The sequence below is a fragment of the Streptomyces sp. NPDC057950 genome, from assembly GCF_042887295.1.
In the GTDB taxonomy this organism is placed as follows: domain Bacteria; phylum Actinomycetota; class Actinomycetes; order Streptomycetales; family Streptomycetaceae; genus Streptomyces; species Streptomyces kaempferi.
In genome coordinates this window covers 1-52978 of record NZ_JBHVPP010000004.1, presented here as the reverse complement: position 1 = coordinate 52978, position 52978 = coordinate 1, and the positions used below count along the sequence as shown (strand labels likewise).

Annotated in this window: 50 protein-coding genes, 1 tRNA gene and 3 pseudogenes; 21 read left to right on the top strand and 33 right to left on the bottom strand. The window is 70.2% G+C overall.

What is annotated here, in order from left to right:
- Positions 1-298 precede the first annotated feature (298 nt).
- From ACFVTC_RS09190 to ACFVTC_RS09165, 6 genes and pseudogenes are all read left to right on the top strand, one after another.
- Complete coding sequence (locus ACFVTC_RS09190) at positions 299-601, top strand: hypothetical protein (RefSeq protein WP_390125624.1); 303 nt, start codon at positions 299-301, stop codon at positions 599-601.
- Positions 602-727: 126 nt separating this feature from the next.
- Positions 728-855, top strand: a pseudogene (locus tag ACFVTC_RS09185) (chaplin); the annotation flags it as partial.
- Positions 856-1084: 229 nt separating this feature from the next.
- Entirely contained in the window at positions 1085-1582 is a 498-nt protein-coding gene (locus ACFVTC_RS09180) for a DUF5949 family protein (RefSeq protein WP_390125621.1), read from the top strand.
- Positions 1582-2166, top strand: a complete 585-nt coding sequence (locus ACFVTC_RS09175; protein ID WP_390125618.1) for a vitamin K epoxide reductase family protein — start codon at positions 1582-1584, stop codon at positions 2164-2166. The genes ACFVTC_RS09180 and ACFVTC_RS09175 overlap by 1 nt, the downstream gene beginning before the upstream one ends.
- A gap of 291 nt (positions 2167-2457) precedes the next feature.
- The gene (locus ACFVTC_RS09170) at positions 2458-2883 is read left to right on the top strand and encodes a tyrosinase family oxidase copper chaperone (RefSeq protein WP_390125616.1); all 426 of its coding nucleotides are present in this window, start codon (positions 2458-2460) and stop codon (positions 2881-2883) included.
- The gene (locus ACFVTC_RS09165; RefSeq protein WP_390125613.1) at positions 2867-3733 is read left to right on the top strand and encodes a tyrosinase family protein; all 867 of its coding nucleotides are present in this window, start codon (positions 2867-2869) and stop codon (positions 3731-3733) included. The genes ACFVTC_RS09170 and ACFVTC_RS09165 overlap by 17 nt, the downstream gene beginning before the upstream one ends.
- Positions 3734-3833: 100 nt before the next feature.
- Here ACFVTC_RS09165 and ACFVTC_RS09160 read toward each other — a convergent pair whose 3' ends face one another.
- Positions 3834-4154, bottom strand: a complete 321-nt coding sequence (locus tag ACFVTC_RS09160) for a chaplin (protein ID WP_390125611.1) — start codon at positions 4152-4154, stop codon at positions 3834-3836.
- Between the two features lie 206 nt (positions 4155-4360).
- On the opposite strand from ACFVTC_RS09160, the gene ACFVTC_RS09155 reads away from it, so the two are divergent.
- Entirely contained in the window at positions 4361-4966 is a 606-nt protein-coding gene (locus tag ACFVTC_RS09155; RefSeq protein ID WP_390125608.1) for a DUF2087 domain-containing protein, read from the top strand.
- 263 nt (positions 4967-5229) lie between these two features.
- On the opposite strand, the gene ACFVTC_RS09150 is transcribed toward ACFVTC_RS09155, so the two are convergent.
- Positions 5230-6189, bottom strand: a complete 960-nt coding sequence (locus ACFVTC_RS09150; RefSeq protein ID WP_390125606.1) for a D-2-hydroxyacid dehydrogenase family protein — start codon at positions 6187-6189, stop codon at positions 5230-5232.
- A 130-nt stretch (positions 6190-6319) separates the two neighbouring features.
- Between ACFVTC_RS09150 and ACFVTC_RS09145 the strand changes: the two genes are divergently transcribed.
- The 4 genes from ACFVTC_RS09145 to ACFVTC_RS09130 all read left to right on the top strand — a co-directional run bounded on the left by ACFVTC_RS09145 (position 6320) and on the right by ACFVTC_RS09130 (position 9579).
- On the top strand, positions 6320-6892 hold the full coding sequence (locus ACFVTC_RS09145; protein WP_390125603.1) for a hypothetical protein: 573 nt from the start codon (positions 6320-6322) through the stop codon (positions 6890-6892).
- A 39-nt stretch (positions 6893-6931) separates the two neighbouring features.
- Positions 6932-7741 (top strand): YcnI family protein, encoded by an 810-nt coding sequence (locus ACFVTC_RS09140; RefSeq protein WP_390126192.1) that lies wholly within the window; start codon positions 6932-6934, stop codon positions 7739-7741.
- Positions 7742-8130: 389 nt separating this feature from the next.
- Positions 8131-8829, top strand: a complete 699-nt coding sequence (locus tag ACFVTC_RS09135) for a hypothetical protein (protein ID WP_390125601.1) — start codon at positions 8131-8133, stop codon at positions 8827-8829.
- Between the two features lie 120 nt (positions 8830-8949).
- Positions 8950-9579: a sigma-70 family RNA polymerase sigma factor gene (locus ACFVTC_RS09130; RefSeq protein WP_390125599.1), complete on the top strand. Its 630-nt coding sequence runs from the start codon at positions 8950-8952 to the stop codon at positions 9577-9579.
- 251 nt (positions 9580-9830) lie between these two features.
- On the opposite strand, the gene ACFVTC_RS09125 is transcribed toward ACFVTC_RS09130, so the two are convergent.
- The 4 genes from ACFVTC_RS09125 to ACFVTC_RS09110 all read right to left on the bottom strand — a co-directional run bounded on the left by ACFVTC_RS09125 (position 9831) and on the right by ACFVTC_RS09110 (position 16368).
- The gene (locus tag ACFVTC_RS09125; protein WP_390125597.1) at positions 9831-11267 is read right to left on the bottom strand and encodes a Cys-Gln thioester bond-forming surface protein; all 1437 of its coding nucleotides are present in this window, start codon (positions 11265-11267) and stop codon (positions 9831-9833) included.
- Between the two features lie 348 nt (positions 11268-11615).
- Positions 11616-12083 (bottom strand): single-stranded DNA-binding protein, encoded by a 468-nt coding sequence (locus ACFVTC_RS09120; protein ID WP_390125595.1) that lies wholly within the window; start codon positions 12081-12083, stop codon positions 11616-11618.
- Between the two features lie 350 nt (positions 12084-12433).
- Positions 12434-14569 (bottom strand): GTPase, encoded by a 2136-nt coding sequence (locus ACFVTC_RS09115; RefSeq protein WP_390125593.1) that lies wholly within the window; start codon positions 14567-14569, stop codon positions 12434-12436.
- Between the two features lie 191 nt (positions 14570-14760).
- Positions 14761-16368 carry a dynamin family protein gene (locus ACFVTC_RS09110; RefSeq protein WP_390125591.1) on the bottom strand — a complete coding sequence of 536 codons (1608 nt, stop codon included), beginning with the start codon at positions 16366-16368 and terminating at the stop codon, positions 14761-14763.
- A gap of 310 nt (positions 16369-16678) precedes the next feature.
- Here ACFVTC_RS09110 and ACFVTC_RS09105 point away from each other — a divergent pair.
- Positions 16679-16751, top strand: a tRNA-Arg gene (locus ACFVTC_RS09105).
- A 534-nt stretch (positions 16752-17285) separates the two neighbouring features.
- Here ACFVTC_RS09105 and ACFVTC_RS09100 read toward each other — a convergent pair.
- Together ACFVTC_RS09100 and ACFVTC_RS09095 are read right to left on the bottom strand one after the other, a co-directional pair.
- Positions 17286-17489, bottom strand: coding sequence for a helix-turn-helix transcriptional regulator (locus tag ACFVTC_RS09100; RefSeq protein WP_390125589.1), 204 nt, complete (start codon positions 17487-17489; stop codon positions 17286-17288).
- A pseudogene (locus ACFVTC_RS09095) lies at positions 17486-17707 on the bottom strand (replication initiation protein); the annotation flags it as partial. The pseudogene ACFVTC_RS09095 and the gene ACFVTC_RS09100, both read right to left, overlap by 4 nt.
- Positions 17708-17902: 195 nt before the next feature.
- Here ACFVTC_RS09095 and ACFVTC_RS09090 point away from each other — a divergent pair.
- Both ACFVTC_RS09090 and ACFVTC_RS09085 read left to right on the top strand, forming a co-directional pair.
- The gene (locus ACFVTC_RS09090; protein WP_390125587.1) at positions 17903-18565 is read left to right on the top strand and encodes a Type 1 glutamine amidotransferase-like domain-containing protein; all 663 of its coding nucleotides are present in this window, start codon (positions 17903-17905) and stop codon (positions 18563-18565) included.
- An 842-nt stretch (positions 18566-19407) separates the two neighbouring features.
- The gene (locus ACFVTC_RS09085; protein WP_390125584.1) at positions 19408-19857 is read left to right on the top strand and encodes a hypothetical protein; all 450 of its coding nucleotides are present in this window, start codon (positions 19408-19410) and stop codon (positions 19855-19857) included.
- A 223-nt stretch (positions 19858-20080) separates the two neighbouring features.
- Here ACFVTC_RS09085 and ACFVTC_RS09080 read toward each other — a convergent pair whose 3' ends face one another.
- The 5 genes and pseudogenes from ACFVTC_RS09080 to ACFVTC_RS09060 form a co-directional block, all read right to left on the bottom strand.
- On the bottom strand, positions 20081-20554 hold the full coding sequence (locus ACFVTC_RS09080) for a DUF4240 domain-containing protein (RefSeq protein WP_390125582.1): 474 nt from the start codon (positions 20552-20554) through the stop codon (positions 20081-20083).
- 331 nt (positions 20555-20885) lie between these two features.
- Complete coding sequence (locus ACFVTC_RS09075) at positions 20886-21026, bottom strand: hypothetical protein (RefSeq protein WP_390125580.1); 141 nt, start codon at positions 21024-21026, stop codon at positions 20886-20888.
- 59 nt (positions 21027-21085) lie between these two features.
- Positions 21086-21226: pseudogene (locus tag ACFVTC_RS09070) on the bottom strand (GntR family transcriptional regulator); the annotation flags it as partial.
- A gap of 1190 nt (positions 21227-22416) precedes the next feature.
- Positions 22417-22884, bottom strand: coding sequence for a hypothetical protein (locus ACFVTC_RS09065; protein ID WP_390125578.1), 468 nt, complete (start codon positions 22882-22884; stop codon positions 22417-22419).
- A 375-nt stretch (positions 22885-23259) separates the two neighbouring features.
- The gene (locus tag ACFVTC_RS09060) at positions 23260-23541 is read right to left on the bottom strand and encodes a hypothetical protein (protein WP_390125576.1); all 282 of its coding nucleotides are present in this window, start codon (positions 23539-23541) and stop codon (positions 23260-23262) included.
- 224 nt (positions 23542-23765) lie between these two features.
- On the opposite strand from ACFVTC_RS09060, the gene ACFVTC_RS09055 reads away from it, so the two are divergent.
- A complete protein-coding gene (locus tag ACFVTC_RS09055) occupies positions 23766-24092 on the top strand; it encodes a hypothetical protein (RefSeq protein WP_390125574.1) in 327 nt (108 codons plus the stop codon).
- A gap of 381 nt (positions 24093-24473) precedes the next feature.
- Here ACFVTC_RS09055 and ACFVTC_RS09050 read toward each other — a convergent pair whose 3' ends face one another.
- From ACFVTC_RS09050 to ACFVTC_RS09035, 4 genes are all read right to left on the bottom strand, one after another.
- Positions 24474-24773: a hypothetical protein gene (locus tag ACFVTC_RS09050; RefSeq protein ID WP_390125572.1), complete on the bottom strand. Its 300-nt coding sequence runs from the start codon at positions 24771-24773 to the stop codon at positions 24474-24476.
- Entirely contained in the window at positions 24770-25501 is a 732-nt protein-coding gene (locus tag ACFVTC_RS09045; protein ID WP_390125570.1) for a GntR family transcriptional regulator, read from the bottom strand. Before ACFVTC_RS09045 ends, ACFVTC_RS09050 begins: the two co-directional genes overlap by 4 nt.
- 8 nt (positions 25502-25509) lie before the next feature.
- Complete coding sequence (locus ACFVTC_RS09040) at positions 25510-25734, bottom strand: hypothetical protein (protein WP_390125568.1); 225 nt, start codon at positions 25732-25734, stop codon at positions 25510-25512.
- Positions 25735-26259: 525 nt separating this feature from the next.
- Positions 26260-26538 carry a hypothetical protein gene (locus ACFVTC_RS09035; RefSeq protein ID WP_390125566.1) on the bottom strand — a complete coding sequence of 93 codons (279 nt, stop codon included), beginning with the start codon at positions 26536-26538 and terminating at the stop codon, positions 26260-26262.
- A 78-nt stretch (positions 26539-26616) separates the two neighbouring features.
- Here ACFVTC_RS09035 and ACFVTC_RS09030 point away from each other — a divergent pair, with 78 nt between their 5' ends.
- Complete coding sequence (locus tag ACFVTC_RS09030) at positions 26617-27372, top strand: GntR family transcriptional regulator (RefSeq protein WP_390125564.1); 756 nt, start codon at positions 26617-26619, stop codon at positions 27370-27372.
- A gap of 53 nt (positions 27373-27425) precedes the next feature.
- On the opposite strand, the gene ACFVTC_RS09025 is transcribed toward ACFVTC_RS09030, so the two are convergent.
- A complete protein-coding gene (locus tag ACFVTC_RS09025) occupies positions 27426-27704 on the bottom strand; it encodes a hypothetical protein (RefSeq protein ID WP_390125562.1) in 279 nt (92 codons plus the stop codon).
- A gap of 106 nt (positions 27705-27810) precedes the next feature.
- Here ACFVTC_RS09025 and ACFVTC_RS09020 point away from each other — a divergent pair, with 106 nt between their 5' ends.
- On the top strand, positions 27811-28011 hold the full coding sequence (locus tag ACFVTC_RS09020) for a hypothetical protein (protein ID WP_390125560.1): 201 nt from the start codon (positions 27811-27813) through the stop codon (positions 28009-28011).
- Positions 28012-28356: 345 nt separating this feature from the next.
- On the opposite strand, the gene ACFVTC_RS09015 is transcribed toward ACFVTC_RS09020, so the two are convergent.
- The 7 genes from ACFVTC_RS09015 to ACFVTC_RS08985 all read right to left on the bottom strand — a co-directional run bounded on the left by ACFVTC_RS09015 (position 28357) and on the right by ACFVTC_RS08985 (position 36836).
- The gene (locus ACFVTC_RS09015) at positions 28357-32070 is read right to left on the bottom strand and encodes a S8 family serine peptidase (protein ID WP_390125558.1); all 3714 of its coding nucleotides are present in this window, start codon (positions 32068-32070) and stop codon (positions 28357-28359) included.
- 425 nt (positions 32071-32495) lie between these two features.
- Complete coding sequence (locus ACFVTC_RS09010; RefSeq protein ID WP_390125555.1) at positions 32496-32900, bottom strand: hypothetical protein; 405 nt, start codon at positions 32898-32900, stop codon at positions 32496-32498.
- 103 nt (positions 32901-33003) lie between these two features.
- A complete protein-coding gene (locus ACFVTC_RS09005) occupies positions 33004-33993 on the bottom strand; it encodes a nucleoside hydrolase (RefSeq protein ID WP_390125553.1) in 990 nt (329 codons plus the stop codon).
- Positions 33994-34373: 380 nt separating this feature from the next.
- Positions 34374-34682: a DUF1876 domain-containing protein gene (locus ACFVTC_RS09000; protein WP_248001930.1), complete on the bottom strand. Its 309-nt coding sequence runs from the start codon at positions 34680-34682 to the stop codon at positions 34374-34376.
- Positions 34683-34867: 185 nt separating this feature from the next.
- Positions 34868-35365: a hypothetical protein gene (locus ACFVTC_RS08995; RefSeq protein ID WP_390125551.1), complete on the bottom strand. Its 498-nt coding sequence runs from the start codon at positions 35363-35365 to the stop codon at positions 34868-34870.
- Positions 35366-35622: 257 nt separating this feature from the next.
- Positions 35623-35979: a DUF1622 domain-containing protein gene (locus ACFVTC_RS08990; RefSeq protein ID WP_390125549.1), complete on the bottom strand. Its 357-nt coding sequence runs from the start codon at positions 35977-35979 to the stop codon at positions 35623-35625.
- Between the two features lie 209 nt (positions 35980-36188).
- Positions 36189-36836: a cysteine hydrolase gene (locus tag ACFVTC_RS08985; protein ID WP_390125547.1), complete on the bottom strand. Its 648-nt coding sequence runs from the start codon at positions 36834-36836 to the stop codon at positions 36189-36191.
- A gap of 540 nt (positions 36837-37376) precedes the next feature.
- On the opposite strand from ACFVTC_RS08985, the gene ettA reads away from it, so the two are divergent.
- The 3 genes from ettA to ACFVTC_RS08970 are packed head-to-tail and all read left to right on the top strand — an operon-like array spanning position 37377 to position 40140.
- On the top strand, positions 37377-39041 hold the full coding sequence (gene ettA / locus ACFVTC_RS08980) for an energy-dependent translational throttle protein EttA (protein ID WP_390125545.1): 1665 nt from the start codon (positions 37377-37379) through the stop codon (positions 39039-39041).
- Between the two features lie 2 nt (positions 39042-39043).
- Positions 39044-39454, top strand: coding sequence for a thioesterase family protein (locus tag ACFVTC_RS08975; RefSeq protein ID WP_266699243.1), 411 nt, complete (start codon positions 39044-39046; stop codon positions 39452-39454).
- Complete coding sequence (locus ACFVTC_RS08970) at positions 39451-40140, top strand: hypothetical protein (RefSeq protein WP_390125543.1); 690 nt, start codon at positions 39451-39453, stop codon at positions 40138-40140. The genes ACFVTC_RS08975 and ACFVTC_RS08970 overlap by 4 nt, the downstream gene beginning before the upstream one ends.
- A gap of 66 nt (positions 40141-40206) precedes the next feature.
- Here ACFVTC_RS08970 and ACFVTC_RS08965 read toward each other — a convergent pair whose 3' ends face one another.
- Positions 40207-40620 (bottom strand): globin, encoded by a 414-nt coding sequence (locus ACFVTC_RS08965; RefSeq protein WP_266699241.1) that lies wholly within the window; start codon positions 40618-40620, stop codon positions 40207-40209.
- 155 nt (positions 40621-40775) lie between these two features.
- Between ACFVTC_RS08965 and ACFVTC_RS08960 the strand changes: the two genes are divergently transcribed.
- Positions 40776-41759, top strand: a complete 984-nt coding sequence (locus ACFVTC_RS08960; RefSeq protein WP_390125541.1) for a methyltransferase domain-containing protein — start codon at positions 40776-40778, stop codon at positions 41757-41759.
- Between the two features lie 131 nt (positions 41760-41890).
- Here the strand turns inward: ACFVTC_RS08960 and ACFVTC_RS08955 are convergent, their stop codons facing one another.
- From ACFVTC_RS08955 to ACFVTC_RS08925, 7 genes are all read right to left on the bottom strand, one after another.
- A complete protein-coding gene (locus tag ACFVTC_RS08955) occupies positions 41891-43162 on the bottom strand; it encodes an FHA domain-containing protein (RefSeq protein WP_390125538.1) in 1272 nt (423 codons plus the stop codon).
- A gap of 73 nt (positions 43163-43235) precedes the next feature.
- Positions 43236-44582: a VWA domain-containing protein gene (locus tag ACFVTC_RS08950; RefSeq protein ID WP_390125535.1), complete on the bottom strand. Its 1347-nt coding sequence runs from the start codon at positions 44580-44582 to the stop codon at positions 43236-43238.
- Between the two features lie 141 nt (positions 44583-44723).
- The gene (locus ACFVTC_RS08945; protein ID WP_390125532.1) at positions 44724-46193 is read right to left on the bottom strand and encodes a protein phosphatase 2C domain-containing protein; all 1470 of its coding nucleotides are present in this window, start codon (positions 46191-46193) and stop codon (positions 44724-44726) included.
- Positions 46194-48764: a tetratricopeptide repeat protein gene (locus ACFVTC_RS08940; protein WP_390125530.1), complete on the bottom strand. Its 2571-nt coding sequence runs from the start codon at positions 48762-48764 to the stop codon at positions 46194-46196.
- A gap of 19 nt (positions 48765-48783) precedes the next feature.
- Positions 48784-50109: a hypothetical protein gene (locus ACFVTC_RS08935; protein ID WP_390125527.1), complete on the bottom strand. Its 1326-nt coding sequence runs from the start codon at positions 50107-50109 to the stop codon at positions 48784-48786.
- A gap of 114 nt (positions 50110-50223) precedes the next feature.
- Positions 50224-51240 (bottom strand): glutamate ABC transporter substrate-binding protein, encoded by a 1017-nt coding sequence (locus ACFVTC_RS08930; protein ID WP_390125524.1) that lies wholly within the window; start codon positions 51238-51240, stop codon positions 50224-50226.
- A gap of 14 nt (positions 51241-51254) precedes the next feature.
- Positions 51255-52709, bottom strand: coding sequence for a hypothetical protein (locus tag ACFVTC_RS08925; RefSeq protein ID WP_390125522.1), 1455 nt, complete (start codon positions 52707-52709; stop codon positions 51255-51257).
- Between the last annotated feature and the right edge of the window lie 269 nt (positions 52710-52978).

Here is a 52978-nt window from a genome sequence, read left to right as displayed (position 1 = left end):
AATTTATGCGGGTTCACGTGTGCCCGGCCGCCTTGGGCGGGGTGTGTTGGGCTGTGGCCGCGGCTCTGGCGTCCCCGCTTTGGTCCCTCCCCAACGGGGCGCCACGACGGTTTTCTCGCGTCGGCGGTTTATCGGCGGCTCTTGTATGAGAATGCGATGCGCCGTTCCCGGGGTGGGGTGTTCGGGTGGGGTGCGGGAATCTTCTGCACACGGGGTTTCCGTACAGTGCGGGGCTCGTTAGTCAGGGCGCAGTGAAGAACTCCCTCCGGTGACGCGAGTCGCCGACGAAAGGAACACGATGAAGTCCCTGAAGGCCGCCGCTGTCGTCGCCGGGTCCATGGTCATCGCTGGTGCCGCCGCGCCCGCCTTTGCCGCCGGGGCCTCCGACCTCACGCCCACCAGCCTCAACGGCGCCCTGGAGACCATCACCAGCCAGCGCTCGCTCAGCCTGAAGGACGTGCAGCCCCTGCAGCACCAGTCGAACGCGCTCAACACCGAGAAAAAGGGCTCGCCCCTCAACTCCCTGAACGGCGCGACGAAGACGCTCAACTCGGCCGGTGGCCCCGCCCAGCTGCTCGGCGGACTTCCGCTCCAGGGCTGATCCATTCATTCGGAGCGTTCCTTTCCGGAAGGCCCGCGGGTGTATCCGTGGGCTGCCGCAGATCCCCAAGGAAAGGACGGACGATGAACACCGCCAAGAAGGCCACTCTCCTTCTCGTCACCGCAGTCACCCGGTACGGCCTCCGGTAACGCCATTCAGGCCCCGTGAATGTTCCGGTGAACCTCTGTTGCAACACGGCCGACGTCGGCGGCCTGCTGAATCCGGCGTTCGGGAACACCTGCGCCGACCAGTGACACCCCGCGCGTTACGACCGACGTCGCGCGGCCGAGGGCGGAGGCCGTCCGCATCGGGGGCATCGGGGAAGGGCCGGCTCCGTGCCCCGCGGATCCGGCCCTTTCGAATGGACAACGGCTCCCGGCGTGTTCGAGGAGCGTCCCTCTTTCGTGTGGTCACCCACCCGCTTGTCGCCCGGTCGAGTGAGAAAGCGTGAGGTCCGTTCGGGTGCGTCGATAAGGTTCCGCGGTGACCTCAACCTCAAGCGAAACGCGTCCTTTCCGGGCCGCCGATCTCGGCACGCTCGCCGTCATGGCCTTCAGCGGTGAAGCCCCTGACGGAGACATGCCCTATCTCCTCGCCTATTCCCTGGGCGACGGAGAGGGCGGCCCCGGCGCCTCCACGATCGCCATCGAGGAACTGCTGCGCAACAACGGTCTGCCCATCGGCGACACGCTCCTCGACGGATCCCGGCAGCCGAGCCTGCCGCTGACCCTTCTCGTGGAGGCGGGCCAGGCCGTCGTCACCATGCCGTACCTCAACGCCCAGTGCGTCGTGCCACCGGAGTGGCTCGCGGCGGTCGGTGAACGCGGCTACGCCTACTTCCTGTTCGCCACCCGGGCCTGGCCCGAGGCGGAGCCGGGCAGGCCCGTCGCCCCCGAGAGCCTGACCGCGTTCGCGGGTGACGAGGAAACCCTGCTCAGCGCGGCGCACGTGCTCCTGCCCGCGCGCAGCCTGCGCGGCTGATGACCCGGACAGCGGGGGGCAGCCGTGCGCTCGCCCTGTTGCTGGTGATCACCGGTGCGGCCGGTCTGCTCGCCGCGTGGGTCATCACGATCGACAAGTTCAAGCTGCTGGAGAACCCGAACTTCGTGCCGGGGTGCAGCCTGAACCCGGTCGTCTCCTGCGGCAACATCATGAAGAGCGAGCAGGCCTCGGCCTTCGGGTTCCCCAACCCGATGCTGGGCCTGGTGGCGTACGGCATCGTGATCTGCGTCGGGGTGAGCCTGCTGGCGCGGGCCGCCTTCCCGCGCTGGTACTGGCTGACCTTCAACGCCGGCACCCTCTTCGGCGTCGGTTTCTGCACCTGGCTGCAGTTCCAGTCGCTGTACCGCATCAACTCGCTGTGCCTGTGGTGCTGCCTGGCCTGGGTCGCCACGATCCTCATGTTCTGGTACGTGACCTCATTCAACGTACGAAATGATTTCCTGCCCGCACTTCATTGGCTGAGAGGGTTCCTGGGCGAATTCACCTGGGTTTTCCCACTGCTGCACGTCGGCGTCATCGGCATGCTGATCCTGACCCGCTGGTGGGATTTCTGGACGAGTTGACCATTGAGGCCGTCGGGGGAATCCCGAGGTGAAGGCGTCCGCGGGATCGTCACCCGGTACGGGCCCGGAGCCCTCGAATCCGGAAAGGGACCGTACCTGAGATGAAGCCGACCGATCGAGGAACTCCTGCCGCCGTCGCGACCGGTGCCGCGGCCGCCGTCCTCACCCCGCCGCTGAAGACGGCGCCGGAGGCCGGCCTGGGCATGGGCGCGGGAACGTAACCGCGCCAAGAGCCGTGGGCCGTGTGGGCCACCGCCGCTTCATCCGACCGAATCCGCCGAGGAGAGAACCATGTCCGTCAGCAGAGTGTCGAGCACAGTGCCGGTGACCCGGAGGGGTGTGATGCACGGTCTGCTGGTGTCGGCGGCCGCCGCGGTGCTGGCCCCGGTCGTCGCCGCGTCCTGGCCCCCGCACCTGCCCGGCCCCGACGATCTCTCGTTCGACGAGGTGTACCACGGCCGTCACATCCTGGGCGCCAGGACCGGAGCGGGCGGACGTGCCGCGGTCGCCGGCGGTGAGTGGCAGGTCACCGTGGACGGCCGGCCGCTGCACCTGATGCGCCGCGCGGACGGCAGCTATCTGAGCATGGTGGACCACTACCAGTCGTATCCGACCGCGCTGGCGGCCGCGCGTGCTGCCGTCGACGAACTGGGCCCCTCGGAGCAGCTTCGCGACATGGAGGCGGAGGGAAGCGGCCACCATGGCGTACACGCGTAAGAACGTCAGCAAACTGACCGGCGCGGAGCGACGCCGGTTCGTCGCCGCGATGCTGGAGATCAAACGCCGGGGTGAGTACGACGAGTTCGTGCGGATGCACATCCAGTACTACGTGGCGGACGGCGACCGGGGCCTGCGCTCGGCCCATATGGCGCCCTCGTTCCTGCCCTGGCACCGGCGGTTCCTGCTGGAGCTGGAGCGGGCGCTGCGCCGCGTGGACAACGCGGTGAGCGTGCCCTACTGGGACTGGACGCGGGAGCGGAAGCCGTCCTCCGTGCCCTGGACCGCGGACCTGCTCGGAGGCAACGGGCGAAGCTCCGACCGCCAGGTCATGACCGGGCCCTTCGCCTACGCCCACGGCAGGTGGACGATCAAGGAGGGGGTGACCGACGGCGCCTACCTCACCCGCGATCTGGGGCGCCGGCAGAACCCGTTCGAGCTGCCCACGAAGCGTGAACTGGACTCGGCCCTCGCCGACCCCGTCTACGACAGCGCCCCCTGGAACTCCACGTCCGCCAAGGGCTTCCGCAACAAGCTCGAAGGATGGGGGCACGGGTCCGGCAGCGTGGCCTGGCACAACCACAACCGGGTGCACCGCTGGGTCGGCGGCGCCATGCTCGGTGGCGCCTCGGTCAACGATCCCGTCTTCTGGCTGCACCACGCCTTCGTGGACCTTCAGTGGTCCCGCTGGCAGCAACGCCATCGCGGTGCCCGCTACCTGCCCGCCCGGCCGCCGGGCCCCGGCAACGACCAGCACGGACGGATCGTCGCCCGGCACGAGCGGATGCCTCCCTGGAACGTCACGCCGGACGAGCTGGAGGACCACAGCCGGATCTACCGGTACGCGTAGCCCCCGCCGCTGCCCGCTCGCGTGGGAAGCGGCGCCGCCCGTGTCGTGGCGAGGCCCCCGGCAGCGCCTGCTGCGGGGGCCTTCCTCGTGCGTACGACGGTCAGTTGCCGTAGCCGGAGTCGGAGCCGTAGCCGCCCGGGCCGGGGGTGGCCGGGGTGACCGGGGTGACCGAGGTGGGGGCGCCGACGTTGGCGCAGGTGTCGCCGAAGGCCGGGTTCAGCAGACCGACGACGTCGATGGTGTCCCCGCAGACGTTGACCGGCACGTTGACGGGGACCTGGATGACATTGCCCGAGAGGACGCCGGGGGAGCCGACGGCCGCACCCTGGGCGCCCGCGTCCGCCATGGCAAGACCGGCCCCGCCGAGGACCACGGCGCCCGTGCCGAGAACGACACCGGTTGCCTTCGCGATGCGAGACATCACGTTTCTCCTTTGAATCGGTGAACGCGGCTGCTCGAACGCGACCGCACTCCCCTTTCAACGCGTCCGCTCACAGCCGGTCACGGCATACGCCAGGGGGATCACCCGTCCCGTGTGGGCCACTCGCCGCCGGGGCGTGTCCGGGACGGTGTCGCGGGCGGAAATTCACTACGGCCCGCACCGTGCCCTCAACTAGCCTCCCGGGCATGCCTACCGACCTGTCGGCCTCTCCATCGACCGACTCCCCGACCGACCCGCCGGCCAATCCGTCGATCGACCCGTCGATCGACCCGTTGGTCGGGCTGTTCGCCGAGGAGACCCGGGTCCGCGCCTTCGCCGCGGTGGCCCTCGGCGCGGACACGCCCACGAAGGTCATGGAGCGGGCGGGACTCTCCCTGAGGGACGCGACCACGGCGCTGCGCCGGCTCCTGAGTCAGGACGTCATCACCGACGACGGGGGACTGGCCGTCGCCTACGGCCACTTCAGGCAGCTCGCACGCGGCGCACGGACACCCGCCGAGACCTACGGTTCCGAGGACGAGCGGACCGAGGCCGTCCTGCGGACCTTCGTACGCGGCGGACGCCTGGTCCGGCTGCCCGCCCAGTGGCAGCGCAAGCTGGTCGTGCTCCGGCACATCGCCGAGCAGACCTTCGAACCGGGCGTCGAGTACCCCGAGCGGACCGTCAACGAGAAGCTGCGGGCCTGGTGCGAGGACGCGCCGGTCGACCATGTGACCCTGCGGCGCTACCTCGTGGACCTGCACCATCTGAACCGGCAGTACGGCTACTACTGGCGGCCCGCACAGGTCTGAACCGATGCTCCCGGTCTGGTCCGGTCCGAGTCCGAGTCCGAGTCCGAGTCCGAGTCCGAGTCCGAGTCCGAGTCCGAGTCCGATCCGGTCCGGGTCCGAGGTGGCGGTGCGGGTCCGGTCCGGGTCCGAGGTGGCGGTGCGGGTCCGGTCCGGGTCCGAGCCGGCGGTCCGGGTCCGAGCCGGCGGTCCGGGTCCGATCCGGCGGTCCGGGTCCGATCCGGCTCCTTCGGCCCGGTCCGGTCCGGTCCGATGTGGCCGCGGCCTCAGCCGAGGAGGCGTACGGGACTGCCCGCGAGGAAGGCCCGGATGTCCTCGACCGCCCCGCCGTAGTACGCCTCGTAGTTGGCCCGCGACACATAGCCCAGATGCGGGGTGGCGAGAAGACGCGGCGCCGTGCGCATGGGGTGGTCGGCGGGGAGGGGCTCCACATCGAACACGTCCACACCGGCCCCGGCGATCCGCCCGTCGCGCAGGGCCGCGAGCAGCGCGTCCTGGTCGACGATCGCCGCGCGTGAGGTGTTGACGAGATAGGCGGTCGGTTTGAGGAGGGCCAGTTCGGCGGCGCCCACCAGGCCACGGGTGCGCTCACCCAGTGCGAGGTGTACGGAGACGAAGTCGCTGCTCGCGAGCAACTCCTCCTTGGACGCGGCCCGTTCCACCCCCACCTCCGCGGCGCGCTCCTCGGTGAGGTTCCGGCTCCACGCGCCGACCCGCATCCCGAACGCGAGGCCCACCCGCGCCACCCTGCCGCCGATCTTCCCGAGTCCGAGCAGACCCAGCCTGCGTCCGTGCAGATCGGCGCCCACGGTGCTCTGCCAGGAACCGCCCGCCCGCAACGCGCCGTTCTCCTCGACGAGACCCCGCGCGAGGCCCAGCAGCAGCGCCCACGTCAGCTCGACCGGGGGCGTCGAGGAACTCGGAGTGCCGCACACGGTCACCCCGTGCGCCTCGGCGGCCGCGTAGTCGATCACCGTGTTACGCATCCCGGAGGCGACCAGCAGCCTCAGGCGGGGCAGCTGGGCCAGCAACGAGGCGGGGAAGGGCACCCGCTCGCGCAGGGTCACCACGATGTCGAAGTCCGCGAGCGCGGCGGCCAGCGCGTCCTCGTCGGCGAGGTGTTCGCCGAACCCGACCACCTCGACGTCGTCCGCGACCGGCGACCAGTCGACGACCTCGGTCGCCACCCGCTGGTAGTCGTCGAGCACAGCGCAGCGAAGTCGCATGTCAGGTCCCTCCCAGGCTCGACCGGAGCCTAACCGAGAGGCGTTCGAGGCCGCCGCCGAGCCCCCGCGGGAGGCGGCTGAGGGGGAAGCCACGACGGCCGTCCGCTCCCCGTGGCAGTATCTGGGCTTCATGAGTGCGTCCCCAGAGGTACGGAGCCTGCGCGCGGCGGTGTTCGCCGTGCTGTGCGTGCTGCTGGCCGCCGGCGGTCACGTGCTCGCTTCGGGGGAGGCACCGCCACTGTGGGCGGACGGTGCGGGATTCCTCGCCGTGTTCGCGGCCGGCTGCCTGCTGAGCGGGCGCGAACGCTCACTCCTCGGGATCGGCGGCGCGATGCTGGCCACCCAGGCCGGACTGCACGTCGCGTTCGAGGCGGCCCGGCCGCGGATGACGATGGACATGCACGGCATGTCCATGGGCCACCCGCACGCGCACGCCATGACCCCGCACGCCACGGCGGCCCATGTGGCGGCCGCCGCGCTGGCGACCTGGTGGCTGCGGCGCGGCGAAGCGGCGTTCTGGTGCCTGTTGCGCCGGGCCGTCGCGCTGGTGCCCGGACTCGCCGCCTGGTGGCGGGTGCGGACGGGACCGCCGACCGGCCCGGTCCGGCCGGACGCCGCCGCGCCCGGACCGCTTCGGCAGGTACTGCTGCGGCACGCGGTCTCACGCCGAGGACCGCCGCCGCGGCTGTCCTACGCGCCCTGACCGCAATCCCACCAGTACGGAGTTCCGCCGATGTCCCCGATGTCCCCGATGCGCACCACCCTGCGCCGCGCCGGCCTCGTCACCACCCTCACCGCGGCCGGGATCCTGACCGCCGCCGGTGCCGCCTCCGCGCATGTGACCGTCCACCCCGAGAGCTACGCCAAGGGAGCCACGGACGGTGTCCTGACCTTCCGCGTCCCCAACGAGGAGGACACCGCCAGCACCACGAAGGTGCAGGTCTTCCTCCCGACGGACCACCCGGTCCTCGGAGTGCTCGTCACCCCCCAGGGCGGCTGGACGGCGAAGGTGACGACCACGAAGCTCAAGACCCCCGTCAAGACCGACGACGGCACCATCACCGAGGCGGTCTCGGAGATCACCTGGACCGGCGGCCGTATCCGGCACGGCCAGTACCAGGACTTCGACGTCGCCTTCGGACAACTTCCGGATGACGCGAGCCAGTTGGCGTTCAAGACGCTTCAGACGTACTCGGACGGCAATGTCGCCCGCTGGATCGAGGAGACGCAGAAGGGCGGCGAGGAGCCGGAGAACCCGGCACCGGTGCTCGCCCTCACCGCCAAGGCGGCGGGCGACAGCGGTTCCGGCGCGGACTCCGGTGCGGGCTCGTCCGCGGACTCGGGTTCGGGGTCGGGTTCGGCCTCGGGGTCGGGGTCGGACTCTGACACGTCGTCGGCTTCGAGTTCGGCTCCGGCCTCCGCCACCGGGAGTTCGGCGTCGAGCAGTGATTCCACGGCGCGAGGTCTGGGCATCTCCGGGCTGGTCGTGGGCGTCCTCGGCCTGGGCGCGGCCGCGTTCGCCCTCGCACGTGGCCGCAACGCCGGTTCGTAACCTCTGGAGTGGACAGTCCTCGCCCCGCCGGCCGCCATGCCGCCGACGGGGCGACGGACCGCCGAAGGCCGCCTACGTGACGGCGGGGGCCCACGTGACGGGGCACGCCCAGGATCACAGAGGTCCGCTCAGGGGAACAGCGGCCCGCTCGGGGACACGAGAGCGTCCGGGATCACCCGGATCACCCGGATCACCCGGATCACCCGGATCATCGGGGGCGTCCCGGACCGCCGGGGTTCTGCCTGGACTGCTTCTGCCCATCCAGGACCGCCTCTCCAGCCCGGATCGCCCCGGCATGACTGAAGCCTGGCTCGGGGGATGAGCGGGGCGTGGGAAATTTCCGTACCTCTCCGTGACGACCGGCGCCCGGATGCGAGGATGAGGCCGCCATGACAGCTGGGTGGTGTTCGCGCACGGTACGGGCCGCGGTGTTCGCTGCCGTCTGTGTGCTCCTCGCCGCCCTGGGGCACGTGATGATGTCCGGTGGTGAGGTGCCCCCGTGGGTCCTCGGCGCCTCGGTCGTGGTGATCGGCGGCACGGGGTGGGGCCTGGCCGGCCGGGAGCGTGGGCTGCCCCTGATCGTCACCGCGGTGATGGTCACTCAGGCGGCACTCCACTCGGCGTTCTCGCTCGCCCAGGCGTCGGCATCCGCCGCGCCCCCGACGAGCACCACGGGAATGGGCTCCATGTCCGCGGGAGCCATGTCCATGGGGGCGATGCCCATGGGTGCGATGCCCATGGGGCCCGCTCACATGGACTCCGTGCACACGGGCGTCATGGGGGCCATGGACCACATGGGCGACGGGGCGGGCGGCGCCTCTTCGCTCGGCATGTTCGCGGCCCACATGGTGGCCGCCCTGCTCTGCGGCCTCTGGCTCGCGCACGGAGAGCGCGCCGCGTTCCGCCTCCTGCGGGCCCTCGCGGCCCGACTGGCCGCCCCACTGCAATTGCTCCTCGCACTGCCCGCCCCGGTGGGCCACCCGCGCCCGCGCCTGCGCCGCCATGGCCCCGTGCGCGCTCCACGTCTGCTCCTTCTCGTCCACGCGATCACTTCTCGGGGCCCGCCCGCCGGGACCGCTGTCGTCTGACGACAGCCGGTATCCCGGGGCGACCACCGTGCGTCCCGGGCCCGGTCGCGCCTCCGTGCGTGGCCGCCTCCCTCACCGGACCCCCGGCCCACTCCTGCGCGCCGGGAAGCCGGATCCCGGATGACCCGAGAAGGACACCAGGTGACCACTCCTGCCCTGCCCACTCCCGCCCTGCCCACCGCACGTGACGCCTCGCTGACGGCCTGGGCGATGGCTGCCCGTGGCGGCGATCCCGAAGCCGTGGACCACTTCGTCCGCGCCCTCCACCGAGACGTCCGGCGCTACGTCGCCTATCTCGGCGTGGACCCGCAGTCCGCGGACGACCTGGCCCAGGACACCTTCCTGCGCGCCCTCGGCAGCCTGCACCGTTTCGAGGGGCGTTCCTCGGCCCGCGCCTGGCTGCTGGCCATAGCGCGCCGTGCGGTGATCGACAGCTTCCGGAGCGCGGCCACGCGGCCCCGGCCCGCAGACTTCGACGACTGGCGACTCGCCGTCGAACGTGCCCAGCCGCGCGGCCTGCCGGGCTTCGACGAAGGCATCGCCCTCGACGACCTGCTGGCCGGACTGCCCGAGGAGCGCCGGGAGGCCTTCGTGCTGACGCAACTCCTGGGACTGCCCTACGCGGAGGCGGCCCTGGTGAGCGACTGCCCGGTCGGCACGGTCCGCTCACGCGTGGCCCGTGCCCGTACCTCGCTCATCGCCTCGCTGTCCGACGCCGAGCGATGCGGGCCGGCCGACGCGGCGGCCTGACGGGGATGGCCTGACGAGGGCGGTCTGTCGTGAGAGGAGGCGGGCCCTACAGGGGAGCCGCGTGGCACTAGGTGGCAGGGACTGACGGGGCCGCCTGCCGTGTGAGCGAGGGCATGCGGGCCGGAGAGGGGCGCGGCCCCGGACGCCTGGGGGGCGGGCCGGGGCCGCGGGCTCACGAGGGACCGTGCTCGCGGTCACTCGCTGTTGAGTTGCCAAGGTGCAGTGCCGCTCAGTGCCTGCCCGGCGCCTGTTCAGTCCCGCGTCGGCGTCTTCTCCCGACGGAGGAGCACCATGATCCCGCCACCGACGACGACCAGGGCGATGGCGGTGCCCGTGATGATCGGGGTCGCGGTGGAGCCGCCCGTCTCGGCGAGGTCGGTGCCCCCGGTGGAGGCGGTGTCCAACACGGCCGGGCTGGGTTCACCGACCGTCTGGGTCGTGACGTCGCTCGCGCTGCCCTGCGTCTTGCAGTCGAACATGCCGGTGAACCGCTTCTCGAAGCCGTTCGCGCCCGTGACCGCGAAGGCGTATGCCTGGTCCTCCCGCAACGGGACCGTCACCGTCAGGGACTTCCCGGCCGCGACCGTGTGCTCGCCGTCCATCAGCTCGAAGGTGAACGCAGCGTCGCCCGCGTTGGCCGCCGTGACGTCCACACCGCCCTCGGCACAGTTCTTCTCGGCGGAGAGCGCGGGTATCGCGCCCTCCGCTGCCCAGGTGGCCGTCGCCGTCGCGGAGACCGTCGACTCACTGGACCCGGCCAGGATCTGCGTCTGGCTGCGGGTCTCCGAGGCGAAGGCCCGGCCGACCGGCACGGTCGTCGACGCCTGCACGGACAGGGCCGCCGAGCCGTCCGGGCTGTCCTTCGGCACATCGAAGAAGAGCCGGCTGCCGTTGACCGCCGAGGTGATCGGCCTGCCGTCCTTGCCGACGACCTTCACGCCGCTCGCGAAGGCGTCCGCGGGCGGTATCACCGTCACACTGTCCGCGTCGGTGCGCACCGTGATCGGGCCCACCTTCTGGCCGGCGTGACCGGAGATCGCGGGAGGATCGAGGGTCAGTGAGGCCTTGGGCTCCGGCACGCTCCGCGCGCTCTTCTGCAGGTAGTCCGCGAGCTTCTCCGCCTGCGGGTTCACCGCGTCCACGTCGGCGCCGTCCGAATACCGCCAGATGGCCACCTGTGTGCCCGCCGCGGCGTCCTGCTCGGTGAGGCCGCTCGTGCCGGCCTTCTCGGCCAGCGCCGCCAGGTCGTTCACCTGCGGGTAGGAGTGCTGCAGGATCCAGCGGATGCGGCCCGCGTCCTTGTTGCCGTTCAACGACGTGCCGCTCCAGGACGTCTCCCGGTACTTGGCGTCCCGCTGGGTCGGGTTGTGGAGGTCGATGCAGTAGGTCTGCAGCATGCCGCCGTTGTCGACGGACATCTCGAACAGACCGGCGGACACCTGCTGGTCCTGGCCGTTGTCGTGGATCACCGCGGGTCCGTACGTCTTCAGACCGGTGATGGTCGCGGTCGCGCCGCCCTGGCTCTGCGGGACCTCGTCCGCGACGGCCGTACCCGCGGTGACCATCGCTCCGGCGGCGACGAGTCCCGACACCACCGTCGCGGCGACGAGGCGGCCGGCCCCTCGCCTGCGCGCCGCCGCCACGGACGTCGCTGAGAACGCAGAGAGCGCAGAGAGCGCAGAAAACACAGAATTCCCCTTCGAGCAGGACCCGTTGACATGGGGGGACGGTCCCGCCAGCAGAATCAGAAGCCCCGTGAGCTATGCCCGGCATCCTAAGGACGCGGCGCACCACGCTCCCCGGGCATTCCATCCGATAACCGATCCGAATCGGAATCGTTATCGGTCAGCAAGGCTGTGAGCTGCGCTTATCGACAAATCCATGGCGGGTGTCGGATGAGCACTCATGATGAAGCATCACGTATGCGTCGATAAGGCGCGGTTCGGTCGGACCGTCCGATGGACGGGACGCGCGCGACAGCGGCACCGTCACCGCGTCCACCGCCCGGACGCGCACGCGACCGTCCCGATCCGGGCTCAGGTCACCCCTGCCGGTACCGCCTGCGGAGGGGGAGCGGTCTCGGACGGACTGCCATGCCCCGTCTCCCAGTTGGGCTCGGGTCGGGGGGCCGGCGGTGTGTCACCTTCCTTGTGCGGGCGCCGGAAGGCCGACGTGCCGCGGGAGAGATCGTGGCCGATCGCCACCGCGTCGATGTCCGCCGACGTCCAGCTCTGCCCCTCGCGCGTCTCGGTGCGTACCTTCAGCCTGCCCTGCACGATGACGGGATCTCCCACCGACAAAGACGCCCCCACGTTGGTGGCGAGCGCTCGGTTGGCCCACACGGTGAAGAAGTTGGTGTGCCCGTCCGTCCACGTGTTCTTCTCGCGGTCCCAGTACCGCGCCGTCACCGCGAGGCGGAACCTCGCCGAAGCTCCGTTCGCCAGATCTCGGTAAACCGGCTGCGTCGCCACGTTGCCCACCGCGCAGACCATCGTCTCGTTCATGCCCGGACCCCTCTCCCGTACGACTGCGTCTGTCGCGGCGATCGCATGCGCTGCGATCGCCGCGGATCCAGACTGCCCTCGCCGGGCCGAGCCCGTCGGCCGCTGTGCACCGCCCGAGGATTGTGGACAACCGCGTCACCCGTGGGAGTGCGGCGTCATCGGTCGCGGCGGTGTCCCCGGTTCACGGACACCCTCAGGTCACCCATGGCTCCAGTTCGCGGACGCCATCAGTTCGCGGACTTCCATCAGGTCACGGACACCCTCAGGTCACGGACGGCCCCAGTTCCCCGACCGCCCCGAACAAACGGCCTGCCCCGGACGGCCGGCCACGGGCATGCAGTCGGCCCCGGCTAACCGACCGTCGCCCCCGTGACCCGTCCGAACTGCTCCCGCACCTCCCGATACCGCAGCAACTCCGCGGCCACCGGATCCAGCACCCGCGCCCTCCCACACCCGGCGGCGGCCTCCCGCAACCGTCGTTCCGCGTCGAGTCCGTACCGTCGGGCCGGTCCGCGCGCCGCCAGTCTGCTGCTCCACTCGACCAACGGACCGCCGATGATGCCCGCCACCATCAGCAGCACCGGCACCCAGAGGTTCGGCGGCATGAACCCGATGATCTGCCCCAGCAGCCACAGCCCGCCGACGATCTGAAGGATCGTCATCGACGCCTGGGCGAGAACGGCGACCGGCCACCAGCCCGGCCGCGGCGGCCGCCCCGCGGGTGTCGCGGCACGCGTCGCCATCTCGTCCAGAGCTTCCGGCAGCCCCTGCGCACCGCGTACGGCCGCCTCGCGCACCGCCATTGCCCAGGGTGCGGGGAGGCCACGGGCCGCCCGGTCCGCCACCGTACGGACGGCCTGCTCGACACGCTGGCGGGCCGTGGCCTCCTCGTCGGCGGGCACCCGCAGCGCATGCCGTCCGGTCGGTGGGTCGCGCCGGTCCTGGCACCAGTGCCACAGCCGCAACCAGGGGGTGCCGCAGGCGCGGTTGGCGTTGCGGCGCCACGCGCGCTCGGCCGCCTGGCCGGCCGCGGTGGCGCCCACCGCGTCCGCGAGCCGGTCCGAGAACTCGTCGCGCGCCTCCTCGCTGAGACCCGTGTGCCGACCGGTCGCGTACACCGGCCGCAGCCGAGTGGCGGCCGCGTCGAGATCGGCCGAGATGCGACGTGCGGCGGCGCCACGCTCGGCCACGAACTGTCCGAGTGCCTCGCGCAGTTCTCCGATGCCGTCCCCGGTGAGCGCGGACAGCGCGAGCACGGTCGCGCCCGGTTCGCCGTACTCGCCCAGCGCGATCCCGTCCTCGTCGAGCAGCCTGCGCAGGTCGTCGAGGACCTGGTCGGCGGCCTCGCCGGGCAGCCGGTCCACCTGGTTGAGGACCACGAAGGAGACCTCCGCGTGTCCCGCCATGGGCCGCAGATAGCGTTCATGAAGCATGGCGTCCGCGTACTTCTCGGGATCCACGACCCAGATGACCGCGTCGACGAGTGCCAGGATGCGGTCCACGTGTTCGCGGTGCTGGACGGCGGCGGAGTCGTGGTCGGGCAGGTCGACCAGGACGAGACCGTGCAACTGGGCCTCCGCCTCCGGGCTCTGCAGAGGGCGCCTGCGCAGTCGTCCCGGGATGCCGAGCCGGTCGATGAGCGTTGCCGCGCCGTCGCTCCAACTGCACGCGATGGGTGCGGCGGTGGTCGGCCTGCGGACACCGGTCTCGGAGATGGCCACCCCGGCGAGCGCGTTGAAGAGCTGCGACTTGCCGCTCCCGGTGGCTCCGGCGATGGCGACGACGGTGTGCTGTCCGGAGAGCCTGCGCCGCGCGGCCGCCTCGTCGAGAACCCTGCCCGCCTCGGCGAGCGTCCTGCCGTCGAGACGGGCGCGCGACAGCCCGACCAGCTCCCGGAGCGCGTCGAGGCGCGAGCGCAGGGGGCCGTCGTACGCGAGTGGGGGCGGAGGGGCCTGCGCGGCGGTCCTGGTCTCCGGTGCCGGGGTTTCCTGGCCGCTGGGGGCGTCGGACGCGCGGCGGGCGATCAGCCCGTCGTCCCAGACGGACTCGGGTTCGGTACGGACGGGGGTGCCGTCGCCCTTCACGCGCGCGTGCCCGGCTTCATCCTGCACGCGTGCGTGCCCGGCGTCGTCCGTCACGGGCGTGTGTGCCGGGTCGCGCTCCGGGTGTGTGTGGTGGGCGTGGTGAGTGATGTCCGGGGGACGGTTCTCGGCGGCCTCGGTGCTCTCGCGGATCCCGTGGGTGTCACGAGTCTCGCGGATCTCACGAGTCTCGCGGATCTCATGGGTCTTGTACGGCTCATGGGTTCCGTGACCCTCGTGGCCCTTGTGGCCGTGCCGGGACGACCCGGGCAGGGGCTCCCTGTCCGTGATCTCTCGGTGGGCGCCCGCTGGGGACCGGCCTTCGTCCTGAGAACCTACGGAGCGGCCCGCGCCCGCTCCCCCCTGGACGGAGGCGTCCTGGGCGGCGGCGTCTCGCTCGGACACGCCGTGGATCGACACGCCGGGGCCGGATACGCCGTCTTCGGAGGGCAGTTCTCCGGTGCGGTCGATGTGGTCGGCGGGTTCCGTGTGTTCGGCATGCTCCGAGCGATCCGTGCGCTCTGTGCGCTCTGTGTGGTCCGAGCGATCTGTGTGGTCCGTGTGGTCCGTGTGGTCTGTGACGGCGGTCACCGCGGTCACCTCTCCTTCTGCAGTACGGACAGCGCGGCGATGAGTTCGGACTGGGGCTCCGGATGGACGTCGAGAGCGTCGAGCGGGGCCAGGCGCCGTTCGCGCTCGGTGTGCAGCGTCTGGTCGACGTACTCCGTGAGGAGGTCTCCGCCCCGTTCGCACAGCCGCAGGGCCCCCTGTGCGCCGATCCGGTCGGCGAGCTGCTCACCCGCGGTCTGCGCCCGCCGGCCGCCCAGGAGGGTGGTGGCGACCAGCGCGGCGACGGTCTCGGCGTCCGGGGCCGCGCTCTTGTCGAGGCGACCGACCTCGTCCTCGGCGTACTCCTCCAGGACCCGCCGCCACCGTCGTACGGCCACCCCGATCCGATGCTCGGGGCTTTCCAGGGTTGGGTCACGGTCCGTCAGCTCGGGGATCCGCGCGCCCGGTTCCTGACGCCAGGCCTCGTCCACACGCTCGTCGGCGGCCGTGACGGTGCACAACATCAGGGCGGCAAGACTCTCGACGAGCGAGTCGAGCAACTCGCCGGCGGTGCAGTCCAGCGGATAGGCGCGCCACCGCTTGAGCGCGTCCCCGGCGAGCACGGTGCCGGTCTGCAAACGCCCCCGCACGCGCGCGTGCTCCCTGTCGTACGCACCGTCGACGGCCGCGGTGAGCCGCAGCGCGGCGGCGTACTGTGCCGCGGCCGCGCTCGCCAGTTCCGGCATCCGGACCTTCAGGGAGTCGAGGACCCCGTGTGCGGTACGGGCCATCGCCTGGCGTCTGGCGCCGGGATCCTGTGTCTGGTGCACGAGCCACGTCCGCAACGGCGCGACGGCGGAGGCGGGCAGCAGGCCGCCGCCCCAAGCCGACTCGGGCAGCTCGGGCACCGTGAAGCGGGGCACCTCGCCGAGCCCGGCCTTGGTCAGCAGCGCGCCGTAATGCCGCGAGACCTCGGACACCACCTGGTGAGGCACCCGGTCGAGGACGGTGACCAGGGTCGCCCTGTGCTCCTTGGCGGTGCGCAGCAGGTGCCAGGGCACGGCATCGGCGTACCGGGCGGCCGTGGTCACCATGACCCAGATGTCGGCCGCGCTGATCAGTTCCGCGGCGAGTACGCGGTTGTCGGCGACCAGGGAGTCGACGTCGGGGGCGTCGAGCAGGGCGAGGCCGCGGGGGAGGGTGTCGACGGTCTCGACCCGCAGCACCCGTTCGCCTCGCTCGACGGGTGCGGTCAGGTCGTCGCCGGGCTCCTGGTGGGGCATCCACACGCGGGTGAGGTCGGGCAGCACCCGCATGCCGCTGAACCAGTGATGGTCCTCCGGATGGCACACCAGTACCGGTGTACGGGTCGTCGGCCGGAGGACCCCGGCCTCGCTGACCCGGCTCCCCACGAGGGAGTTGACCAGGGTGGATTTACCCGCGCCGGTGGATCCACCGATCACGGCCAGAAGTGGCGCTTCGGGGTCTCGCAACCGGGGCACCAAATAGTCGTTGAGCTGTGCGAGCAGTTCGTCGCGGTTGGCACGCGCGCGTGGAGCCCCCGCCAGGGGCAGCGGGAAGCGTGCGGCGGCGACACGGTCGCGCAGGGCGGAGAGTGCGTCGAGCAGCTGGGGCCGTACGTCCAAGGTCACCACATGCGAAGAATGCCCAATTTTGGAGGCTTTCTGAAGCATATGGCCACGCCTGCGCGCCGACAGGACACATCGGGGTGGAGGGGGCGACTGGGGTGCAGGCATAACGAGTGCACAACACCCGGGGCGCCGGACGCCAAAAGCGGTGCATGATTCGTACCTGCCTGCGATTATCAGGACCGCTTCACTGAACCTCCACATCGAGCCACGGAGGCGAAGCGCCAGGGACAAGGACCCGGGAGCCCTATCCTTGTCCCCGACAGGTCACGGATCGGCCCACACCCGGGCACTGCGACACCGGCCACCACACCTGGCCCCCGTAGCTCAGTGGATAGAGCAGGCGCCTTCTAAGCGCTTGGCCGCAGGTTCGAGTCCTGCCGGGGGCGCAAGTCTCCGCCCTCCCCTTTGGGAGGGCTTTTTGCAGGTCAGGGCATGTTTCCCTCGGACCGACGAAGCCCCGAACGCCTCCCCGATGATCAAGGGGAAGGTCCGGGGCCGTCCGGCTGTCACCGGGTTTTCGCGGGTGGCTGTGTCGAATACGTGTCGAAGTTTTCGGCGAGGGGTCGGCTGGGCCCGCAGCAGGGCGATCGTGACGGCCGTCAGGGTCTTGGCGGTGTTCTTCCGGCTGTTGCCGCCGAGCTCCGGCCAACGGGCGTCCACGTACTCGACGGCGAACGCGTACCAGCTCATGGCGGCCGATTTGGAGCGGTGCGATACCGGCAGCCCGGGGGCGATGACGAAGGCCTCGCCCTTGCCTGTCGCCCGGATGAGTTCCGAGCGGAAGCCCTCGGCGAGGGCAACGGTCCGGAGGGGCTCCCGCAATGGCTTGCCCGCGACCACCCATCGCACGGTGTGCGTGGTCTTCCGGGCGCCCTTGTAGGTGAGGATCTTGTAGATCTTGACGTCGTACGAGGTCTCCATCAGGCGGCGTCCTCACGGCCGTCGAGCCAGTGATCGAGATCGCTCCGCCGGATCCTCAGGTCGCCGTTCGGGAGCTTGATGCAACGCGGGGCGCGTTTCTTCGCCCGCCAGTCGTAGAAGGTGGAACGGGAGACCTTCAGCTCCTCGCAGACCTCGGCGAGCGTGAGCTTTTCGTCTCGCGACCTCACAGCGGACGTCGTCACGAAATAGCCCCTTCCAATTCTGCCAGGGCTTCGCGGGCGGTTTCGCGGTTGTGCTGGAGGTCGCGGGCGATGGTGGCCGCGAGGGCGGATTCGCCGGGGGTGTGGCCGTGGCCGGCGTACTGCCAGTCGACCAGGACGAGGACGGTGTCCGGCTCGCGCTCGTCCAGCCCGAGGGCCTCGCGTTCCGCGCGGAGCGCAGCGAGCTGTCGAGTCTCAGTTGATGGTTGACGGGTTGGCGTCGGGTGATGCTTGACGTTCGGTTCAGACGTCGAGGCTGACTGTCTTGTCAGGTCGAGCAGTCGAGCCCGGCGACCTGAGGGACCTCTGAAGGGGTTGCCCGAACTGCGATGAGTTCCAGCACAGTCCCAGGTCTTCAGGTACATCCACCTTCCGCGCGCGAATTTGGAGGCACCGTGAAGCTGTTGCTTACGTCAGGCGGCGTCACGAATCCAAGCATCCATTCGGCGCTCGTGCAGCTTCTCGGCAAGTCGATCGCCGAGTGCCACGCCCTATGCGTCCCGACAGCACAGTGGGGCCACCCGATGTGCGGTCCGACATCGGTGCGGGGCTTCGCGGCCGCCGAGCCCACGTGGCAGCACTTGTCCGGCCTGGGCTGGGCGTCGCTCGGAGTCCTCGAGCTCACCGCACTGCCCACCATCGGCGCCGAGCGATACGTCCCCTGGATCCGGGAGGCAGACGTGCTCCTGGTCGACGGCGGCGACGCGACCTATCTGTGCCACTGGATGCGGGAGTCCGGGCTGGCCGATCTGCTGCCTTCGCTGCCCGACACGGTCTGGGTGGGAGTGAGTGCCGGAAGCATGGTGATGACGCCCCGGATCGGAGCGCAATTCGTGGAGTGGCCGTCCGCACCGGACGACCGCACCCTAGGAGTCGTCGACTTCTCGATCTTCCCGCACGTGGACGCTTTCCCGCAGAACACCCTGGCTGACGCAGAGCGGTGGGCCGCCGACATCGGCGTCCCGGCCTACGCCATCGACGAACAGACGGCCATCAAGGTCGTCGACGGCTCCGTCGAGGTGGTCTCCGAAGGGCAATGGACGAAGTTCGGGTCATAGCCGCCCGGTATACGAGACGTCGCGTCGTTCCGCGAGACCCCCACAACACCCCGTGATCTCGGTGACTGAGGCGCCGACGGCCACCTCCATCACCGCGTGATACCGCTGCTCGACCACGCTCAACTCCACCAGCACGGCCCCGGCCCTCCCTGCACGCGCCGATACGACGCGCACAGCCAAGCCGAGGCAAGCGGTGTCAAGCATCAGGTGAAGCCACAAGGTCAAGCATCAACCGAGACAAGACAGGAGCGCAGCGAAGCCAAGGGATAGAACTTTCCCTACTTCATCAAGCCCCGGCTGCGCTCCGCTCCGCCGGGCGGGCTCCCGGCTACGCTCGGGGCGCCGCTCCTGCCTTCGGCCCGCTCCGCCCCGGCTACGCCGACGCCCGCCCACAGGTGGATAGGCCCGGAGGTCATGAGTCGAGCACCCGACGTTCATGGCCCACGGTCACCGACGATGCCTCCGGCGGGGGATCGGCCGGCACCGGGATGGAGGGGGCGCCGTTCCCGGCCGCGGGCACATCGTGGCGAGTGTGGCGGGCTCCCATCCCGTCCACCGTCGACCCAGGCAGAGCCGAGCAGACGCGGCCCATGGCGTCCAGGTCGTTCGTACAGTGGCGCGCTCCACCTGGACGCCATGAACCACGCCCGCTCCACGGTGTGTGGGTCGACGGCGGACGGGATGGGAGCTGGGGAGAGTGGGTTGGTGCATGCGGGGAGGCTGAGCGTCAAAGAAATCGTCTCGTCCCGCCGAACCAGGGCTGTCAGAATCGCCACACGATATGCAAGGGGGTCAAGACGATGCGCCGCTTAGTCCTGGACACAGACGGCTTCGCTGTGGCCATGCACGATCTTCTCGGGCATGCAGTCATGGGCGAGCTGATGATGAACAGCATCATCTCCGCACGTCTGGGCCGAGACCTCGATGCGATGTCCTTGCTAGAGGCCAAGGCGATCTCTCAACTCAGCGTCAACACCAGGATCTCGCTGCTAGAAGAGATCATGCAGAGCGAGGGCTGGGATCAGGACTTCCCCTTCGTGGTCCCTGTGCTGCGAGAGCTCTTCGCCATGCGTAACAAGCTGGCTCACTCTCTGGCATTCGGCCACGACACAACCGACTCCGGTGACCTGACCGCAGTCAGACGCTCTTTCCGACGTGGCGCTGCTACGCAGGAGGGGATCTCGCTCGCCAAGATCGTGGGACTTTCCAGGTCGGCCCACTTCGTCACCACGGTCGAAATGTCCTTCCTGCAAGTACGAGCTATTCCGATTTCGTACTGGACAGCAGAGTGACACCCCGCCCGTGCCCCATTCGTGCCCGATAGACCGGGCACTCGCGGGAAATCACGGTCACGAAGGGACACAGCGCGCATGACGAAGGCCCCCGACCGATGTTCCTGGGCAGGGGTCTTCAACATGCGGTGGGTGTGGGATTTGAACCCACGGGGACATCGCTGCCACGACGGTTTTCAAGGTCGTTCACGGGCTTGACCCAGTCCCTAAGGCTCCGCCGACCTCAGGCTTGCAGGTGTGGCCAGCCGTCCCGATTCGAGAAGGTCTCAAAGCAGTAGTGAGTAGACCGATCCCACTCCTTGCCGGTGGCCAGCTCGTAGGCCTGATCAGGCACATAGAGGAGCGACTCGCCGTCACGCGTAGAGGCGGTGTATGGGGCGAACTGGTCGACGTCGAAGAACACGGACTCCCAGACGGATTGGCCGGCGGCAACCACGGCGCAGCGCGAGTACAGGAAGCTGTCTGCGGACTGCGGAAAGGGGTCACCGTCTCGCAGCGTCAGGTCGGCGACCGGCAGGGTGCCAAACTTCTCTTGATCCAGGCGGTACAAAGCCTCGGCCAGGCGCTCGGCGAAGCCTTGGATGTCGAGAACCGGGCGACTACTCAGCTCTGTAGCAAGACGGCCGCAACCAGCTTCATCAGTCTTGCCGCCCAGGGTGTCTATCAATGCCCAGAAGTCGGCCCAGGTCATCATCATGGCCAGAGCGTACGACCTGGCGATCCTGGGCCGTCTCTGGGCCGTCCGAGGGCACACGACGACCAACGCTGACAACCGTTAACCACTCGATCGCAGGTCACAGCGTTGATCGTCTAGGGGCCCGAGGCCAGTAGACCATCGGATCACTTCTTCGGCTACTTGGTCTTCGGGCTCCCCTCCCGGTGTAGAAGGGAGGAGCGTCATCGGCAGGCGCCGTTGAGCGGACTCTTCTTCAGGTGCCGTGTGGTTCGTTCACCGCCAATCGGTAACCGGGACTGATTGCGACGTGGATGACGTCTCGCAGGGCCCGGTCAATTCCTTCGCCAGCCGGTTACCTCTCCTCCAGGTCCGTGCCCTGGTCATCGAGCGATTCGGAGGCTTGCTGCAGCAGCTCGGCGGCCGTGCCGAGCTGGACCGCTTCGATGTTGTCCGCCAAGCGGGACACGAAGTCGCCCCGGTCGGCGGTGCTCAAGTAGCAGGGGTTTCTGCTGGGGCCCGACCACGGGAGGAGCCGTAGTTCGTCTTGTGCCGTCATCCCTGCGTCTGCCTCTCGTCGATCACGTGGTGGTTGGTGAAGACCGCGTCGATGCGGTCGCCCGGGAAGGCCAGCAGCGCGGCTTCGACCACATGCCCGGCGGAGTCGGTCACGGTGCGTGTGTTGGCGGGCGCGGCATCGTCAGACAAGTCCGCCTACCTTGATGCACCGCGACTGGGTCCAGCACCGTTCGCGGCGCGAGGGTCGGCCCCGCCTGCACCCCCACGCCCGAGCCACGCTGTCCACAGCAGAGCATGGGACCTTCGCTGATTATTAAGCCGAAAAAACTTGAGGGAATTAGCAACGTCGATTAGGGCGCCGAAAACTTGAGGGAATTAGCAACGTCGATTAGGGCGCCGAAAACTTGAGGGAATTAGCAATGTTGATGCGCTGACCTGCGCACTTGCCCTATTCGAGGAGGATGCTCAAGAATTGCCTGCACGCGGCCAGGATGCTTCCCAAGGGGAAGAGAGGCCACCTGTGCGCCTGGACAACGACGGGCGGCCTCCTGATCCACAGCCCTCAGAGACAGGGACCATCATCAGTATGAGATACCGACCCCGACGCCACCAAGAAGCAGCTTCAAGCGGTAACTCCGCTCGCGTTCAGATAGCGGCGCTCCTGGCCGGTGCCGCTCTGATCGCTAGCGGCCAAGCCACAGTCTCAGAGGCGGCGGCCTACGTAGCACCCTTCCTGCTCATCAGTGAGCGGTTGGCGTACCGAAACGGAGCCTGCCAGTCTCCGTTAGAGAGTGGAACGTCGCCGGTGCCTCCGTGCGACTCAGGCCACATGGACGTGCCGACCAGGATCGAGGCGTGCCGTCCAGGCGATAGGCCCAGCCCTGGAATCTGACATCACCAGGTGACATCAACGACGGTGCACGCAAGCAGCCTTGAGCGACCAAGTCCACTGGCCTAGTAAGATCACCATGCCTCCAGGGCACCCGATGGATCGAACTTACAAGGCAGATGTCGGCCGTTCGAAACCATCCGCGCCCACGAATCTCGGGACGCAAGCAAGGCCCAGGTCAACCGGTGCGAATCCGGGAACCTGGGCCTTGGTCTGACGGTCCACGTAGTCGGCGATCACGTGATCGCGGCCGTTGACGAGATGGTGGTAGATCAGCCGAGCAGACGCGGCCTATGGCGTCCAGGTCGTTCGTACAGTGGCGCGCTCCACCTGGACGCCATGAACCACGCCCGCTCCACGGTGTGTGGGTCGACGGCGGACGAGATGGGAGCTGGGGCGAGTAGCGGGTACTGGGGGCATCAGCCATGGCGCCAGGCCGTGCTCCTAGAGCGCCTGTAGCGCCTAGAAGCGGACCGCGTTATCCGAAGCTCGACGCGAAGCTGCCCACAAGCAAGAGCGCGAGGGAAGTGACAGGTCCGAGCCACTCCGGGAGCCCGATCGTGCTGCGCTTCTCGAAGCCATGTCCAGCCCTTGGCACGGCGGCGTCGCGGCGACGCAGCAGCTCCTGCGCGACGGCGTCCCGCTTGGCCTTGCCCGTCAGAGGAGCGGCGTCGAGTGCAGCCACCGGAAGGCGACCGTATCCCGACACGACAAGAGTGAGGGCAGTCCGCCCCTCCAGCGCCGTGATCGAGTGGTAGGGGACGAGGTAGTGCGTGAACAGATTGTTCACGCGGAAGCGATCCTGCCCGAACGATACGTATGGGTTCAGGAACAGCCGCCAAATCATGTATTGGGCGAACAACGTGGGAGCCAGCGGGATCAGGCACGTCAGCCACGAGCCAGTCACGGCCGCCTGCTCCTGGAGCAACACCACCTGCAGTGCCACCAGCCCTGCCTGTCCTGCGATGGCCCACACCACCTTGGGGACTCTTCTGATCCTCGCCACCGAGCCGGTTCTTTCGTCGTGTCCACTCGGACAGTCCTGCCCAGTCCCCAGGAATCGGGCGGGGCAGGGAAACCTACTACGTACTGTCCGACGGGTCACCCTCGCAGCCACAGCCGGATCGCTGAGAGGGTGACCGCGGCGTGGAATGCCACAACTTCGCCAGCGCCTACCAAGCCGTGGTCGGCCGACAAGGCCTGTGGCGGTACAGCAGCGAAGTACAGCAACCACACCAACTGGCCCCGGCCGGCGATGACCCCGTAAGGCCGTAGCGCGACTGGTCAGACCCTCACCGACCGATCTACATAGAGCTACGGATCAGGTGTTGTCTCTGGCCCGTAGCTCTTCCTTCCGCAGGCGGGCGTAGCCCTCCAGGTCCTGCTTGATGGTCATGACGTCCTCGACGCGGATCCGGATAGGCCCGCAGTGCAGGGCATCGCAGGAGCGGGGAAAGCTCCCGTCGATGAGGGAGACACCGCTGAGTACGATGCCCGCCACCTCATCAACCGCAGTACACAGCACCGGATGGAACGAGCAGTCCTCGTAGATGTCGCCCACCTGGATGCCGTTCGGGTTGCCGGGGTCTGGTGTCTCGCTCATGGGGAGCACCGTCTCAGTTTCCGTCTCATTCAGCGACGGTCAGGCCCGTTCGGGAGAGGTCGGAAGCGAGAGGCCGCCCCTCGATCGGCCGCAGCCGAACGCAGGTGAACGAGGCCGGACAGAGTCCCGGACCGGACCAACAAACTTGGAAAGCGTGTTGGGGCGGATGCATCGAGGCAGCTGCGGGCCGGGGGATGTCAGACGCTGATGAGAGTGTGTCCGGCATGGAGACACCCATTACCCCTAACACCGGGGATGAGGAGCACGCCGTCATCGCGCACTTCCGGCTTGCCGGTGGCGGCTTCGGCGATTCCAACCAGCGCGAGCTGGTCTACGAGGCCAAGCAAGTAATGGCAGCAGCTGCCGAGGAGGCCGGCGTCGGGGAGGTCGACGGCAAAGAGTTCGGAGGAGGCGAAGCCGTCGTGTACACCTACGGGACGGATGCAGATGCTCTCTTCAAGGTCATGGAGCCGACCCTGCGTAGTCTGCCGTTCCGACCGGGGCACGTGGTTCTCAGGCGGGGCGACAACGCGTCACGTGTGGACCTGTGAGCCTGGCCGGACGGCTACAGGACCTGTGGAGCAGCGCAAGGTGAAGTCGAGGCGCACTACAAGCGCACCAGATCGAGCGGGGAACTGCGGGGAATCACGGTGAAAGCAGCCGGGGCCGCCAGGCCAGTCACTGGACGTCCGCCCAGGTCAGCGCCCGGCCGAGCCCCAAATGCCCGCAGCTTCCCAAGCTGAGAGTACTGAGGCTGACTGTCATCGGATGATTCGCACACCACGTGCAGTTATTCACTTCAGGGTGCGTGCACGGTATACCGGTCGAAGGCGAGCGCTGCGGAAGGGGGAAGAGTCCGGGTTATTCGGCTCTTCCCCCTGCGAGGGCTAACGGAACGTTGCCGCTGGCGGCCGCCGATGCCGATCGCCCTCTCAGAAGCGGTGAGGGTTCACTTCCAGAAGGTGACCGCGGCTGGTCGCAACGCGGAGGACGTCTCGTAGAGCTCCCGCCAGTTCCTTCGCCAAGAGTCGCAGGTCTTCAGGGCCCGCCTGCTCCGCGGTGAGGGATTCCGTGGCCTGGTCCAGCAGTTCAGCCGCCGAGCCGAGCTGTACCGATTCGATGTTGTCCGCCAGGCGGGACATGAAGCCGTCTCTGTCGTCCGTGCTCAGGTAGCACGGCTTGCCCTCGGGCCCCGTCCACGGAAGGAGTCGTAGTTCGTCGTGCACCGTCATGCTTGCGTCTGCCTCTCGTTGAGCGCGTGGTGGGTGGTGAAGACCGCCTCGACGCGGTCTCCTGGGAACACCAGAAGTGCGGCTTCGAGGACGCGGCCGGCGGTGTCGGCGGCGATTCGGGTGATCGCGAGGATCGCCAGGCCCGGGTTGATCCGGAGAGCGGATGCCTCATCTGGCGTCGGGAGGCGGGCGGAGACTATCTCGCGGACCTCGGCCGACAGGGCGTTCAGAACGGCGAAGCTCGCTTCTGTATGCAGGTATGAAGGGCCGTTGCCGAGTGCTTCTTTAGGTTCCGGTCCGCCGGGGACGTAGATGCGGGCCAGGCTGTGTGGGCAGTCCCCCTCGTAGCTGACGCTGAGGTATTCGGTCAGCGGGCTGCCGTTCGGGACGCGCAGTAGGGCTGCCAGGTGTCCGTCAGCCTCGACCTGGGTGGCCTGGTCCGTGACGCGTAGAGCCGTTTCGGCGGCTGTCCATGGGTCCAGCGTTCCCCAGCCTCCGACGTATGTGATCTGGCGGGGGCGATGGCGGACGAAGTTGCCCTTGCCGTGGATCTTCTCGACCAGACCTTCCCCCTGCAGGACGGAGAGGGCGCTGCGCAGCGTCGCTGTGCTGACCTTGTATCCGGCGGCCAGTCCGGATTCGGACGGGAGGCGTTCACCGGGCTTGATGCCGCCGGTCGTGATCTGACGTCGAAGGTCATCAGCGATGTCGTGATGGCGGGCACGCATGGTCGACGTCACCGCCTTCTCGAGATGCGTACGGCGACGAGTCGGGTCCGCGTGTGCATGGTCAACAACTCACCTGACTCGAACAGCAGTTGTTTGGCCCCTTGGGGCAACTGGAAAAGGTCTCTCACTCGGTACGCGTGACCGCCGATTTGGATGACGTCGCCGCGCTGCACGGTCGTCGATGTGATCTCGACCTGGGAGACCAGCGCGCCGCTGGGCGTCCGGTCCCTCACCGCTGCACCTCCGTGGGCGCGGGACGGCTGGGGGTCGAGTGACACGGGCAGTCGCACACCTCGTACACCACCGGCAGGTCCACCGGTGCCGCGACGGGGGAGGACTCCGAGCAGGCGTGGTGCGTGCCGAGACGGCACGCGGTCGACCGGTAGGGGACGGGCGAAGTGTCCGTGACTCGGGGGTGCTGGCGAGCAGGCATCATCGGCCTCCCGCGAGGAACGACCAGGCTGCGGGCGGCAGATGGGGTGCCATGATCATCGAACGCCGTGGGCGCCCGGGCTCTCTCCGGTCAGGACGTACGGTCGAACGAGCGCGATGTCCGAGCCCGCTGGCGAGTCCATGCGGTAGGGGCGGTCCGGGCGCCGTCGAAGGGTGGCCGTCGCCTCGACAGTCGGTGCCGGGCGAGCACAGGCCCGTGACGGTCCCGTGGAGGTTAAGGGGCGGCGGTGCCGGCCCTTGGGGGAGTGGTGCCTTCTGGTGAGTGAGACGGCGCGGCGGATACGGTTGAGCACGCTGTTCAGCTCCTATCGCTGATGGCTCGGTCCCCCGACATCGCCCGTCGTGGGGGCCGTTTTGCGTACGACCGCCCAGAGGGTGCGGCCGTTCAGACTGGTGGCGAAGAGGCCGAATCGATCCGCCTCGGCCACCACTTCCAGGACCTCCCGCCATGACTCCGCGGAGAGCTGTTCCGGCACCTCCGCTTCGATCGAGGTGTGCCGGTCGTGTTCCTCCAGGCGCGTGGGGAGCCCAGCGGCGGACAGCCGTGCGGCGATGGCGGCCGCGCTTACTCCCGAAGCGGGCACAGGGCAGCCTCCGTCACCGGAGATCACTTTGAGTGAAGCTAGTTAACTAGATTAGAGCTAGTGGACTAGATTTTCTACATGCCTGAGCAGCCGCCTTATCTCCGTATCGCCGACGAACTCCGGCGGCGCATCGCGGAGCACGTCTGGGAGCCGGGGGATCGCCTCCCCTCCCGTTCCCAGATCGGCCAGGAGTGCGGCGTGGGTGAGAACGTGGTGCGCCGGGCGCAGGAGTTGCTGATCTCCCAGGGCGTATTGGAGGGCCGGGCCGGTTCGGGGACGTACGTAGCCGAACCGCGGCAGCGGGTGCGGGTCGTCCGTTCGTCAGCACGCGAGCAGCCGGACGGGTCACCGTTCCGTACGGATATGAAGGCCGTCGGCAGGCAGGGTGACTGGGAGAGCCGGACCGACGCCAAGGTGCCGGCGCCTGAGGAGATCGCGCAGCGTCTCGGTATCGCGGACGGCGAGCTGTGTGTCCGGACGACGTACGAGTTCCTGGCTGATGGCAGGCCGGTGCAGCTGTCGACGAGTTGGGAGCCCTACGACCTCACCGCCGGCACTCTCGTCGTTCTCCCGGAGGGTGGGCCGCATGCCGGAGCGGGTGTCGTGAACCGGATGGCCGCCATCGGTGTCAACGTCAGTCATGCCGTGGAGCAGCCGGAGCCGCGACGGGCGACCGCCGAGGAGGCGTCCCTGCTCGGCATCCAGAAGGCCGCGCTCGTCACGCACATCCGGCGGACGTACTACAGCGACCAGGGGCGACCGGTCGAGACGGCGGACATCGTTGTGCCCGCTGCCCACTGCGAGATCGTTTACGAGATCCCGATCAACCGGTAGCCGACACATGCAGGACGACAACGGAACTGGCGGCTACCAGTCAGCCGCGCCCCTCAACTCTCCTCGTCCTCGACCATGCCGATATCGAAGGGGAACGACTTCAGGAAGTCACGTACCGCAGGGTCCTGCTCCACCTCGACCAAGTCCGCGATCACTTGCCGGAATCGTTCGCGTTGATCGGACGGTAGCTGCAGCAACGCCCAGCCAATGGTCTCCATCATCTTCACCGCGGAGTCGGGGTTCACTTCCTCGTCGTCGCAGCCGTCCAGCCACCGCACGATGTCGACGAGCAGTCGGGTCAGCGCCGGCACGAGCGGATCTCTGTCAGTCATGTGGGCAACGTAGCCGAGGCCTACGACAGCGCGCCGCGGATCGGTGAGCGGCCTGCATAGGGACGGCTACACGCCGTCCGTCGACCTCGACTCGTATCGTGCGTGCATGCGCAATGAGCGGCACGACGAGCCACTGTCCAAGGCGGAGTGGGAGTTGTTCCTCCAGTATCTGCACCGGTTCGCCAACCACGATGTGGACCAGTTCGCCAACATGCAGGTGGGTTATCCCGAGTACCCCGTCTATGTGAGCTTCTCCAGGCAGCCCGAGGCGGGAGTTGACGTAGAGGAGGTCTACCTGCGGCAGTAGTGAAGCCGGGCCCTGTCGAATGTGTGTCGAGGGCTGGCTGAGTGGGAGTCAGGACGGGGGAGCGGCGCAGGTCAGAGGCGGTGCCCCGCTCGACGCACCAGACGCCTTCTAAGCGCTTGGCCGCAGGTTCGAGTCCTGCCGGGGGCGCCGCTGAGAGCCCCCCCCGGGAGGGCCTTTTTGATGGTCAAGGCATGTTTGAGACCCGACGCGGAGAACCGGACCGGCTCCATCTGATCGCGGAGAGGGTCCGGTGGTGTCCAACAACGGGAACGCCGCGTGGGCGGGGCCGCCGGCTGCGGTCCCGCCCACGCGGTGCTGTCCCGGGTGGCTTCCCGGGGTGTGACGTCAGCGCAGGCCGAAGGCCCGGGTGATCGTCTGGGAGACGGTGTTGCCCGCGCTGTCCCGGGCGCCGACCCGGAGGGTGGCGAAGCCGGCCGACCGCGGGGCGCGCAGGTTCGTCCGCCATCCGTCACCGCACCGGCTCAGGTCGGTCCGCTGCCAGGTCGCGCCGTCGTCGTACGAGACCTCGACGGACGGCTTCGCGATGGCGGCGGTGGTGCCCGGCAGGTGCGAGGCGGTCACCGTCAGCCCGGCGTGCCGGTCGGCCCGGCCGGACTTGTCGGTGTCCACGCCGTAGTCGAGCTGGATCAGCGGCAGTGACACCGCCGACTCGCTGCCGGTGACCGCGGAGGTGAAGTTCCACTCGGTCAGCGTGTGCGTCGAGTACGGGGCGGTCCAGGCGGCACGGTCGTTGTCGAGGACCAGTCGGTAGGGCAGGCGCCCCGCACCGAGCCCGGGAACCTGCAGATACTCGGCGTTGCCCCAGTCGAGCTGCTGGTCGCCCTGGTACAGCGACATCCAGTCCTTGACGTCGAAGTTCGCGCCGGCCTCGCCGACGTGGCCGGACCCCGAGTCGCCCCAGCCGGGCGCGGTGATGTACATCGTGTCGAGGTAGCGCACGGGCTGGTAGCCCATCGGGCCCATGCGGGGCCGCTGGATCGGGCCGAACCAGCTGACCTTGCCGGTCTTGCGCGCCGCGTACTGCAGCGGGTCGATCGAGTGCTGCCCGGTCTCGCCCTGGATGAAGGCGTCGTCCAGCCAGGTGGTGCCGGCGGTGACCCAGTCGGTGCGCTCGCCCTGGGCGGGCGCCGTGAGCTGGTTGCCGACGGCCCAGCCCCGCCAGACGTCCGGACGGAACTCCATCGCCTTGCCCTGCCGGTAGTTCCGGAAGGAGACGTTCACCCGGCCGAGGTCCTTGGGCTCCTCACGCCAGGTCGGGTCCGCCGGGACGGCGCCGGTCCAGTGGTGCACCACGTCGTAGACGTAGTCCGTCGTGGGGTGCGAGGTGACCTTCAGCGAGACCGCGCCGTGGCGGAGCGAGCCGATCAGTTCGGCGCCCTGGTCGGCGGTGAGCGTCGCCACCGTCACCGGGGCGGGGCTCGCCGGGCTCCAAGGGCTCTCGTCCCAGGGCTCCAGGCGGCCGACGCCGTCGTTGACGACGAGCAGCAGTCGGGCACCGGCCGCCGCGGCGGCCTCCGCCTGCGCCTGGATCCCTTCCGTACCGGCACCCCGCACCACGACGGCCTTGCCGCGCACGTTCTGCCGCGCGAGCTCCTGGGCCGTGCCGCCGCCGGCGAAGACCGCCGTCAGGTTCCGGCTGCCGGCGGGCAGCGGCGTGGCCGCGCGCTTGACCAGCGGGTCGTTGAAGGCCGTCGACTTCGTGCTCAGGGTCAGCGCCGGCTGCTCGAGGCGGAAGCGGGCGCCGGCCTCGAACTCGCCGTCGGTGACCTTCTTGCCGGTCGGGAGCGCCCAGACGCTGTCGTACGACGGGTTGGGCAGCATCGACGTCTCCACCAGGCTGTCGGTGAAGGACCGGTGGGCGTCCAGGCGCGGCGCGACGGCGGTGGTCTGCTGCGGCACGCGCGCCAGGATCCGGCGCGCCTTGCGGCCGTCCAGCGTGACGGTGCGGTCCTGGTCCAGCTTCACGTCGTTGAAGGCGAGCAGCACCATGCCGAGCGAGCTCGGGCCTTCGGCGCCCTGCACGTCCCCGGTGAGCCAGCCGCTGTAGCTGCCGACGGGCAGCCGCGTCGTGCCGGTGCCGGACGCGTCGAGGTCCATCACCGTGAAGAGGTGCTCGGCGGTGAGGACGACCCGGCCCGCCAGCGGCTTGCCCGCACGGTCCTTCGCGACGACCGTCAGATTCTGCCGCCGGCCCTCTCGGGCGGCGCCGATCATGGTCCGGGCGCGGACGGCTCCGGTGCCGTCCGTACCGGTGATCATGGCGCTGACCGACTGGTCACCGGCCAGCTTGTCCAGATCCGCGGTCAGCGTCGCCGTGGCGGTGCCGTGCGCGGGCACGGTGACATGGTCCGAGGAGAGGCTGAACAACCCCGCGGGTACCGTGCCGTCGACCGCCAGGGCGAGGTTGACCGGGGCGTCGCCGACGTTGGTGTAGGTCACCGTCTGAACGTCGGTCTGACCCGGCGTCGGGGGCCACGTGTGGAAGCCGGAGTAGGCGGTCGTGGTGGCGAAGACCGTGGTGTGCACGGCCGCCAGCGCGTCGAGCCGGCCGGCGCCCGCCTGGTACGGGGTGTACGCCGGGGTCGCCTTGACGCTGCTGACCAGCGCCTCCTTGAGCTGGGTGCCCGTCCAGTCGGGGTGCTCGGAGGCGAGGAGCGCGGCGGCACCGGCCACGTGCGGCGTCGCCATCGACGTACCGCTCATCGTGGTGTAGTAGCCGGAGCCGCGCTTGTAGTGCGAGCGCGCCGCGACGATGTCGACGCCGGGCGCGGTGAGCTCCGGCTTCAGCCCGCCGTCGCCGTCACGCGGGCCCTGGCTGGAGAAGTCGGCGAGCGTGTCGGTGGAGTCGACGGCGCCGACGGTCAGCGCGGAGTCCGCGGTACCGGGGCTGCTGATGGAGTGCGGGCCGCCGTTGCCCGCCGCGATCACGAACAACGCGCCCGTGTCGTGGCTGAGTTCGTCGACGGCCTGGCTCATCGGGTCGTTCTTGTCACCGCCGCCGCCCAGGCTCATGCTGATGATCCTGGCCTTCTGGTCGCGGGCGGCCCACTCCATGCCCGCGATGATCCAGGATTCCTGGCCGCTGCCCTCGGAGTTGAGCACCTTGCCGACGGCCAGCCGGGCGCCGGAGGCGACACCGCGCTCCTTGCCGTCGGAGGCGCTGCCCGTGCCGACGATGGTCGAGGCGACGTGCGTGCCGTGGCCGTTGTAGTCGGCGATGTCGTCCTCGCCGGGCACGAAGCTGGCGCTGTCGGACACCTGCCCGACCAGGTCGGGGTGTTCGGTGTCCGCGCCGCTGTCGAGCATCGCGACCTTCACGCCCTGGCCGGTGTCGCCCTCCGCCCACACCTTCTGCGCGCCGATCTGGGCGGTGGAGTCGGCCAGGTCGGCCTTCACCTTGCCGTCGAGCCACACGTTGGCGACGCCGCCCGCGAAGGACGGCTTCGCGGACCGGGCCGCCGCGCCGGAACCCCCGGTGAGCGAGGACCAGAACTCCGGTGCCTGCTTGTGGTTCTGCGCGAGGGCCGCGCCCTGGATGCTGTCCAGGCGGCGGACGTCGGTCGAGCCGGCCATCTTCGTCCGGGTGCGGTCCTTGGCGGCGGCCCCGGTGTAGCGCACGATCAGCGGCAGCCGGGAGCTGTGCGCGTCGTCGTAGCCCTCGGTGATCAACCGCGTCACGTTGAAGAGCTGCTTGTCGAGTCTGCCGGCACTCACGTACGGCAGGGCGGCGTCGGGGTAGACATAGGTGGCGCCGTCCACGACAGCGCGGTGGAAGCCGGTGGTGGCTCCGCTCGCGGCCTGGAAGGAGCGCACGGCGGTGCCGTCGGCGGCGGTACCGATGGTGACCTTGTCACCCGTGATCAGGGTGACGGTGTGCGTGCCGGCAGTGCCGGGCGCTCGGTGTCCGGCGTCGTTGTGCGACACCTCACCGGCGGAGTACGCGGACACAGCGGCAGTTGCCGGTATGACGCCGAGTGTCAGCGCGGCTGCCACGGCGAGGGCGATCGGCCCGGGCCGGGGGATGGGAACCTTGGGCAAGGAAGACTCCTGAGACGCGGCGAAGAGCGAAAGATCACTGGATCCTCCGGCCGCCCCCGCCGTCGTTCAAGGGGTCGCACACGTCACTCTTGTGCCATGGCACAGTTGCGCCGCGAGCGGACGGGGCCTCGGCCACGGCGCAGGCGCGGCGGCGGGCCCCCTTATGGATCAGGCGTGTTGAGGGACGGAGCGACGGGCCTGCGGGGCATCCCGGTCGGCGCGGCGGGGCGCTCACCTCCGCGGCCTCGCGGGCGGGCTGCACCGGTCGAGTGACTCGTCCCGGACGTCTCCGCCATCCGGCCGACGTAGCCGGGGCCTACGAAGTCGCCCCGCGGGCCGGTGGGTTCCCGACGGCGCCGCTGTGGGACGCGGCCGTCGTTCCACTCGGGCGCGCCGCGTGACCAGCGGCAGACCGTGCCCGGACGTCAGTGTCCCGGGTGCCGCCCGCCCCGTCGCCGCGCGGAGGCGATCGCGGTGACGACGGCGGTCGCGGCGAGGCTCCCCACCATGACCAACCCGACGCCGACCCCGTAGAGGCCGCTGGAGTCGTCCGACCAGTCGTAGCAGGCGGCAACGGTGAGGCCGGCCGTGGTGCCGAGCACGGCGCCGGCGACGTAGCGCCGGGATGCCGCCCAGTACACCGGTGCCGGCAGAGTCAGCACCAGCCCGATCACCTGCCACGCCTCGTACGGACCGGTCGTCGTGCCGTCAGGGTGCACGTCACGATGCTGGTCCCAGCCCAGCCAGGCGGCCCACATCGCCAGCGACACCCCGGCAAGCAGGAGGATCGACACCAGTTGGGGAACGGGTTTGAGTGGTCGTTGACGCATGCCCCAAGTTTTTCCGTTCGCTCCGGCACCGACCAGAGCGCACGTACTCAGCTCCGCCCGAGTACGTCAGCCATGGACGGACCTGTCGTGTCCCCTCGGGAGGTCATTCCCTCCGGTCCTGGGTGCTGGGGCCGCTCGTCCCCGGCCGGGTCGAGGTCCGGTCGGTGGCCGCGAGGTTCTCGAGCGAACGGACGAGCAGGTCCCAGAGGCGTTCGGTGCGCAGTTCGGTGGCCACGAACGTGTTCGGCGGCCCGATGTGGCCGCGGAAGTCGGTGACCGTCATCCCGTAGGTCGCCGTGCCGCGCAGCTCGACCTCGACATGGGCCTCGACGGCCTCCATCAGGGTGGGGTCGATGGCCCGGCCGACGGCGCACGCGTCATGGATCGTGGCCGTCGTGCCGTGGACCTTGCCGACGGTGGCGTTGTAGTGGTGCAGGAGATCGACGACGAACCGGGACACCGGCGTGTCCAGGGCCCCGATGCGGGACAGGAGCTCCGGGGTGGCGGTGGCCTGGGCGGTCAGGTCGAGGCCGACCATGGTCACGGGCCAGTCCGCCGAGAAGACGATCGCGGCCGCTTCGGGATCGGCGTGGATGTTGAACTCGGCCGCGGGCGTGACGTTGCCGCGGGTGTACGACCCGCCCATGAGGACGACCTCCTCGACCAGCGTGGCGATCCGGGGCTCCCGGCGCAGCGCCAGCGCGATGTTGGTCAGGGGTGCGGTGGGGACGAGTGTGATCTCGCCGGGGTGGGTGAGAACGGTCTCCACGATGAGGTCGACGGCGTGCCGGGGGTCGGCCTCCATGGCCGGAGGGATGAAGGCAGGGCCGTCCATGCCCGATTCGCCGTGGATCTCGGCCGCGGTGATCCGGTCACGGACGAGGGGGCGGTCGGCGCCCGGTGCGACGGGTACGTCGTGCAGGCCGGCCAGGGTGCAGACCTGACGGGCGTTGAGGGTGACCTTGTCGAGGGTGTGGTTGCCCGCGACGGTGGTGACGGCGACGATCTCGACATCCGGGTTCCCGGCGGCGAGCAGGATGGCGATCGCGTCGTCCAGCCCGGGGTCACAGTCGATGATGATCTTCTTGGGCATGCGGTTCCCTTCCGGGGCGAGGCGCTGACGGGCGCCGGCCGTCGCGATCGGGCGCGACGACCGGCGCCCTGTACATGCCTCGCCACCGGCGCATCACTCGTATCACCGGGTGTCCTGCGGGAAGAGCACGCCGGGAAGCGGCAAGCACACCGAGAAGCGGCACGCCCAGAACTGGCACGCCGAGAATCGGCACGCGGGGAAAGCGGCACGCCCAGAGCTGGCACGCCGGGAAGCGGCACGCACACCGAGAAGCGGCACGCCGAGAACTGGCACGCCGGGAAGCGGGACGCGGGGAAGCGGCACGCCCAGAACCGGCACGCCGAGATACGGCACGCCGAGGGTGAGCCCGGCTCTGCCTGAACGTCACTCCAGTCGCGGCGTCACCGCAGCGGATGCGAGGTTCTGCCCGACACCTCGTCGATCTCGCCGTGCGCCTTGGTCAGCAGCTTCATCGCCAGTTCGTTGAGCGCCCGCGCTCCCGCGACCTCCTCGCCGACCCTCGGCTGGTTCGAGTCGCTGGGATGGCGACTGGCGTACCCGTGCGCCCGCACCTCGTTCCCGTCGGCGAGCCGTAGGAGGGCGGCGGCACGCGTGCGGTGCTCGTCCTCCTCGAACTCCATCTCGACGTGCCAGCCGACGGCGGTCCGCGCCTGCGGTCGAGTGGGCTTCATGTCTGTCGTCTGCGTCATCGTGATCACCTCCGGGGCCGACCCCAGCCCCTGCTACCCCAGCCCTCCTTCCAGAGTGTGCTTCTTCGCCCGGCTCCGCACGGGGTGGGCGGGATATGAACGCTCGGCGATCGCGTGTGCGCGCAAAGTCGCGCGCCGCGGCAAGCGGAAGCCCGGGAAGCAGGGGGACCCAGAAGCAGGGGGACTCAGTGGAGCGCGACCTTGGCGGCCACGATGATCAACCCGAGGACGAGGTTGACGGCGGCGACGGACGCCACCGCGCCGCGTGACGCGCCGGCCCGGATGACCATGGCCGTGGCCCAGCCGACCTGCTGGGTCACGGCGACGCCCAGAGCGAGCCATCCCGCGCCTTCGACCCCGAGCCCCAGGAGCGGACTGATCGACACGGCGACGGCGGGAAGGAACGCCGCCTGGACGATCGGCCACTCGCGGGCGCACACCTGGCGGATCTCGCGCCAGGTCACCGACTGATGCCGCAATCGGTTTCCGATGAACCGGACGTAGGCGTGCGCGCCCCAGAACACCACACCGGTGCAGAGGAGGAGGGCCACGAGCTCGCCGCGCGGATGCGGGCCGAGCGCACCGGCCCCGGCCACCACCGAAGCGGCCAGGAGCGACCCGTAGATCGCACCCGTGTAGTCGGTCCGGGCCGTGTCGGGCGTGGGACCGGAGTCCGATCCCAAGTCCGGTCCCAAGTCCCGTCCGGAGTCCGATCCCAAGTCCGGTCCCAAGTCCCGTCCGGAGTCCGATCCGGAGTCCGGTCCGGGGTCCGGTCCGGAGTCCCGTCCGGGGTCCCGTCCGGGGTCCCGTCCCGGGTCCGGGCCGTGCGCGGAGGTGCGGTGTGCCACCTTTCCAGGATCACGTGCCACCGGACCAGGATCGCAAGAGACTCCGGCCGCTGCCATTCCGCGCCGCCGGCCCGTTCGCGGACATCGGGAGGCTACGCGGGGTCGTCTCCGGCCACCGGCTTCTGCCACGGCCACCGCCCGGTGATCTCGAGCTCGAGAGAAAAGCTGAGGAAGGTGCGGATGCCCACGATCAGGGCCAGCACTCCGACGCTCGCGTAACTCGGCGCGACGGCGACTGTACGGATGATGTCGCCGGCTACGAGGAATTCCAGCCCCAGCAGGATCGACCGCCCGACGCGACGGCGATAGGCGAGGTACACACCCGCCTGTCGGCGACTGAGCCGGACGGCCGCGAGAACGGTCGCCACGAGCGTTCCCACGACCGTGATGGCCACGCCGAAACCGTCGACGACCCGACCGACCAGCTCCACGATGTGTTGGAACTCCACGGTGTCCCCTATCGCGCCCAACCGAATCCGCTTGTTTCCGGTCCGCGGCCTTCTGTTGCCACCGACATGTCGTTCCGAGCGCCGGCCACAGTCGCGCTGGACGCGTTTCCACGGCACTTCCCGAACCGTGGAGCGGTGATCGTCGACGATCCCTGTCGAAAGCGTAACTGTCGGACGGGCGCGAGCGCTGTTTCCCGGCTGTGGTTTCCTCAGCGCATTCGATCGAGTACCTCGTCGGTCGACAGCAACTCATGGGCGAAGAACCGGTAATTGATGATCGCCGCCTGATAGCCGTCTCCCCAGGCCGGGTGCCGGGGTCCGGCTGTCGCGTCCCTCACCACGGCGACCTCGAATCCCTCCTCGATGAGGTGACGCATGTGGGACTCGACGCACATGTTCGCCAGCATTCCGCCAAGAACAATTCTTTGCATTCCGCGCTTGCGTAGTTGCAGTACCAAGTCGTTCGTTTCCGGTCCGAATACCTTGTGGGGGCTGGCGACCACTGTTCTGCCGTCTTCGATATAGGGCTTGAAGCGGTCCAGCCAGTCCGCCCCGGAGTCTTGGAACCCAGTCAGATCGAGCTGTCCCGTCCGTGCGAACGTATGGGTATCGAGCTCGCTCGTCTCGAGCGGCCCGTTCATTTTCCATCCGTTGTCGGTCGGGTAGAAGTAATGAGGCGAGATGAAGACCTCGTATCCGCCCGTCTTCGCCGCCTCGAAGATCCGCTCCATGTTCTCGACGGTCCTGTTCTCCGTGACGCTCGCTCCCACCACGTCCCAGTTCGCTCCGCTCTCGCTCAGCACGTCGTTCTGTGGGTCAATGAACACAACCGCCGTGTCGGTATTCCTGATTTCCACCTGACGCTCCTCACGCGATATCGAACCACTGGCGTGGTGGGTATTCGGTACAGCGGATGTCCGTGTGCCCTGAGGAGCTCTGCCCCGGTAATTCGGCCCTCCGTTCCACTGTGACCCATCAGGGGGCGTTCTGCATTGCTGGCGCCACTGTGCGAGTTCGATCACGGGTCGCCTGACAGGTGCTCCGCGCACCTGTACGGATGCCGCGTGCCGCATGCCCTGGAGCTGCCCGCCTCGGGCGCCGCGGTCGTGGGCGGGGTCGTCCGGCACGCGGACCACGACTGCCGGGTGAAGATCGGGCAGGACGAGTGGGACCGGCCCGGATGAGCGCTCCAGAGCGCTCTGGGCCGCCCCCGGGCCGCGCGAGGTCGCTCGACAGTGACGGGCGGCGACGGTCCGTGACGGGCCGGCTGTCAGGGCAGCCGGGTGAACGGCCAGGTCACGGCCCCCGGCCGGAACGCGTTTCCGTCGAGGGGTGGCCGTCAGGCAAGATGGGGTGTATCTGCCCACTGCCGATTTCAAGCGTCCGGACGGTTTCTCTTGGCTGAGTTCATTTACACCATGCGCAAGACGCGCAAGGCGCACGGCGACAAGGTGATTCTCGACGACGTCACCTTGAGCTTCCTCCCGGGTGCGAAGATCGGTGTGGTCGGGCCGAACGGTGCCGGTAAGTCCACCGTTCTCAAGATCATGGCGGGCATCGAGCAGCCCTCCAACGGTGACGCGTTCCTGTCTCCCGGCTTCAGCGTCGGCATCCTCATGCAGGAGCCGGAGCTCGACGAGTCCAAGACGGTTCTGGAGAACGTCCAGGACGGTGCGGCCGAGCTGATGGGCAAGCTCAGCCGCTTCAACGAGGTCGCCGAGCTGATGGCGACCGACTACTCGGACGCGCTCATGGAGGAGATGGGGAAGCTCCAGGACGACCTGGACCACTCCAACGCCTGGGACCTCGACGCGCAGCTCGAGCAGGCCATGGACGCGCTCGGTTGCCCGCCCGGCGACTGGCCGGTCACCAACCTCTCCGGTGGCGAGAAGCGCCGCGTGGCGCTCTGCAAGCTGCTGATCGAGGCCCCGGACCTGCTCCTCCTCGACGAGCCCACCAACCACCTCGACGCCGAGTCGGTGAACTGGCTGGAGCAGCACCTCACGAAGTACGCGGGCGCCGTCGTCGCCGTCACTCACGACCGGTACTTCCTGAACAACGTCGCCGAGTGGATCCTCGAGCTGGACCGTGGCCGCGCGATTCCCTACGAGGGCAACTACTCCACGTACCTCGACAAGAAGGCATCCCGCCTCAAGGTCGAGGGCCGCAAGGACGAGAAGCGCGCGAAGCGGCTCAAGGAAGAGCTGGAGTGGGTCCGGTCCAACGCCAAGGGCCGTCAGACCAAGTCCAAGGCCCGCCTCGCCCGTTACGAGGAGATGGCGGCCGAGGCCGACAAGATGCGGAAGCTGGACTTCGAGGAGATCCAGATCCCGCCGGGCCCGCGGCTGGGCTCCATCGTCGTCGAGGTCCAGAACCTTTCCAAGGCGTTCGGCGACAAGGTCCTCATCGACGACCTGTCCTTCACCCTGCCGCGCAACGGCATCGTGGGCGTCATCGGCCCGAACGGCGCGGGCAAGACCACGCTGTTCAAGATGATCCAGGGCCTGGAGACGCCGGACACCGGCGCGATCAAGGTCGGCGAGACGGTCAAGATCAGTTACGTCGACCAGAGCCGCGCCAACATCGACCCCAAGAAGACGCTGTGGGCCGTCGTCTCCGACGAGCTCGACTACATCAACGTCGGTCAGGTCGAGATGCCGTCGCGGGCCTACGTGTCCGCCTTCGGCTTCAAGGGCCCGGACCAGCAGAAGCCCGCGGGCGTCCTCTCCGGTGGTGAGCGCAACCGGCTGAACCTGGCGCTGACCCTCAAGGAGGGCGGCAACCTGCTGCTCCTCGACGAGCCCACCAACGACCTCGACGTGGAGACCCTGTCGTCGCTCGAGAACGCGCTGCTGGAGTTCCCCGGCGCGGCCGTGGTCATCTCCCACGACCGCTGGTTCCTGGACCGGGTCGCGACGCACATCCTCGCGTACGAGGGTGAGTCGAAGTGGTACTGGTTCGAGGGCAACTTCGAGTCGTACGAGAAGAACAAGGTCGAGCGGCTCGGTGCCGACGCCGCGCGCCCGCACCGCGCCACCTACAAGAAGCTGACCCGGGGCTGATCTTGCGGCACATCTACCGCTGCCCGCTGCGCTGGGCGGACATGGACGCGTACGGCCACGTGAACAACGTGGTCTTCCTCCGGTACCTGGAGGAAGCCCGTATCGACTTCCTGTTCCGCCCGGAGAAGGACTTCCAGCAGGGATCCGTGGTGGCGCGCCATGAGATCGACTACAAGCGGCAGCTGGTCCACCGGCACACGCCGGTGGACATCGAGCTGTGGGTGACGCAGATACGAGCGGCGTCGTTCACGATCGCCTACGAGGTCAAGGACCCGGACCAGATCTACGTCACGGCCTCGACGGTGATCGTGCCGTTCGACTTCGCGCAGCAGCGTCCGCGCCGGATCACGGCGCAGGAGCGCGAGTTCCTGGAGGAGTACCGGGACGACGTGGACGAGGCCGTCGCTGCATGACCGCCTTGTACCTCGCCGACGAAGGGGAGGCGGCGGACCTCGCCGCCTTCCTCGCCCGGCTGATCCACTACGACCGCGCGGCCGCCGTGCGCCTCCAGGCGTCCGGCACCGCGCTCGCGGTCTTCGGGCGCCCGCCGGCGTTCGAGGTCCTCGCGATCCGCACGGTGCGGCTCGCCAAGCCGTACGAGAACGGGCTCGACGTCATGCTCGACGTGACCGTCTCCGCCGGTGAACTCCTGGAGTCCGTCGAGGAGCCGGCGGCCACGGTCACCGTTCCCGCGGCCGTCACCGGTCCGCCGTGGGCGGGCGTGCTGCCGCCCCGCGGCGGCTGGCGGCAGGAGCCGGGGCTGCCCGCGACGGACGCCGTGCGTGCGTCGGTCGGCGCCGCGGTCGCCGAATTCCGGTCCCGTACCGAGGAGTTGGCGCCCGAGCGGCGTACCCGCGCCGAACTCGACGCGATCGGGCGGGAGATCTGGTCCCGCCCGATCGGTGACAGTGGCCTTCCGGTACGGGCGGCGCACGCGGCACAGTCGCTGGGATTCCTCCGTGCGGCCGGCCGACTCGCCCCTGGGGAGACCCCGTTGGGCCTGTACTCGTCCGGGGCGTGGCTGCGGCTGCGCACGCCCTACGGGTCGATCGCCGTCCGCCGGGCGGGACTCGGAGCGCTGGACGTCAGCGTCCGCTGAGCCGGCCGCCCGTACGACCGGATCCTTCGTCGCCCCCCGGGGCGCGACCGGCGCCGCCCGCCCTCCTCAACCGGCCGTGTTCACCATCGAAGCCGCCGCGTACGTCAGGTAGTTCCACAGCGTGTGCTCGTGCTCCTCGGAGAGACCGAGCTCGTCGACGGCCACGCGCATGTGCTTGAGCCAGGCGTCGTGTGCCGCCTGGTCGACGGCGAACGGGGCGTGCCGCATCCGCAGCCGGGGGTGGCCGCGGTTCTCCCCGTAGGTCGTCGGGCCGCCCCAGTACTGGATCAGGAACAGCGTGAGGCGCTCCTCGGCAGGGCCCAGGTCCTCCTCGGGGTACATGGGCTTCAGCAGCGGGTCCTCGGCGACGCCCTCGTAGAAACGGTGGACGAGGCGCCGGAAGGTCTCCTCGCCGCCGACCTGCTCGTAGAAGGTCTGCTCCTGAAGCGTGCCGCGCCGAATCTCATTCACGTCTCCCATGGTCTCAGACCCGGCGACCGAGGACTCAAGGCTTAGGACCACTCCATGGCCCGAGGCACCGGAGCGGTCCGCACCCGGCGCCCGCCAGGTCCGCGGACCCCCGATCAGCCGGGCCGGCACTCGCCTCCCGGCCCTCCCGGCAGCACAGTGGAGGTATGGGCGCGCACACACTCGACAAGGATCTGGACGACCTCGCCACCTCGGCGCGGGCCGCGCTGGTACGCGTGATCGAGGCCAGCGGGGCCTGGGACGCCGACCCGGTCTGGCGGGAAGCCTTCCAGGAGGTGCCGCGCCACCTCTTCGTGCCCTACTACTACGTCGGCGCCTCGGACGGCTTCGAGAGGGTGTGGTGCGAGGACCCCGACCCCGGACAGCGGGAGCGCTGGCTGCGCGGCGCCTACGCGGACACCGCGCTGGCCACCAGGGTCCGGGACGCCGAGCTGCTGTCCTCCAGCAGCCAGCCGTCGCTGATGGCGATGATGCTGACCGCGCTGGAGATACGGGACGGGGACGCCGTACTGGAGATCGGCGCCGGGACCGGCTACAACGCGGCGCTGCTCGCCCACCGTCTCGGTGACGGCCTGGTGACCACGGTCGACCTCGACCCGGAGATCACCGAGTCCGCACGGCAGCACCTGGACGCCGTGGGCAGGCATCCCACCGTCGTCACCGGCGACGGCACCCGCGGGGTTCCCGAGCGGGCCCCGTTCGACCGGATCATCGCGACCTGCACGCTGACCTCGATCCCGCGCCCCTGGCTGGCGCAGTGCCGTCCGGGTGCGGTCATTCTCACACCGCTGGCCACCGGCCTGATCGCGCTGCGGGTCCGGGACGCCGGGTACGCCGAGGGGCGCTTCCTGCACACGCCCGCCTATTTCGTCCCCCTGCGCGGCGACACCCGCCCCGACGACCCGGAGCCGCAGCACCTGGGCGGGCTCCCGCGCCGGGCCCGCGGCGACGAACTGTTCCGGTTCCTGCTGACGCTCACGGTGGGCAGCCTCGATCCCTACGAGGCGTTCACGCTGTGGGAGCGAGAGCGGCGGCCGGTGCGCGAGCGGTACGGGATCACGGTCAGCGGCGCGGACGCGTGGGCGTGGCTGGACGACCCTGAGGGGCCGCACGCCTGGCCGCTGCCGTAGAGCGCCGGAAACCGCGGCACGGGCAGGGGAGAGGCCCCGGCAGGCGCTCCGGAGCGCCCTCGTACGGGCACGGGGAACGACGAAGTACGCGTACGGGAGGAGAACCCCCGCACGCGTACGGGACGCGCCGCTCAGCCGAGCCTGATGGTGATCGTCGTCCAGGCGCCGACGTGCACCCGGTCGCCGTCCTGGAGGGGAACGGGGACGAAGGGCTGGATGGGCTCCTCGCCGCCGTTGACCGTGGTGCCGTTCGTCGAGTTCTGGTCGACGACCGCCCAGCTGCCGTCCGGCTGCTGGACCAGGACCGCGTGCTGGTGCGAGACCCCCGGGTCCTCCGGGGGCACCGCGAGGTCGATGTCGGGGGTGTCGCCCGTGGAGTGTCTGCGGCGGCCGATCGTCAGCTGGTTGCCGGTGAGCGGGCGCTGCTGCTCCGGGGAGTACGCGGGCAGGTTCAGGCCCGCGGCCTCGGGGCCGGAGCGCTGCATCATCGCCATGAAGTACTCGCGGTCGGGGCCGATCGTCACGGTCCAGGACAACGGCTGCCGCTGCTGCTGGTAGCCGACACCGGGAGGGGCCTGGGTCGCGCCCGGCTGCGGGTAGCCGTAGCCGCCGCCCTGACCGGGGCCGGGACCGCCCTGGCCACCGGCCGGCGGGGAGATCACCCAGTCGTCGTCACCGCCGCCGAAGGACGGACCGCCGGGCCCCTGCTGCCCCTGCTGCGGGAACGCGGGCGCGGCCGGCTGCTGCGTGAAGGCCTGCGGGGCGCCGGGACCGCCGGACGTGGGCCCGGGAGGCGGGCCCTGACGCGAGGGGTCGGCACCGAAGCCGCCGTGACGGCCGGGACCGCCGGAGGGGCCGGGAGGGCCGCCCTGGCGCGACGGATCGCCGCGGAAACCGGAGGGGTCACCCCCGTATGGCGGAATCGGTTCCGCAGGTCGGTTCATCTGCGAGGGCCGCGAGCTCTGGTAGTCGAACGCGTCATGACCGGGGCCACCGGCGGGACCGCCAGGACCGCCGGGCTGTCCCGGGCCGCCGGGCTGCCCCGGGCCGGACTGCTGGAACCGCAGCGCCGGATTGGGCAGTCCGGGCGCGGGCGCCTGCGGACGCGGCGCCGCCGGGGTGTACGAGGTCGCCGTGTTCGTCAGGAAGTTCCACCGGCACTCCTCGCAGAACGGCGCACCGCCCTCACGGGGCGTGCGGCACTGCGGGCAGAGCTCCGGCTCGGCACCGGGCACGGCGGAGAGGTGCGGGCGTCCGCCGGGACCGGGCGGCGAACCCTGCGCCGGATAGCCGTATCCGGCGGGCGGTGGCGGGGGCGGAGGCACGGCACCGGCCATGCGGTGACCGCAGACCTCGCACCAGTCGTCGGAACCCGACTGGTGTCCGTTCGGGCAGGTCGGCATGTCGGCGCTTCCCCCTCTCCTCTTCCGGTCGCTATGACCGGATTTCTCCGGCTCCCCACGGGAGCCGGGCTCGCTACTTCTTTACACGAACAGTCTTTGTGGACCGTGTCTCGAGCGTCATTTCGTCGGCCTCTTCGACCTTTGCCTTCAATCTGACAGTACCTGCCGCGGCGTCGACCACGTCCACCACCTTCGCAAGCAGTTTCGCAGTATCGGCGTTGCCGGACACATTCGCGAGCTGAACGGCACGGCCCAGCTTGGCCGTTGCGCCGTCGACATCTCCCGATTTGCGAAGATCGAGACCCTGTTGGATGACTTGTGCCAGTTCCGCCTGACCTGTGTAGTGCGCGACCTGTGAGTTGATCCTCGTCGAGGCCACCATGTCGTCGGTCCACACCGCCCGTACGAGACCCTGCGCGCCGAGGTTCTGCACGCTCCCGTCGCCCTGCGGGATCACCAGTGAGACCCTGGCGGCCAGCATCTCCTGGCCGACCCCGGCCAGCGGGACCTCGACGCACACGTGGTAGTCGCGGGACTCGTCGCCCCAGGAACCCGTGGGGTAGTCGCCGGCGCGGGGGCCCGCCTCGGTGCGACGGCCGGTCAGTTCCGCGACGGTGGGCGCGACTTGCTTGACGAACTTGATCGCCGTACCGACGGGCGTCCACAGCCGCAGCGAGACGTCCGCGACCTCCTTGCCCATCGCCGTCTCCATCATGTGCGTGAAGTCGGCCGACAGGGCGGCGGGGTCGGCGACGATGTCGGCGGTGCCGAGCAGCGCCGAGGCGATCCCCGTGACCTCCTTGACCTCCCAGTCGGTGCCCACTCCACGCGCGTCACAGGTGAACCGTCCGGCGCAGGAGTCCAGCGCGGCCTTCAGATCCTCCGGTGCCTCGTGTTCGTTGCGGCCGTCGGTGAGCAGGATGCCGTGCCTGATCGACACCTCCGCCGAGGACAGCAGCCGGTCGGCGAGGCGCAGCCAGGTGCCGATCGCCGTACCACCGCCCGCGGTCAGCCTGCGCAGCGACTGCCTGGCCTGCTCGCGGGTGGCCGCGCTCGCCACCGCGAGCCGTCCGGAGCCCGGGTAGACCTCCTTGGCGACGTGGGTGCCGCCGATGACCGCGAAGTGCACACCGTCGCGCAGGGTGTCGATCGCGGCGGCCGTCGCGTCCCGGGCGTTGCGCATCTTGGTCGGCGGGTAGTCCATCGAGCCCGAGCAGTCGACCATGATCGCCACGGCCGCGTCCGGGCTCTGCCCCGCGGTGTACAGGTGGGGCGCGCCGACCGCGCTCCCCACGGTGCCGCCGCCGGTGGCGCTCACCGTGACGATCGCGTTGACCTCTCGGCCGTTCTCGGGCAGGTACTCGTTCTGGTACACGTCGACCGAGAACTGTGGCACGTTCGACTTCGAGAAATTGGCCATGCCTTCTTCGTCCCCCTCAAGGCCTCCGGTGGTTGACGGAGGTGATGACTGTCCGCGGACCGGTCCCCTCCGGTCCGAGGCCGACCCCGTCGGAGTCGTCGACGCCGCCGTCGGCGTCGACGCCCGCGTGTCTTCGCGGCCTCAGGCCGATCCTGCCCCCTGCGACGGCGCGGGGAACGGCACGACGGCCACTGTTACGTTGTCGTGGCCCCCGCCGTCCAGGGCGTGGCCGACCATCACCTGGGCGCTGTGCAGTGGCCGTTCGGCGGCGTCGAGCGGGACGACCTCGGCCATCTCCTCCGCCGCCTCGGCGTAGTTCCACAGTCCGTCGGTGCACACCACGACCACACCGGGCCGGTCCGGCTTGAAGGACGCGGTGTGCGGCTCCAGTTCGTACGCGTCGGCGCCGAGCCAGCCCGTGATGGCGTGGGCGCGCTCGTCGGCGTACGCCTGCGCCTCGCTCATCAGGCCGGCGGCGACCATCTGCGCGGCCCAGGAGTCGTCCTCGGTGAGCCGGGCCGGGGGCGAACTACGGTCGACGGGGACCCAGTAGGCGCGGCTGTCCCCGACCCAGCCGACGACCAGCAGGGCGGGGGTGACGACGGCGCCGACCAGGGTGCAGGCGGGCGCGTTCTGGTGCGGGGCGTGCTCGTCCTGGGCGGGGGGCGCCTCGGCCAGGGAGTTGACGGCCTCCGCGGCGGCGACGATCGCCTCGTGCATGGCCTGCTGCGGGTGGGTGCCCAGGGGCAGCGCCGCGAGGAGCGCCTCGGCGGCCGTGCGGGACGCGGCGAGCGAGGCCTCGTCGGGGCGGGTCGCCGAGGAGACGCCGTCGCAGACGATCGCGACGACGGCGGGGGAGCCGTCGGGCAGCGCGGTCGAGGAGATCGCGAAGGCGTCCTCGTTGCGGTGGTGGCGCAGACCGCGGTCGCTGACCGCCGCGACCGCGGTCAACTCCTGTTCCATGTGGTCGCGTTCGCGCGGCTGGGCGTGGCCGCAGTTCTCGCAGTAGCCGTCGCTGTCGACATGGCCCGAACGGCACGCGACGCACAGTTTGGTGCCCGCGGGGGGCGTGCCGAGGTCCGCGGTCCGCGGATCGGCAAGGGGCCCGGCGGGGGCTTCGGCCGGGGCGCCCGCCGGGGGCGCCAGCGGATACTCGTCGGGCTCCGGGGGCCGGTCGAAGCGCACACCGGAGGGCTGAGTACCGGGCGGCTGCGCGCCGGCGGGCTGAGCAGCGGCCGGTTGCGCGCCGGCGGGCCGGATGCCCGGCGCCGGGGGCTGTGGGTCCGCGGATCCCGGCTGTCCGTGCGCGTGCCCGTGTTCGTGGGGGAGTTCCGAGCCGCCCGAGTCGGTTCCCTGGATGTCGGCCGCCCGGTGCACGGGCGTGCCGGAGCTCGTCGGCTCGGGCGCGACGGGCCAGTCCACGGAGGCGACGGCCGACGGCGGACGCGCCGGCGTGCCGTTCATGGTGATCGTGGGGTGGTCCTCGGGCGGTGCGGGCACCGCGGACAGGTCGAACCCGCACGCACCGCAGAAGCGGTCACCCGCCTCCAGGGGCTCCTCACAACTGGGGCACCGCGAAAGGGCCGTCGGCTGGGGCATCTGGGACATCAATCACACCCACGTCCGGGGGCGGTAACGGTTGGCACGTTCCACCAGGTCGATCCTCTCCTCGCCGCCCCGCGCGAGCCGGGCCAGCGTGCGGTACGAGCGCTCCAGACCGAAGCGGAGACCGCGCTCGTCCAGCTCACTGCCGAGCAGCACCCGTCCGCCACCGGAGTGCGGGGCGGAACCCTGGCTACCGGAGAGTACCCAGTCCAGGGCGCAGCCGAGGACTTCCGTCGACAACTGCTCGCGTCGCACGGCGTCCAGACCGTATCCGTCCAGCGCCTCGACCTGGCCCGCGGCGGCGGTCAGATCGTCCAGGAACGGCGCCGCCGCGGCCTCCTCGGCGAGCCGCTGCCGCAGCCGCGCCCGTACGGCCGCGACCCGCGCCGCCGTGTAGTGGATCGACGACTCCGGTACGGACTCCAGCGTGCGTACGGAGCCACGGCGGTCGCCCGCCGCGAGCTGGACGCGGGCCAGGCCGAACGCCGAGCTGACATGACTGGGGTCGGTCGTCCACACCAGGCGGTAGTACTCGGCGGCGTTGTCCAGTTGCCCCAGTACCTCCGCGCACAGGCCGAGGGCCAGCTTCGGCGCGGGCTCGCCGGGGAAGGCGTCGTAGATCGCGTCGAAGGACAGCGCCGCGATCTCGTGCTCCCCGGTCGCCAGCGCCGCGACGCCCCGGTACCAGACCACCCGCCAGTCGTCCGGGTGGTCCGCCTCCAGGGCTTCCAGCGCCTCGGCCGCACCGGTCGGCTCGCCCCTCTCCAGCCGGGCCCGCAGTTCACGCAGACGCAGCTCCAGGGAATGGGTGGGAGCCGCCTGCAGCGCGGTGATCAGCTCGGCGGGCGCGGACGCCATCAGGCCCGCGAGGAAGCCCGCGTTGGGGTCGCCCGGGTCGACCAGGGGGACCGGCAGCGCGAGGGCCGTGGCGGCGGTGTTCAGCGGCTTGACCAGGGTCGCCGGAGCGGGGGCCGGAGCCGTCAGGAGCGAGGGCGTACCGTCGGCGCCCGGTGTGCCGGCCCGCGGTGCCGGGACGCCCTTTCTCCGTCTCACCGGCACCAGCCGCGCCCCCAGCCGCGACACGTCCCCGTCCAGCTTCCCGAACAGCTCCGTGTCCGTGAGCTTGAGCTCCGGCCCGAACAGCGTGGACAGGGCCGGGCGGGCGAGCCCCGTCTGGAGGGACACGACCTCCCTGAGCACCCCCGTCAGCTGCTCCGCCATCTCCTGCGCCGAGGCGAACCGGCGGGCCGGGTCGGGATCGGTGGCGCGGACCAGCAGCCGGTAGAACGACTCGTACTGGCGGAAGACCTCGATGGTGTCCGGGTCGGGCAGGGAGTCCACGAAGACGTTCGTGTACCCCTGGAAGTCGAAGGTGAGCACGGCGAGCGTGCGCGCGACGGTGTACAGGTCGGAGGCGACCGACGGGCCGACCTCGGCCACCTCCGGCGCCTGGTAGCCCACCGTGCCGTAGATGGCCGACTCCTCGTCGTCCATCCTGCGCACCGCGCCCATGTCGATCAGCTTGAGCTGGTCCTCGGTCTGGATCGCGTTGTCGACCTTGAAGTCGCAGTACAGCAGGTTGCGGCTGTGCAGATGCCCGAGCGCCTCCAGGGCCTCGATCCCGTACGCGCAGGCCTGCTCCACCGGCAGCGGATCACGCTTCCCGTCCGCCGTCCGCCGTCCGTTGGCGATCTCCTTGAGGGACTTGCCGCCGACGTACTCCATCACGATGTACCCGTCCAGCGACCCGGTCCGCTGGTCCAGGTGCTCGACGAAGTTGTAGATCCGCACGATGTTGGAGTGCTCGATCTCCGCGAGGAAGCGCCGCTCGGAGATCGCCGCCTCCATCGCGTCCTGGTCGCCCGTGTCCAGCAGGCCCTTGAGGACCACCCACCGGTCGGAGACCGCGCGGTCGACGGCGAGGTAGACCCAGCCGAGGCCGCCGTGCGCGAGACAGCCCGCCACCTCGTACTGGCCGTGCACGATGTCGGCCGCCTGAAGCTTGGGCACGAACGAGTACGGGTGACCGCACTTGGTGCAGAACCCTTCGGTGCGGCCGGTCCGCTCGCCCCGCGAACGCCCCACCGGCGCACCGCAGTCGGAGCGCGAGCAGAACCGCTTGCGTTCGGGCACCTCCGGGTTCTCCAGGACCATCGCGCGCGGGTCCGGCCGCGGCACGTCCGGGACCTGCACGAGACCGGCGCCGAGCCGGCCGCGTCCGCTGGAGCCGGTGGTCGAACCGGAGCTGCGCACCGACACCGAGCGGCCGGTCGAGGTGCCCGACACCGAGCGCGACAGCCGGCCGGAGACCGAACGCCGGGACTGCGAGGAGCGTGACGACGTACGGGAGCTGGCCGGTGAACCGGAGCGGGCGCTGCGGCTGCCGGACCCGCGCGAACCCCGCCCGCCGGCCGTGATCCCGGTCGGGGGCGAGCCCACCATGCCGGTCGCCGGGACGACCGGTGCCAGACCGCACGTGTCGCAGTACAGCTCGCCGTCGCCCATGTCCTCGTACGACCCCGGGCAACCGGGTCGCTGGCAGGTGCGCCGCTCCTCGCCCTCGGGCTGTTCACTCATCCCGCATCACCTTCAACGCTCACGCCTGGGGCCCTCTCCGGTCGGTGGGCCCGCCCTGCTCCGGCACCCGCGGGCTCAGCAGATCGGCCGCCGCGTGCTGATAGCGCAGCACCGCGTCCTCCGCGACCCGCAGATCGCAGGGCGCGCTCCACAGCATGCGCCGCGCCGCGTCGTAGCGCTCGACGAGGAACGGATCCTCCGCGAGGCCGTGCCGTGCCACCTTCGCCTTGTATGCGTCGAGGCGGCCGCGCAGTTCCGCGCGGATCGCCAGCGGAGCGGTGACCGCCGTCAACGACTCGCGGGCCCGCAGCAGTTCGTCCTCGGCCTTCTCCTCCAGGGCCTCCAGCAGGGGCGAGAGGCGGTGCCACTGAGCGTGTCTGCGGTACTCCGCGGCCGTCGCCAACTGCTCCTGCAGCGCCGTCGGCGGGCCGCTGACGGCGGGCACCTCGGACGCGGCGATCTTCGCCAGCACCTCACCGCGGGCGCTTCGCGCCTCCGCGAGGGTGCGGTCGGCACGGCTGAGCAGGTCGCGCAGCCGCACCAGCCGGGCCTCCGCGTCCTGCCGGACGGTGAGCACCGCGTCGATCTCCCGGCGCACGTCCTCCAGGGCGCGCGCCTCGCGGTCGTACGTCGTCGTGTCCGGGCGGCCGCCGCCGGGCGCCGAACTGCCCTGCGCGGGCACCCAGTAGGCCAGCGGGTCGGAGACGACGCGTTCGCGCAGGGTGGTCAGCGTCCGGGTGATCCGTTCCAGATCGTCGCCCGACGGGTGCTCGCCGGGGCGTACGCCCACGGAGTGCGCGAGCTGCCGGGTGCGCTGGAGCTCCGCGGCCAGTAAATCGATCCGGGCGGGCAGCGCGGACCAGACGGCGTCCGCGGTCACGACCATGTCGAGCGACGACGCGTACAACCCGTTCATCCGCTCGACCAGGGCGGCCAGCGAGAACTGCTCGCTGAGCCGGCCCGCTCCGGACAGCGTCGGGGCGTTCGCCGTCGCGGTGGCCGAACCGGCGATCGTGACGCTCGCGCCGCGCAGCAGCTCGGTCAGCTCGACCAGGTCCTCACGGCTCGACCAGCGCCGCCGCGAACGGATGTCGCGGGCGGAGCGCAGCGCGTCCGTGTACGCGTCGAAGTACGCCCACAGCAGCGTGATCGACGCGTCCGCGGTCGTCCAGCGCTCCTTGGTCGTGCCCGTGAGCTCGGCGCCTTCGAGGAGTCTGCGGCCCGCGTGGTCCTGCAGGGCGAGGAGCGAGGTCTCGATGGCCTCGTGCTCCGCGCCGAGCCGCGCCAGCGCACGGTCCACCTCGTCCCGGTCCATCACCGGCCCGGGGGGTCCCGTGACGCCCATCGATCACCTCTCGCTCTCGGTCGTGTCCCGTGCGCCCGTCCGGTGCGCCGGGGTAACTCTCCAGTCGTATCAGCTCGGTCGCCCCTGCGGCCTGCCTCGAGGTGTCCGCCGGTGTCACGTCGTGGGTGGCTTCGACGACGGCGAGTCCGCGCCCAGGGTGGGGGACAGCCACTTGTCGTACGAGGTCTGCCAGCCACCGCTCTTGACGTAGTCGACCAGCACTTGGTTGACCCGGCGTACCAGATCCTCCGCGCCCCGCTTCATCGCCACGCCGTAGTACTCGGTGGTGAAGGTGCTGCCCTTCAGCTCGACCGTCGGGTCCTGCGCGGCCTGGCTCGCCGCGAGCGCGCCGTCGGTCACCACGGCGTCGACCTGGCCGAGCTGCAGCCTTACCAGGCAGTCGAGTTGGTTGGGCACCGTGGTGGAGATGTCGGCGGAGGACGCGAGCCTGCCCGCCTTCTGGTCGGCGGCCAGCTTGTCGTGGGCGGTGGACCCCGACGCCGTGCAGATCCGGTGCTTCGCCAGCGACTCGTCGTAGCCCCCGATGTCCGACGCCTTCGGGGCCAGAACCTGCTGGCCGGTCACGAAGTAGGGGGCGGAGAACGCGACGTCCTTCAGCCGGGCACAGGTGATCGTCATGGTGCGGACCACCATGTCGACCTGGCCGTTCTGGATCGCCGGGACGCGCTGGTTGGTGGGGATGGCGTGGAACCTGACCGCGGCCGGGCTGCCGAGGATCTCCTTGGCGATCTCGTGCGCGAGATCGATGTCGAAGCCCTCCAGGTCACTGCTCTTCTTCGTGCTGTTCGGATCGCGGTAGCCCCAGCGGTAGCTGTTCTGGTCGACGCCGACCGACAGATAGCCGCGCTCCTTGATGGCCGTGATCGTGCCGCCGCTCTCGTCACCGGACGGGGCGGGGCTCTGTTCCTGCGCGGTGGCGTCGGTGCACGAGTCGGCCTTCGCCTGGGTGCCCCGGCCCACCCCCTGGCCGCCGATGCCCGCACCGCCCTCCCCGCGGGCGCTGCCCAGTGGCAGCAGCAGGGCGAAGACCGCGGTGACGGCCAGGGCGACGGCCATCGCTCCCACGCCGCCCCAGCCCTTCAGACTCGCCCTCAGGCGCCGTGCGGTCATCGCCGATCCCCCTTTCACCGGTACTCCGAAAGCCTGCGCCCGATGCCCAGCAGCGCGCCCGCGGCGGCCAGCACCGCGAGGGCCGCCGCGCCGGCCGGCAGGCCGGTCATCGCGCCCAGGCCGTCGGCCGCCGCCCGCTTGAACTCGCTCTCCTCGTGCGTCAGCGCCAGCGCCAGGTTGGTGTCGACGCCGTCGAAGCACTCGCCCGTCGCGCCCTTGGCGCCTATGACCTTGTCCAGCGCGCCCTGGTAGTTGCCGTCGTCGTCGGCCTTGCGGGCGTCCAGGTGACGGGCCTTCCAGACCTTCATGTTGCCCGTCGCCGCGGTCACGGGCGTCTCGCCCGCCTTGTCGTCGGCGAGGTCCGCCGCCAGGGCCAGGCCCCGGGTGAGGGTCTTCATGTCCTGCTGGAAGTCGTAGTCGTACCGGTCCACGACCTCGGTGGCGGACACCTTCTTGGTCTCCGCGCCACGGCTGACCAGCGTCAGGTTCTCGTTGCCCCGGGCGTTCAGTGAGGCGATCCGGGCGTCGTGCAGCACGTTCAGCGAACGGACGCCGTGGTCGTACGAGGCGTTCAGCTCGGCGCGGGCCACCGTGTGGCCGACCACGAGCCAGAGCAGGACGACCGTCGAGGCGGTGGTCGCGGCGACCATGCCCTGGTTCAGGACCCGGTTCGTGTGGCGGTAGTGGCGGTGCTGGGCCCAGGCGAGTCCCGCCAGCACCAGCACGCCGAGACCGATGGCCGTCCACGGGTACGGTTCGGCGTCCGCGTAGTCGGCGTTCAGCCGCGTGTTCTCCCGTTCGTAGAGGTCCTTGGCGGCCGGGAGCATCTCCCCCTGCATCTTCTCGTTCGCGTACCGCAGATAGGCGCCGCCCAGGGGGTAACCCAGGCGGTTGTTGGCACGGGCCCGCTCGACCAGGCCCTTGTACTCGGGCAGCAGCTGGTTGAGCCTCGTGATGGTGTGCGCGGAGGGGGAACCGGGGTCGGAACTGGCGGCGGCGGTGATCAGGCCCTGGGCCGCCGTCCGGATGTCCTTCTCGTACCGGTCGCGGGAGGCCGCCGTCTCCTGGCCACCCGCCAGGAAGCCGCTGGAGGCCGCGGTGTTGGCGTCCGCGAGGGAGCGGTAGATGTCCGCCGCGCCGGCGCTCAGCGGCTGACTGCTGTGCAGCACGTCGTCCGCGGCCGCCGAACGCTCCGTCGTCTGCCAGGCCGTGACCGCACCGAACGCGACGACCAGCAGGGCGAGTACGGCGCCGATGATACGGAGCCTGCCCGGCTCCGTCGTCGCCGCGGCACGCAGCCGGTCGACGCCCTCGGCCCAGGCCGTGCGGCGCGCGGGCATCGCGTCCGGGCCCGTCACGGGCGGTCTCCCCGGCGGTACGGGGGAGCCGGACTGCGGCGGGACGGCCGGCGCCGGGGCCCCGGCCGTGGGCCGTGGTGGTGCCGTGCTGCCTTGCGGCGGGTGTGTCACTTGACCTCCCCCATGGTCATCCGTCGGTCACCGTCCCCCGCGCGCGCGGGAGCGCGAGGGGAGGTGCACGGCCGCAAGTATCGCCGCCGGGGCCGGTATCCGCACAGGCCTTGACTGGATCTTGTTCGGATTACGACGTCGGCCCGTCGCGGTATCCCCCTGACCATGAATACGCGTTCGGTATCGGTTCGGTTCCCTTGCCGCTGGTGGCCGCACCTGGGGGCTCCGCCCCCAGACCCCCGCCAGGGGGCTGCCGCCCCCTGGACCCC

Excerpts from the sequence above, each read along its gene's own strand:
- ACFVTC_RS09190 (WP_390125624.1), top strand. The coding sequence starts at position 299 with ATGAAGTCCCTGAAGGCCGCCGCTGTCGTCGCCGGGTCCATGGTCATC.
- ACFVTC_RS09175 (WP_390125618.1), top strand. The coding sequence starts at position 1,582 with ATGACCCGGACAGCGGGGGGCAGCCGTGCGCTCGCCCTGTTGCTGGTG.
- ACFVTC_RS09170 (WP_390125616.1), top strand. The coding sequence starts at position 2,458 with ATGTCCGTCAGCAGAGTGTCGAGCACAGTGCCGGTGACCCGGAGGGGT.
- ACFVTC_RS09165 (WP_390125613.1), top strand. The coding sequence starts at position 2,867 with ATGGCGTACACGCGTAAGAACGTCAGCAAACTGACCGGCGCGGAGCGA.
- ACFVTC_RS09160 (WP_390125611.1), bottom strand. The coding sequence starts at position 4,154 with ATGTCTCGCATCGCGAAGGCAACCGGTGTCGTTCTCGGCACGGGCGCC.
- ACFVTC_RS09155 (WP_390125608.1), top strand. The coding sequence starts at position 4,361 with ATGCCTACCGACCTGTCGGCCTCTCCATCGACCGACTCCCCGACCGAC.
- ACFVTC_RS09150 (WP_390125606.1), bottom strand. The coding sequence starts at position 6,189 with ATGCGACTTCGCTGCGCTGTGCTCGACGACTACCAGCGGGTGGCGACC.
- ACFVTC_RS09145 (WP_390125603.1), top strand. The coding sequence starts at position 6,320 with ATGAGTGCGTCCCCAGAGGTACGGAGCCTGCGCGCGGCGGTGTTCGCC.
- ACFVTC_RS09140 (WP_390126192.1), top strand. The coding sequence starts at position 6,932 with ATGTCCCCGATGCGCACCACCCTGCGCCGCGCCGGCCTCGTCACCACC.
- ACFVTC_RS09135 (WP_390125601.1), top strand. The coding sequence starts at position 8,131 with ATGACAGCTGGGTGGTGTTCGCGCACGGTACGGGCCGCGGTGTTCGCT.
- ACFVTC_RS09130 (WP_390125599.1), top strand. The coding sequence starts at position 8,950 with ATGACCCGAGAAGGACACCAGGTGACCACTCCTGCCCTGCCCACTCCC.
- ACFVTC_RS09120 (WP_390125595.1), bottom strand. The coding sequence starts at position 12,083 with ATGAACGAGACGATGGTCTGCGCGGTGGGCAACGTGGCGACGCAGCCG.
- ACFVTC_RS09085 (WP_390125584.1), top strand. The coding sequence starts at position 19,408 with ATGCACGATCTTCTCGGGCATGCAGTCATGGGCGAGCTGATGATGAAC.
- ACFVTC_RS09080 (WP_390125582.1), bottom strand. The coding sequence starts at position 20,554 with ATGATGATGACCTGGGCCGACTTCTGGGCATTGATAGACACCCTGGGC.
- ACFVTC_RS09060 (WP_390125576.1), bottom strand. The coding sequence starts at position 23,541 with ATGAGCGAGACACCAGACCCCGGCAACCCGAACGGCATCCAGGTGGGC.
- ACFVTC_RS09055 (WP_390125574.1), top strand. The coding sequence starts at position 23,766 with ATGGAGACACCCATTACCCCTAACACCGGGGATGAGGAGCACGCCGTC.
- ACFVTC_RS09050 (WP_390125572.1), bottom strand. The coding sequence starts at position 24,773 with ATGACGGTGCACGACGAACTACGACTCCTTCCGTGGACGGGGCCCGAG.
- ACFVTC_RS09045 (WP_390125570.1), bottom strand. The coding sequence starts at position 25,501 with ATGCGTGCCCGCCATCACGACATCGCTGATGACCTTCGACGTCAGATC.
- ACFVTC_RS09030 (WP_390125564.1), top strand. The coding sequence starts at position 26,617 with ATGCCTGAGCAGCCGCCTTATCTCCGTATCGCCGACGAACTCCGGCGG.
- ACFVTC_RS09025 (WP_390125562.1), bottom strand. The coding sequence starts at position 27,704 with ATGACTGACAGAGATCCGCTCGTGCCGGCGCTGACCCGACTGCTCGTC.
- ACFVTC_RS09020 (WP_390125560.1), top strand. The coding sequence starts at position 27,811 with ATGCGCAATGAGCGGCACGACGAGCCACTGTCCAAGGCGGAGTGGGAG.
- ACFVTC_RS09010 (WP_390125555.1), bottom strand. The coding sequence starts at position 32,900 with ATGCGTCAACGACCACTCAAACCCGTTCCCCAACTGGTGTCGATCCTC.
- ACFVTC_RS09005 (WP_390125553.1), bottom strand. The coding sequence starts at position 33,993 with ATGCCCAAGAAGATCATCATCGACTGTGACCCCGGGCTGGACGACGCG.
- ACFVTC_RS09000 (WP_248001930.1), bottom strand. The coding sequence starts at position 34,682 with ATGACGCAGACGACAGACATGAAGCCCACTCGACCGCAGGCGCGGACC.
- ACFVTC_RS08970 (WP_390125543.1), top strand. The coding sequence starts at position 39,451 with ATGACCGCCTTGTACCTCGCCGACGAAGGGGAGGCGGCGGACCTCGCC.
- ACFVTC_RS08965 (WP_266699241.1), bottom strand. The coding sequence starts at position 40,620 with ATGGGAGACGTGAATGAGATTCGGCGCGGCACGCTTCAGGAGCAGACC.
- ACFVTC_RS08960 (WP_390125541.1), top strand. The coding sequence starts at position 40,776 with ATGGGCGCGCACACACTCGACAAGGATCTGGACGACCTCGCCACCTCG.
- ACFVTC_RS08955 (WP_390125538.1), bottom strand. The coding sequence starts at position 43,162 with ATGCCGACCTGCCCGAACGGACACCAGTCGGGTTCCGACGACTGGTGC.
- ACFVTC_RS08950 (WP_390125535.1), bottom strand. The coding sequence starts at position 44,582 with ATGGCCAATTTCTCGAAGTCGAACGTGCCACAGTTCTCGGTCGACGTG.
- ACFVTC_RS08940 (WP_390125530.1), bottom strand. The coding sequence starts at position 48,764 with ATGAGTGAACAGCCCGAGGGCGAGGAGCGGCGCACCTGCCAGCGACCC.
- ACFVTC_RS08935 (WP_390125527.1), bottom strand. The coding sequence starts at position 50,109 with ATGGGCGTCACGGGACCCCCCGGGCCGGTGATGGACCGGGACGAGGTG.
- ACFVTC_RS08930 (WP_390125524.1), bottom strand. The coding sequence starts at position 51,240 with ATGACCGCACGGCGCCTGAGGGCGAGTCTGAAGGGCTGGGGCGGCGTG.